Source organism: Pseudomonas sp. PS02288 (assembly GCF_029959715.1).
Lineage (GTDB): Bacteria > Pseudomonadota > Gammaproteobacteria > Pseudomonadales > Pseudomonadaceae > Pseudomonas_O > Pseudomonas_O kuykendallii.
Map to the genome: position 1 here is coordinate 1 of NZ_JASCPA010000011.1, position 51,985 is coordinate 51,985.

The 51,985-nt window shown below is 65.4% G+C and carries 69 protein-coding genes, 2 other RNA genes and 1 pseudogene (1 of these 72 cut by a window edge); 7 read left to right on the top strand and 65 right to left on the bottom strand.

Annotated features, from left to right (window positions below; translation table 11 throughout):
* From QMX85_RS06710 to QMX85_RS06760, 11 genes are all read right to left on the bottom strand, one after another.
* On the bottom strand, positions 1–313 hold a 313-nt coding region (locus QMX85_RS06710), incomplete at its 3' end, for a TolC family protein (protein ID WP_282339358.1).
* Between the two features lie 11 nt (positions 314–324).
* Positions 325–2,283: an ABC transporter permease gene (locus QMX85_RS06715; RefSeq protein WP_282339359.1), complete on the bottom strand. Its 1,959-nt coding sequence runs from the start codon at positions 2,281–2,283 to the stop codon at positions 325–327.
* A complete protein-coding gene (locus tag QMX85_RS06720; RefSeq protein ID WP_282339360.1) occupies positions 2,280–3,446 on the bottom strand; it encodes an efflux RND transporter periplasmic adaptor subunit in 1,167 nt (388 codons plus the stop codon). The genes QMX85_RS06715 and QMX85_RS06720 overlap by 4 nt, the downstream gene beginning before the upstream one ends.
* A gap of 29 nt (positions 3,447–3,475) precedes the next feature.
* The gene (locus tag QMX85_RS06725; protein WP_282339457.1) at positions 3,476–3,802 is read right to left on the bottom strand and encodes a DUF3325 domain-containing protein; all 327 of its coding nucleotides are present in this window, start codon (positions 3,800–3,802) and stop codon (positions 3,476–3,478) included.
* Positions 3,803–3,816: 14 nt separating this feature from the next.
* A complete protein-coding gene (locus tag QMX85_RS06730) occupies positions 3,817–5,460 on the bottom strand; it encodes a PepSY-associated TM helix domain-containing protein (protein WP_282339361.1) in 1,644 nt (547 codons plus the stop codon).
* Positions 5,457–5,741: a hypothetical protein gene (locus tag QMX85_RS06735; protein ID WP_282339362.1), complete on the bottom strand. Its 285-nt coding sequence runs from the start codon at positions 5,739–5,741 to the stop codon at positions 5,457–5,459. Before QMX85_RS06735 ends, QMX85_RS06730 begins: the two co-directional genes overlap by 4 nt.
* Positions 5,742–5,917: 176 nt before the next feature.
* Positions 5,918–8,425: a TonB-dependent siderophore receptor gene (locus QMX85_RS06740; RefSeq protein ID WP_282339363.1), complete on the bottom strand. Its 2,508-nt coding sequence runs from the start codon at positions 8,423–8,425 to the stop codon at positions 5,918–5,920.
* Positions 8,426–8,535: 110 nt separating this feature from the next.
* Positions 8,536–9,489 carry a FecR domain-containing protein gene (locus QMX85_RS06745; protein ID WP_282339364.1) on the bottom strand — a complete coding sequence of 318 codons (954 nt, stop codon included), beginning with the start codon at positions 9,487–9,489 and terminating at the stop codon, positions 8,536–8,538.
* A 2-nt stretch (positions 9,490–9,491) separates the two neighbouring features.
* Positions 9,492–10,013: a sigma-70 family RNA polymerase sigma factor gene (locus QMX85_RS06750; RefSeq protein WP_282339365.1), complete on the bottom strand. Its 522-nt coding sequence runs from the start codon at positions 10,011–10,013 to the stop codon at positions 9,492–9,494.
* 76 nt (positions 10,014–10,089) lie between these two features.
* Entirely contained in the window at positions 10,090–10,320 is a 231-nt protein-coding gene (locus tag QMX85_RS06755; RefSeq protein ID WP_282339366.1) for a DUF1161 domain-containing protein, read from the bottom strand.
* 40 nt (positions 10,321–10,360) lie between these two features.
* Complete coding sequence (locus QMX85_RS06760; protein ID WP_282339367.1) at positions 10,361–11,419, bottom strand: aminopeptidase; 1,059 nt, start codon at positions 11,417–11,419, stop codon at positions 10,361–10,363.
* Positions 11,420–11,492: 73 nt separating this feature from the next.
* On the opposite strand from QMX85_RS06760, the gene QMX85_RS06765 reads away from it, so the two are divergent.
* From QMX85_RS06765 to QMX85_RS06780, 4 genes are all read left to right on the top strand, one after another.
* Entirely contained in the window at positions 11,493–11,903 is a 411-nt protein-coding gene (locus QMX85_RS06765; protein ID WP_282339368.1) for a hypothetical protein, read from the top strand.
* A gap of 35 nt (positions 11,904–11,938) precedes the next feature.
* A complete protein-coding gene (locus QMX85_RS06770; protein ID WP_282339369.1) occupies positions 11,939–12,355 on the top strand; it encodes a hypothetical protein in 417 nt (138 codons plus the stop codon).
* Between the two features lie 84 nt (positions 12,356–12,439).
* A complete protein-coding gene (locus tag QMX85_RS06775) occupies positions 12,440–13,810 on the top strand; it encodes a sodium:proton antiporter (RefSeq protein WP_282339370.1) in 1,371 nt (456 codons plus the stop codon).
* A 106-nt stretch (positions 13,811–13,916) separates the two neighbouring features.
* Positions 13,917–14,924 (top strand): LLM class flavin-dependent oxidoreductase, encoded by a 1,008-nt coding sequence (locus tag QMX85_RS06780; protein ID WP_282339371.1) that lies wholly within the window; start codon positions 13,917–13,919, stop codon positions 14,922–14,924.
* 67 nt (positions 14,925–14,991) lie between these two features.
* Here QMX85_RS06780 and QMX85_RS06785 read toward each other — a convergent pair whose 3' ends face one another.
* From QMX85_RS06785 to QMX85_RS06810, 6 genes and pseudogenes are all read right to left on the bottom strand, one after another.
* Positions 14,992–15,216 carry a DUF1161 domain-containing protein gene (locus QMX85_RS06785; protein ID WP_273230935.1) on the bottom strand — a complete coding sequence of 75 codons (225 nt, stop codon included), beginning with the start codon at positions 15,214–15,216 and terminating at the stop codon, positions 14,992–14,994.
* Between the two features lie 49 nt (positions 15,217–15,265).
* Positions 15,266–15,481 (bottom strand): dodecin, encoded by a 216-nt coding sequence (locus tag QMX85_RS06790; protein WP_090224565.1) that lies wholly within the window; start codon positions 15,479–15,481, stop codon positions 15,266–15,268.
* A gap of 122 nt (positions 15,482–15,603) precedes the next feature.
* Positions 15,604–15,822 (bottom strand): KTSC domain-containing protein, encoded by a 219-nt coding sequence (locus QMX85_RS06795; RefSeq protein WP_282339372.1) that lies wholly within the window; start codon positions 15,820–15,822, stop codon positions 15,604–15,606.
* Between the two features lie 3 nt (positions 15,823–15,825).
* A complete protein-coding gene (locus QMX85_RS06800) occupies positions 15,826–17,613 on the bottom strand; it encodes an ABC transporter ATP-binding protein (RefSeq protein WP_282339373.1) in 1,788 nt (595 codons plus the stop codon).
* Between the two features lie 289 nt (positions 17,614–17,902).
* A complete protein-coding gene (locus tag QMX85_RS06805; protein ID WP_282339374.1) occupies positions 17,903–18,409 on the bottom strand; it encodes a hypothetical protein in 507 nt (168 codons plus the stop codon).
* A 29-nt stretch (positions 18,410–18,438) separates the two neighbouring features.
* Positions 18,439–19,237 (bottom strand): annotated as a pseudogene (locus QMX85_RS06810) (DNA adenine methylase).
* A gap of 82 nt (positions 19,238–19,319) precedes the next feature.
* Here QMX85_RS06810 and QMX85_RS06815 point away from each other — a divergent pair.
* The gene (locus QMX85_RS06815; RefSeq protein ID WP_282339375.1) at positions 19,320–19,619 is read left to right on the top strand and encodes a hypothetical protein; all 300 of its coding nucleotides are present in this window, start codon (positions 19,320–19,322) and stop codon (positions 19,617–19,619) included.
* Here the strand turns inward: QMX85_RS06815 and QMX85_RS06820 are convergent.
* The 24 genes from QMX85_RS06820 to QMX85_RS06935 form a co-directional block, all read right to left on the bottom strand.
* The gene (locus tag QMX85_RS06820; RefSeq protein ID WP_282339376.1) at positions 19,612–20,274 is read right to left on the bottom strand and encodes a hypothetical protein; all 663 of its coding nucleotides are present in this window, start codon (positions 20,272–20,274) and stop codon (positions 19,612–19,614) included. The two genes, QMX85_RS06815 and QMX85_RS06820, sit on opposite strands and share 8 nt — an antisense overlap.
* Positions 20,271–20,690, bottom strand: coding sequence for a hypothetical protein (locus QMX85_RS06825; protein ID WP_282339377.1), 420 nt, complete (start codon positions 20,688–20,690; stop codon positions 20,271–20,273). The genes QMX85_RS06820 and QMX85_RS06825 overlap by 4 nt, the downstream gene beginning before the upstream one ends.
* Before the next feature lie 15 nt (positions 20,691–20,705).
* On the bottom strand, positions 20,706–21,980 hold the full coding sequence (locus tag QMX85_RS06830; RefSeq protein WP_282339378.1) for a hypothetical protein: 1,275 nt from the start codon (positions 21,978–21,980) through the stop codon (positions 20,706–20,708).
* On the bottom strand, positions 21,980–22,555 hold the full coding sequence (locus tag QMX85_RS06835) for a putative phage tail protein (RefSeq protein WP_282339379.1): 576 nt from the start codon (positions 22,553–22,555) through the stop codon (positions 21,980–21,982). The genes QMX85_RS06830 and QMX85_RS06835 overlap by 1 nt, the downstream gene beginning before the upstream one ends.
* The gene (locus QMX85_RS06840; protein ID WP_282339380.1) at positions 22,552–23,622 is read right to left on the bottom strand and encodes a baseplate J/gp47 family protein; all 1,071 of its coding nucleotides are present in this window, start codon (positions 23,620–23,622) and stop codon (positions 22,552–22,554) included. The genes QMX85_RS06835 and QMX85_RS06840 overlap by 4 nt, the downstream gene beginning before the upstream one ends.
* Positions 23,622–23,972, bottom strand: a complete 351-nt coding sequence (locus QMX85_RS06845) for a phage GP46 family protein (protein WP_282339381.1) — start codon at positions 23,970–23,972, stop codon at positions 23,622–23,624. Before QMX85_RS06845 ends, QMX85_RS06840 begins: the two co-directional genes overlap by 1 nt.
* Before the next feature lie 365 nt (positions 23,973–24,337).
* On the bottom strand, positions 24,338–24,862 hold the full coding sequence (locus tag QMX85_RS06850) for a phage baseplate assembly protein (RefSeq protein WP_282339382.1): 525 nt from the start codon (positions 24,860–24,862) through the stop codon (positions 24,338–24,340).
* Positions 24,859–25,974 (bottom strand): phage baseplate assembly protein, encoded by a 1,116-nt coding sequence (locus QMX85_RS06855; protein WP_282339383.1) that lies wholly within the window; start codon positions 25,972–25,974, stop codon positions 24,859–24,861. Before QMX85_RS06855 ends, QMX85_RS06850 begins: the two co-directional genes overlap by 4 nt.
* Complete coding sequence (locus QMX85_RS06860) at positions 25,958–27,334, bottom strand: DNA circularization N-terminal domain-containing protein (protein ID WP_282339384.1); 1,377 nt, start codon at positions 27,332–27,334, stop codon at positions 25,958–25,960. The genes QMX85_RS06855 and QMX85_RS06860 overlap by 17 nt, the downstream gene beginning before the upstream one ends.
* Positions 27,331–29,751 (bottom strand): phage tail tape measure protein, encoded by a 2,421-nt coding sequence (locus QMX85_RS06865; protein WP_282339385.1) that lies wholly within the window; start codon positions 29,749–29,751, stop codon positions 27,331–27,333. Before QMX85_RS06865 ends, QMX85_RS06860 begins: the two co-directional genes overlap by 4 nt.
* A 46-nt stretch (positions 29,752–29,797) precedes the next feature.
* A complete protein-coding gene (locus QMX85_RS06870; RefSeq protein WP_282339386.1) occupies positions 29,798–30,058 on the bottom strand; it encodes a hypothetical protein in 261 nt (86 codons plus the stop codon).
* Between the two features lie 106 nt (positions 30,059–30,164).
* The gene (locus QMX85_RS06875; RefSeq protein WP_282339387.1) at positions 30,165–30,548 is read right to left on the bottom strand and encodes a phage tail assembly protein; all 384 of its coding nucleotides are present in this window, start codon (positions 30,546–30,548) and stop codon (positions 30,165–30,167) included.
* Positions 30,549–30,554: 6 nt separating this feature from the next.
* A complete protein-coding gene (locus QMX85_RS06880) occupies positions 30,555–30,926 on the bottom strand; it encodes a phage tail protein (RefSeq protein WP_282339388.1) in 372 nt (123 codons plus the stop codon).
* A gap of 12 nt (positions 30,927–30,938) precedes the next feature.
* Positions 30,939–32,036: a phage tail sheath C-terminal domain-containing protein gene (locus tag QMX85_RS06885; protein WP_282339389.1), complete on the bottom strand. Its 1,098-nt coding sequence runs from the start codon at positions 32,034–32,036 to the stop codon at positions 30,939–30,941.
* Positions 32,033–32,257, bottom strand: coding sequence for a hypothetical protein (locus tag QMX85_RS06890; RefSeq protein WP_282339390.1), 225 nt, complete (start codon positions 32,255–32,257; stop codon positions 32,033–32,035). Before QMX85_RS06890 ends, QMX85_RS06885 begins: the two co-directional genes overlap by 4 nt.
* Positions 32,258–32,286: 29 nt before the next feature.
* The gene (locus tag QMX85_RS06895) at positions 32,287–32,853 is read right to left on the bottom strand and encodes a phage protein Gp37 (RefSeq protein WP_282339391.1); all 567 of its coding nucleotides are present in this window, start codon (positions 32,851–32,853) and stop codon (positions 32,287–32,289) included.
* Positions 32,853–33,344, bottom strand: a complete 492-nt coding sequence (locus QMX85_RS06900) for a phage protein Gp36 family protein (protein WP_282339392.1) — start codon at positions 33,342–33,344, stop codon at positions 32,853–32,855. Before QMX85_RS06900 ends, QMX85_RS06895 begins: the two co-directional genes overlap by 1 nt.
* Positions 33,341–33,814: an HI1506-related protein gene (locus QMX85_RS06905; protein ID WP_282339393.1), complete on the bottom strand. Its 474-nt coding sequence runs from the start codon at positions 33,812–33,814 to the stop codon at positions 33,341–33,343. The genes QMX85_RS06900 and QMX85_RS06905 overlap by 4 nt, the downstream gene beginning before the upstream one ends.
* A 5-nt stretch (positions 33,815–33,819) precedes the next feature.
* The gene (locus tag QMX85_RS06910) at positions 33,820–34,725 is read right to left on the bottom strand and encodes a Mu-like prophage major head subunit gpT family protein (RefSeq protein WP_282339394.1); all 906 of its coding nucleotides are present in this window, start codon (positions 34,723–34,725) and stop codon (positions 33,820–33,822) included.
* A 26-nt stretch (positions 34,726–34,751) separates the two neighbouring features.
* On the bottom strand, positions 34,752–35,147 hold the full coding sequence (locus QMX85_RS06915; RefSeq protein ID WP_282339395.1) for a hypothetical protein: 396 nt from the start codon (positions 35,145–35,147) through the stop codon (positions 34,752–34,754).
* A 3-nt stretch (positions 35,148–35,150) separates the two neighbouring features.
* Positions 35,151–36,128 carry a phage protease gene (locus tag QMX85_RS06920; protein WP_282339396.1) on the bottom strand — a complete coding sequence of 326 codons (978 nt, stop codon included), beginning with the start codon at positions 36,126–36,128 and terminating at the stop codon, positions 35,151–35,153.
* Between the two features lie 53 nt (positions 36,129–36,181).
* Positions 36,182–37,243: a DUF4062 domain-containing protein gene (locus QMX85_RS06925; RefSeq protein ID WP_282339397.1), complete on the bottom strand. Its 1,062-nt coding sequence runs from the start codon at positions 37,241–37,243 to the stop codon at positions 36,182–36,184.
* A 156-nt stretch (positions 37,244–37,399) separates the two neighbouring features.
* The gene (locus tag QMX85_RS06930) at positions 37,400–37,885 is read right to left on the bottom strand and encodes a phage virion morphogenesis protein (RefSeq protein ID WP_282339398.1); all 486 of its coding nucleotides are present in this window, start codon (positions 37,883–37,885) and stop codon (positions 37,400–37,402) included.
* A gap of 131 nt (positions 37,886–38,016) precedes the next feature.
* Positions 38,017–39,303 (bottom strand): PBECR2 nuclease fold domain-containing protein, encoded by a 1,287-nt coding sequence (locus QMX85_RS06935; RefSeq protein WP_282339399.1) that lies wholly within the window; start codon positions 39,301–39,303, stop codon positions 38,017–38,019.
* A gap of 24 nt (positions 39,304–39,327) precedes the next feature.
* On the opposite strand from QMX85_RS06935, the gene QMX85_RS06940 reads away from it, so the two are divergent.
* Positions 39,328–39,609, top strand: coding sequence for a hypothetical protein (locus tag QMX85_RS06940; protein WP_282339400.1), 282 nt, complete (start codon positions 39,328–39,330; stop codon positions 39,607–39,609).
* Here QMX85_RS06940 and QMX85_RS06945 read toward each other — a convergent pair.
* The 9 genes from QMX85_RS06945 to QMX85_RS06985 are packed head-to-tail and all read right to left on the bottom strand — an operon-like array spanning position 39,604 to position 45,611.
* Positions 39,604–41,163 (bottom strand): DUF935 domain-containing protein, encoded by a 1,560-nt coding sequence (locus QMX85_RS06945; RefSeq protein WP_282339401.1) that lies wholly within the window; start codon positions 41,161–41,163, stop codon positions 39,604–39,606. The genes QMX85_RS06940 and QMX85_RS06945 overlap by 6 nt on opposite strands.
* The gene (locus tag QMX85_RS06950; RefSeq protein ID WP_282339402.1) at positions 41,163–42,731 is read right to left on the bottom strand and encodes a hypothetical protein; all 1,569 of its coding nucleotides are present in this window, start codon (positions 42,729–42,731) and stop codon (positions 41,163–41,165) included. The genes QMX85_RS06945 and QMX85_RS06950 overlap by 1 nt, the downstream gene beginning before the upstream one ends.
* Positions 42,731–43,243, bottom strand: a complete 513-nt coding sequence (locus QMX85_RS06955; protein ID WP_282339403.1) for a DUF3486 family protein — start codon at positions 43,241–43,243, stop codon at positions 42,731–42,733. Before QMX85_RS06955 ends, QMX85_RS06950 begins: the two co-directional genes overlap by 1 nt.
* Before the next feature lie 4 nt (positions 43,244–43,247).
* Complete coding sequence (locus QMX85_RS06960; protein ID WP_282339404.1) at positions 43,248–43,556, bottom strand: hypothetical protein; 309 nt, start codon at positions 43,554–43,556, stop codon at positions 43,248–43,250.
* Entirely contained in the window at positions 43,553–43,861 is a 309-nt protein-coding gene (locus tag QMX85_RS06965; RefSeq protein WP_282339405.1) for a hypothetical protein, read from the bottom strand. Before QMX85_RS06965 ends, QMX85_RS06960 begins: the two co-directional genes overlap by 4 nt.
* The gene (locus tag QMX85_RS06970; protein WP_282339406.1) at positions 43,858–44,076 is read right to left on the bottom strand and encodes a TraR/DksA C4-type zinc finger protein; all 219 of its coding nucleotides are present in this window, start codon (positions 44,074–44,076) and stop codon (positions 43,858–43,860) included. The genes QMX85_RS06965 and QMX85_RS06970 overlap by 4 nt, the downstream gene beginning before the upstream one ends.
* Entirely contained in the window at positions 44,063–44,701 is a 639-nt protein-coding gene (locus tag QMX85_RS06975) for a DNA-packaging protein (protein ID WP_282339407.1), read from the bottom strand. Before QMX85_RS06975 ends, QMX85_RS06970 begins: the two co-directional genes overlap by 14 nt.
* Positions 44,698–45,318 (bottom strand): transglycosylase SLT domain-containing protein, encoded by a 621-nt coding sequence (locus QMX85_RS06980; protein ID WP_282339408.1) that lies wholly within the window; start codon positions 45,316–45,318, stop codon positions 44,698–44,700. The genes QMX85_RS06975 and QMX85_RS06980 overlap by 4 nt, the downstream gene beginning before the upstream one ends.
* Positions 45,319–45,320: 2 nt before the next feature.
* Positions 45,321–45,611 (bottom strand): putative holin, encoded by a 291-nt coding sequence (locus tag QMX85_RS06985; protein ID WP_282339409.1) that lies wholly within the window; start codon positions 45,609–45,611, stop codon positions 45,321–45,323.
* A 143-nt stretch (positions 45,612–45,754) separates the two neighbouring features.
* Here QMX85_RS06985 and QMX85_RS06990 point away from each other — a divergent pair, with 143 nt between their 5' ends.
* Complete coding sequence (locus QMX85_RS06990; RefSeq protein WP_282339410.1) at positions 45,755–46,039, top strand: hypothetical protein; 285 nt, start codon at positions 45,755–45,757, stop codon at positions 46,037–46,039.
* A gap of 310 nt (positions 46,040–46,349) precedes the next feature.
* Here QMX85_RS06990 and QMX85_RS06995 read toward each other — a convergent pair whose 3' ends face one another.
* The 15 genes from QMX85_RS06995 to QMX85_RS07065 all read right to left on the bottom strand — a co-directional run.
* Entirely contained in the window at positions 46,350–46,796 is a 447-nt protein-coding gene (locus tag QMX85_RS06995) for a Mor transcription activator family protein (protein WP_282339411.1), read from the bottom strand.
* Positions 46,793–47,194, bottom strand: coding sequence for a regulatory protein GemA (locus QMX85_RS07000; RefSeq protein WP_282339412.1), 402 nt, complete (start codon positions 47,192–47,194; stop codon positions 46,793–46,795). Before QMX85_RS07000 ends, QMX85_RS06995 begins: the two co-directional genes overlap by 4 nt.
* The gene (locus QMX85_RS07005) at positions 47,191–47,472 is read right to left on the bottom strand and encodes a hypothetical protein (protein WP_282339413.1); all 282 of its coding nucleotides are present in this window, start codon (positions 47,470–47,472) and stop codon (positions 47,191–47,193) included. The genes QMX85_RS07000 and QMX85_RS07005 overlap by 4 nt, the downstream gene beginning before the upstream one ends.
* A complete protein-coding gene (locus QMX85_RS07010; RefSeq protein WP_282339414.1) occupies positions 47,469–47,696 on the bottom strand; it encodes a hypothetical protein in 228 nt (75 codons plus the stop codon). Before QMX85_RS07010 ends, QMX85_RS07005 begins: the two co-directional genes overlap by 4 nt.
* Before the next feature lie 5 nt (positions 47,697–47,701).
* Positions 47,702–47,772: hammerhead ribozyme type II (locus QMX85_RS07015), an RNA gene on the bottom strand.
* Complete coding sequence (locus QMX85_RS07020; protein ID WP_282339415.1) at positions 47,771–48,445, bottom strand: DUF2786 domain-containing protein; 675 nt, start codon at positions 48,443–48,445, stop codon at positions 47,771–47,773. The genes QMX85_RS07015 and QMX85_RS07020 overlap by 2 nt, the downstream gene beginning before the upstream one ends.
* A 9-nt stretch (positions 48,446–48,454) precedes the next feature.
* Positions 48,455–48,530, bottom strand: an RNA gene (locus tag QMX85_RS07025) — hammerhead ribozyme type II.
* On the bottom strand, positions 48,530–48,829 hold the full coding sequence (locus QMX85_RS07030; protein WP_282339416.1) for a hypothetical protein: 300 nt from the start codon (positions 48,827–48,829) through the stop codon (positions 48,530–48,532). Before QMX85_RS07030 ends, QMX85_RS07025 begins: the two co-directional genes overlap by 1 nt.
* 28 nt (positions 48,830–48,857) lie before the next feature.
* Positions 48,858–49,127 carry a hypothetical protein gene (locus QMX85_RS07035; RefSeq protein ID WP_282339417.1) on the bottom strand — a complete coding sequence of 90 codons (270 nt, stop codon included), beginning with the start codon at positions 49,125–49,127 and terminating at the stop codon, positions 48,858–48,860.
* A gap of 9 nt (positions 49,128–49,136) precedes the next feature.
* Positions 49,137–49,784, bottom strand: a complete 648-nt coding sequence (locus QMX85_RS07040; RefSeq protein WP_282339418.1) for a DUF3164 family protein — start codon at positions 49,782–49,784, stop codon at positions 49,137–49,139.
* A complete protein-coding gene (locus QMX85_RS07045; RefSeq protein ID WP_282339419.1) occupies positions 49,781–50,161 on the bottom strand; it encodes a hypothetical protein in 381 nt (126 codons plus the stop codon). Before QMX85_RS07045 ends, QMX85_RS07040 begins: the two co-directional genes overlap by 4 nt.
* Positions 50,154–50,639, bottom strand: coding sequence for a hypothetical protein (locus QMX85_RS07050; RefSeq protein ID WP_282339420.1), 486 nt, complete (start codon positions 50,637–50,639; stop codon positions 50,154–50,156). The genes QMX85_RS07045 and QMX85_RS07050 overlap by 8 nt, the downstream gene beginning before the upstream one ends.
* A complete protein-coding gene (locus QMX85_RS07055; RefSeq protein WP_282339421.1) occupies positions 50,639–50,953 on the bottom strand; it encodes a hypothetical protein in 315 nt (104 codons plus the stop codon). The genes QMX85_RS07050 and QMX85_RS07055 overlap by 1 nt, the downstream gene beginning before the upstream one ends.
* A complete protein-coding gene (locus tag QMX85_RS07060) occupies positions 50,937–51,308 on the bottom strand; it encodes a hypothetical protein (protein ID WP_282339422.1) in 372 nt (123 codons plus the stop codon). Before QMX85_RS07060 ends, QMX85_RS07055 begins: the two co-directional genes overlap by 17 nt.
* Positions 51,305–51,985: the 3' portion of a hypothetical protein gene (locus QMX85_RS07065; protein ID WP_282339423.1), read on the bottom strand. The gene runs 96 nt beyond the window's last position; the window shows 681 of its 777 coding nt (coding positions 97–777); its start codon lies off the right edge, out of view; its stop codon occupies positions 51,305–51,307. Before QMX85_RS07065 ends, QMX85_RS07060 begins: the two co-directional genes overlap by 4 nt.

Genomic DNA, 51,985 nt, shown 5'->3' on the forward strand with positions numbered 1-51,985 from the left:
CGCGGCGGGCGCCGAGACTGCCATCCAGCCGCGGCAGCAGCGGCGCGCCGGCCACGCGGGCGCGGGCCGCCGCCTGGCGCAGGCGCGCGGCGGCGGCGGCCAGATCGAAGTTGTCGGCCAAACCTTGCGCGACCAGGGCGTCCAGCTCGGCGCTGGCGAAGGCGCGCCACCACTGCGCATCCGGCGCCGCGGCAGCGGAAACCGCATGGTTCCACTCGGCGGGTGCGGCGGGCAGGGCCTGGGGCGCCTCGGGCGCGCTGGAGCAGCCGGCGAGGGCCAGCAGGGCGAGCAGGGGCAGCGGGTATCGGGACATGGAAAACTCGTTCATTCGCTGGCCAGGGCGGCGACCGGGTCGAGGGCGGCGGCAGTCTTCGCCGGCAGGTAGCCGAACAGCAGGCCGGTGCCCACCGCGCAGGCGAAGGCCAGCAGCATCGCCGACAGGGAGAAGATCAACGGCACGCCGGCCGCCAGCAGGGCGGCGCCGCCGATGAGGCCGACCAGTACGCCGATGCTGCCGCCGACCAGGGTGACCAGCACCGCCTCGCCGAGGAACTGCCGGAGGATGTCGCGCTGGCGCGCGCCGGTGGCCATGCGCACGCCGATCTCGCGGGTACGTTCGCGCACCGTCATCAGCATCACGTTCATCACTCCGATGCCGCCGACCAGCAGCGACACGGCGGCGATCAGGCCGAGCATGCGGGTCATGCTGTCCTGGGTCTCGGCCTCGGCCTGGACCTTGGCGGCGGCGTTATCCACCTGGAAATCCTCGCGGCCATGGCGCGCCAGCAACAGCTCGCGGGCGGCGCTCTCGGCGGCCTGCACCTGGTCGGTGGAGGCGGCGGTGAGCGCGGCGTACTCGGGCTCGGCGATGTCCTGGTAGACCCGCGCGCGCCCGGCGGCGTAGGGGATGAAGACCATCTCGTCGTAGTAGTCGGCGCCGGACTCGCGGCCCTTCTCGGCCATCACGCCGATGACCTCGAACGGCGACTTGCCGATCAGCAGCTGCTTGCCCAGCGGGTTGGGCTCGTCGCGAAAGAGGAACGCGCGTGCCTTGTGCCCGAGCACCACCACCGGCGCCAGGTCCTGGTCCTCGGCGGCGGTGAAGAAGCGCCCCTCGGCCACCGGCCAGTGCTGGATCGCCGGCAGTTGCTCGTTGCTGGCGAACACGTAGATGTCGCGCGAGGCGTTGCCGTACTGGACCATGCGCGGGTTGCCGATCACCGGGGTGAACAGGTCGATCTCCGGCAGGCGGCCGAGGGCCTCCAGGTCGCTCTCGCTGAGCACGCCCCAGGGGCCGCCTTCCGGCGGTTGCGCGGCGTACAGGTAGAGCGTGGTGGCGCCCATCGAGGCCATCTGCGCCAGAACCTTCTGCTTGGTGCCCAACCCGATGGCCAGCATGACGATCACCGAGGCCACGCCGATGACGATGCCGAGCAGGGTCAGCGCGGTGCGGAAGCGGTTCAGCAGCATCACCCGCCAGGCCGAACGCAGCACCTCGCCGAGGGCGCTCCAGCCGGCACCCTGCGCGCTCATGCCGTCGAAGCGCGGCGCCGGCAAGGCGGCCGGATTGGGCTGCGCGCCGCCAAACGGCGCAGCGCTGTCGCCGATGATCGCGCCGTCGCGAATCTCGATGACCCGCCGGGCCTGGGCCGCCACTTCGCGGTCGTGGGTGATCAGGATCACCGTGTGCCCGGCCTCCGCCAGCTCGCGCAGCAGGATCATGACCTCGCGGCCGCTGTGCGAGTCGAGGGCGCCAGTGGGTTCGTCGGCAAGGATGATGCGTCCGCCATTCATCAACGCGCGGGCGATCGACACCCGCTGCTGCTGACCGCCGGAGAGCTGGCCGGGGCGATAGTCCAGGCGCTCGCCAAGGCCCAGGCGAGTGAGCAGAGCGCTGGCGCGCTGGCGGCGCGCCTCGGCGGTCATGCCGGCGTAGAGCGCGGGCACCTCGACATTCTCGCAGGCCGACTCGGTGGCGATCAGGTGGTAGCCCTGGAACACGAAGCCGAAGGCCTCGCGGCGCAGCCAGGCCAGCTGGTCGGCGTCCAGTTCGGCGACGTCGTGGCCGGCGAAGTGGTAGCTGCCGGCGCTGGGCCGGTCGAGGCAGCCGAGCAGGTTCATCAGGGTCGACTTGCCCGAGCCGGAGCTGCCGACGATGGCGACGAATTCGCCGGCGGCGATGCGCAGGTCGATGCCGTGCAGCACCTCGACTTCCGGTGCGCCGTTCTGCCCGCCGTAGCGGCGGCGGATGCCGCGCAGTTCGATCAGCGGCGTGTCGCTCACCACTGGAACCTCGACGGCGCGGGCGCGCGCTCGCCGATGACCAGCAACTCGCCCTCGCCCAGTCCCTCGACCACCTCCACCCGCTGGCGGCTGCGCGCGCCTACGCGCACTTCACGCGCGGTGGCGCGACCGGAGGCCTCCAGCACGCGGGCACTGAACAGCCCGGCCTGGCCCTCCACCGGCTGCAGCGCGGCCAGCGGCGCGGTCAGCACGTCATGCGCGGCGGCGGTGACGAAGGTCACCTGGGCGGTCATCTGCGGCATCAACTCGCCGTCGTCGTTGGCTACGTCGAACAGCACGGTGTACTGCACCGCCTTGACCGTCTGCGGCACCGTGGCGGACTCGCCGGAAGCGCTCGGCGTCACCGGCGGCGCCGGCAGCACCTGGCGCACCTTGCCGTGCCAGCGGCGACCGTCGCCACCGAGTGTGGTGAAGTAAAGCGGCATGTCGACCCGCACGCGGCGGATGTCGGCCTCGGAAACCTTGGTCCAGGCGGTCATCGCGCCGAGGTCGGCCAGGCGCAGCACGGTCGGCGTCTGGTAAGTGGCGTTGAGGGTCTGGCCCTGCTTGACGTCGACACCGATCACCGTGCCGGCGATGGGCGCGTAGAGGCGCGTGTAGCTCAGTTGCGCCTCGTTGCCGCGCAGGCGCGCGCTGGCTTCGGCGATCTGCGCGCGTAGCTGGCGCAGGCGCGCCTCGGCGGAGCGCAGGGTGGCGACGGCGATCTGCACGTCTTCCTCGCGGGTCGCCTCGTCGGCGGCCAGGCGCTGCTGGCGCAGGTGCTGCTGGCGCGCCAGATCGAGCTGCGCCTGCTGTTCGGCCAGCTGCGCGCGCAGGCCGTCGAGGGCCGCGCGGTCGGCCTCCACCGAGGCCTGGTGCAGGCTGGCATCGATCTCGGCGAGCAGCTGGCCCTTCTCCACCCGGTCGCCGGGCTGCACGTGCAGGCGGGTGACCTGGCCGGACACCTGGGCGCCAACGTCCACCGACTCGCGCGGCTGCAACGTGGCGATGGCGGTGACGCTGGCTTCGACGTCGCCGCGGCCGATGGTCACCGTGTCATAGGCCACCGCGTCATCCCAGGACAGCCAGATCAGCGCCGGCAGGGCGAGGATCATGGCGACTGCCAGGCCACGACGCAGGAGCGGGGAGAAACGCGAGTTCATCGACTACATCTTCCTTGAACGGTGCCGGCTCAGCCGGCGCTCAACAACAGGACCGGCAGACCGACACCGGCCGCCACGGCGGCCAGCAGCGCGGCGACACGCGGGCGATAGGGCAACAGCAGAACCAGGATGAAGGCACCGACGCTGAGCATGCCGCACCAGACTACGGGGCCGACGGCGCCGCCCCAGATCTGTACGCACGGCCACACGGCCAGCGCCAGCAGGAGCCAGCCGGCCAGGCGCAACAGGCGCTGACGGGTCGGCGCCTTGGCCTTCCACACCTGGGAATGATGGCGGTCCATGCCCAGGCACAGGCCAGCCAAGCCGGCATAGCAGAGCGCGGCGGCGAGAATCACGGCGAGGGTCAGACTCATGATTGTGCCTCCGCCACGGCGGCGCGCTGGCGACCACGCGCCGGCGCCCTGCGCGGCCGGCTCAGGCGCCAGGCACCCCACAGCGACAGCACACCGATGCCCAGCGCCACCAGTTCGACGCCGGCACGCTCGCCGTCGCCGCGCTGCAGGTAGCTGAACAACTGATCACCAACGGTCAGCCAGTTGAGCAGCGGCAGCAGCAGGCAGAGGACGGCCAGCGCCAGCAGCTGCTCGACCCAGGCCCGCGCAGCAGGACGCAGGCCGGCGTGGACAAAACTCAGCAGCCAGACGGCGAAGAACACCGCGATCTCCCATTCCGGGCGGTCGGCGATGCCCAGCGGCAGCAGGCGATTGCCCCAGAAGAACGCCACGCAGGCGACGGGCAGACCGGTCAAGGTGCCGACGTTGAGCACCTCGATCACCCGGTACACGCGCGGCGTGGCACTGCCGAACTCGTCCAACGAACGCTGGCGGCGCTTGACCATGAACAGCAGCGCGCCGGTGGCCAGCATGGCCGCGCCTGCCAGGCCGCTGATGAAGTACAGCCAGCGCACCAGGTGGCCGCCGAAGGCGGCGAAGTGCAGGTTGGCCATCACCGACTGCACGTCCTGCGCGGCGCCGCCACGCAGCTCGCCCGGCATCTGCACGTCGGTCTGCTCACCCGTCACGCCGTTGAAGAACACCCGGCCACCGCCGTCGCCGAGCAGGCGGTACTCGCCCGGCTTCTCGATGAAGCGGCCGAACACCCGCACCGAGGCGCTGCTGTCATTGGGGTGCTCGATGCTGACGAAACTGGCCGGGCGCTGCAGTTGCTGCTCGGCATGCAGCAGCATGCCGTCGAACGCGGCCAACGGCGCGGCGATGCCGGTGATTTCCTGGGCCGCCGGCTGGTCCAGCAGGTCGGCGAAGTAGGCCTCCTCGCTGTCGTAGTGCGCGGCGATGCCGGCCGGCATGTACAGGGCGTAGAAGGTCGCCAGGCCGGTGTAGGCGATCATCAGCTGGAACGGCAGGCTCAGCACCGAGAGGGCGTTGTGCGCGTCCAGCCAGCTGCGCTGGCCCTTGCCCGGACGGAAGGTGAAGAAGTCCTTGAAAAGGCGCTTGTGGATGACGATGCCGCTGACCAGCGCCACCAGCATGGCCATGGTGAAGGCACCGACGAACCAGATGCCGGCCGTGCCGCCGTGGAACTCGAAGTGCATGTGCACGAAGTGGTGACCGCCTTCGCTGTCACGCTCGCGGGAGCCGTCCACCGGGTTGCCGGTGCTGGCGTCGATGCGGGAGTTGTGGAAGTTCTCCTGCGGGTCCTGCCAGAACAGGCGGATCGAGGGGTCCTCGTCCGACGGCAGGCCAATGCCCAAGAAATGCGCGTTGGGCTGGTTCTCCTCGAACCAGGTACGGGCCATGCGCACGGCCTGGGGCCGGTCGAAGCCATCGTCCATGCGGGTGTCGCCGGTGGCCTCGGTGGCCTGCGGCAGGTGCGGCTTCATCCAGCGGGTGATGGGCTCGTCGAACACGCCCAGGCTGCCGGTGAGGAAGATCACGAACAGCACCCAGCAGGCCCACAGCCCGCCCCAGGTATGCAGCCAGGCCATGGCCTGGCGGAAACCGCCCTCGGCCGCGCCGCTCTGTACCTTGCTCATGCGTCACCTCCCAACAGCAGGCCGGCGCCGGTCAGTGCCAGCGAGGCGATCAGCAGCACCCGCCAGATGCGCCTCAGGTTGGGCGTGGCGAACGCCCAGACGATCACCGCGGTGTACACCGCGAAGCTGGTCAGCGAGGCGGCTAGGATCGCCTGGCTCTTGGGCAGCGGCAGCACGGCGCCGAGGAAGATCACGCTGGCGCAGGTCAGTGCATAGCCGCCAAGCAAGGCAGCCAGAGTGCGCGAGAGCAGCGCGCGGTAGCGGGGAGAAATCGATTTCATCGGCGAGCGACCATGGAAGCCGGAACAGGAAGGCCGCCGGCAGTACCGGCGGCGAAGCGTGCGGGGCGCAGAGACAATGCAGTGGCCCACACTTGAGGACGGATGAACCCGGTAAAACCGGAAGTTCCGGCCCTCGCCAAGCTGTGACCGGATGTTTCGTCGGCGCTACGAGCCGTTCAGAACTCCATGCGCAGGCCGAGGCTGGCGTTGCGCGGCTCTCCGAAATAGCTGGAGCTGGAACTGGTGTAGTACTCCTCGTCCAACAGGTTGTTGAGGTTGAGGGTGGCGCTGAGCTGCTCGGTGATGGGGTAGCGTGCCATCACGTCGACCACCGCATAGTCATCCTGGGTGAAGCGCTGGTTGCGCGCCGGACCGACGCCATCGCTGTAGATCTCGCTCTGCCAGTTGACCCCGCCACCGATGGTCAGGCCATTGCCGATGCTGCGCAGGACGTAGGTGGTGAACAGCTTGACGGTGTTCTGCGCAATGTTGGTGTTGAGCTTGTTGCCATCGGCATCCTGCACGATGTTGCGGCTGAAGCTGGCGCTGAGCTGCCAGTCGATGGCCACTTCACCCGTGACTTCCACCTCGAAGCCACGGGTCTTGGTGCCGGATTCGGCGCGGTAGGCAGCCTCCGTTGTACCCGGAATAAGTACTTCTGGCGTGATAGCAACCGCCAGGTTGTCCTGTTCGATTTGATACAGGGCCAAGCCAAGGTTCAGGCCGCCATCGAAGAACGCCGCCTTGCTGCCCACCTCATAGCCTTCGCCTTCCAGCGGGTCGATGTAGGCACCAGTCACAGTCCGGTTGCTCTGCGGCTTGAAGATGCTGGTGTAGCTGCCGTACACCGACCAGATGTCGTTGAGATCGTAGACCAGGCCGGCGAAGGGGGTGACCACGCCGGTTTCACTACGGTCGCTGCTGTCGCCCCCGCCACCGTAGTACTCGTTCTTGATCTTGTTGTTCCAGTCTATGACCCGCGCGCCGAGGATGAACGACAGGTCGTCACTGGCGCGCAGCCGGGTGCTGGCGTATGCAGCTTTCTGCTCCTCGCTGAAGTCCATGCGGCCATAGGCCTGCAGATCGGGCTTGACCGGAGTTTTGCCATCCCAGGTGTAGATGTTGTCGATCACCGGGAAACCGTCGGTGGTGGGATCGGTCCACCAGGAGTAGGTCGGGGTGTTGTAGTCGGTGCGCTGCTGGCTGTAGCCGAAGATGACATCGTGCTCCAGGCCGAACAGGTCGAAGTTGCCCGCCAGATTCAGGTCGAAGCTGTTCTGTACCGGTTTGGCCTTCCAGCGGTTGGCATAGAACACGATCGAAGCAGGATCGGCTCCGGCCTCCCCGTTGTTCCCCCCGGCATAGCCGCTGAGTTCGTCGTATTCGCTACGGCGATTGTTCAGACTCAGCTTGGCCTTCCAGCGCTCGGTCAGGTTGTGCTCGAGGATGGCGAAGGCGGAGACGGCACTGCGCTTGGAATAGGCCCACTTGGCAGCGGCGGAGTCCGACTCGTCATGATCGGACCGGGTACCGTCGTTGTTGAACAGCGGCAGGCCACTACGGGCGTGGCCGTCGTAGTCGTCGGACTGCGAGTCCATGCCGAAGGTCAGCAGGGTGTCTGCGGTCAGGTCGGCCTCGACCACCCCGTAGAACACCTCCTTGCGCTCGCTGAGGCGGTCGACATAGGAGTTGTTCTCCTGATACGCGCCCACCAGGCGGCCGCGCACGTTGCCGCTCTCGGTCAACGAACCGCTGACGTCGGCCTCGGTGCGGCGGTAATCCCAGGAGCCGCCGGTGACCGTGACGCTGCTCTTGAAGCCGGCCGTGGGGCGCTTGCGGATCATGTTCAGGGTCGCGCCAGGGGTGCCCACGCCGTTGGTCAGGCCGGTGGCGCCACGGATCACCTCGACGCGGTCGTACAGCACCATGTCGTTGCTCTGGGCAGGGCTCCCGTAGTTGCTGTCGAGCAGCTGCAGGCCATCGATCTGGTAGTTCTCGACCCTGAAGCCACGCGAGTAGATACCGCTGCTGTCGCCACCGTTGCCGCCACTCTGGCTGAGGGTCAGGCCGGGGGTCTGGCGCACCACGTCGGTGAGCTGGGTGAGGTTCTGGTCCTTCATGCGCTGGCTGGTGATCACCGAGACCGACTGCGGCGTCTCGCGGATCGACAGCGGCAGGCCGGTGGCGGTGCTGGTCGAGCCGGTGGTGTAGGAACCGGTGTCCTCGGTGGTCTCGCCCAGGCCGGCACCGGTGATCGTGATGGCATCGAGTTGCAGCGTCGAGCCGGCTTCCGGCGCCGGCAGCAGCGAATAATTGCCGCTGGCCTGCCGCGTTACCTGCAGGCCGCTGCCGGACAGCAGGCGCTGCAGCGCTTCATCGGCGGACAACTGCCCCTGCACGCCCGGCGACTGCAGGCCGCGCACGGTCTCCGGAGAATAGGACACGCTGACGCCGGTGGTGGCGGCGAAACTGTTCAGCGCCGACTCCAGCGAACCCTCGGCAATCGCGAAGTCGTGCTGCGCTACCACGCTCTGCGCCCAGGCGGGCTGCACCTGCACCAGGCTGGCGACCGGCAGCGCCAGCACCGCGCCGAGCAACGCGCGATTGATGGCCACACCCAGCGGGCTGGGGCAGGGGGAGCTACGAAGCAACGACGTACTGCGCGGAGCGGTCTGGCGCGACATGGAAGGTTCCTGGGAGCGTTGACAGGGAGCGCACTGCGGGCGCTTTCCTAACCAAGTCGAGTGAGAAACGAAATCAACAACACCCCAGGCAAAAATATTTCCGCGTCGGCTCAGGCCGGCTCGATCCGCACCCAGTAACGGGTCAGCCGACGCACGCGCAGCGGCAGGGTGCTGCGCAGGTTGTCCAGCACCGCGTCGCTGTCGGCCAGCTGGAAGGCGCCGGAGATGCGCAGCCCGGCCAGCGCCGGGTCGCAGGACAGCAGGCCCGGGCGATAGCGCGCCAACTCGTCGATGAAGCGCGGCAGCGCCCAATCGCTGACCACCAGCATGCCGCGCAGCCAGGCATCGGCATGCGCCTCCAGCGGCTCGATGGCGCCGCAGGCCGTGGCGCCGTACCACAGCTGCTGGCCAGCCTCGACGCGCACTGGCCGGTCCGGCGCGTCCAGCGGGCGTACCTCCACCGCGTGCTGCAGCACGCGCACCTGGGTGCGCTCGCCGTCCTGGCGCACCAGGAATCGGGTGCCCAGGGCGCGGATGCTGCCCTGTTCGGTGTGCACCACGAAGGGCCGGTCCTCAGTGTCCTTGCCGGTCTGCACATGGATCTCGCCACGGCGCAGGTGCAGTTCGCGCAGGCGCTTGCCGTAGCGGATGTCGAGGGCAGTGTCGCTGTTCAGGCGCACCTGGCCGCCATCCTCCAGACGCAGGCTGCGGCGCTCGCCAACGGCGGTGTACTCATCGGCGCGCACGCTGCGCAGGGGCGCGGACTGCCAGCCAAGGCCGGCCGTCCCCCCACCGATCAGCAGCAGGCCGAGCAGCTTGAGGCTGCTACGTCGACGACCGTCGACCCCACGCAGCGCGGCCGGGGCGATACCGTTCGGCAGGCCGCCCAGCTTGCCCTGCAGGCGTTCCATGCGACTCCAGGCCTGACGGTGCGCGGGGTCGGCCTCCAGCCAGCGCAGATGCGCCTCGCCCGTGGCGGCGCAGTGCGGTGCGGCCTGCAGGTCCAGGTGCCAATTGGCGGCGGCCTGCAATACGGCCAGCGAGGGTTGCGCGATGCTGCCCATGCCTAGTCGCCCATCAGCAGCAGACACTGCGTCAGGCCGCGCACCACGTATTTGCGCACCGTGTTGGTCGATACGCCCAGGCGCCGGCCGATCTCCACCTGGCTGAGACCGTCGAGCTGGGCGAGCAGGAATATCTCGCGGCAGCGCGGGCCGAGGCCGTCGAGCAGGCGGTCGATCTCCAATAGGGTCTCAATGATCAGCGCGCGCGCTTCCGGCGAGATGTCCAACGGCTCGGGCAGCGCGGCGAGGGCATCGAGGTAGGACTGCTCGAGGGCGCGGCGGCGGAAACCGTCGATCATCAGGCTACGGGCGATGCTGCTCAGATAGGCGCGCGGCTCGCGCAGGTCGAACGCCTGTCGGCTGGAAAGCACGCGGACGAAGGTGTCCTGGGCCAGGTCGGCAGCGTTCTCCGTACAGGGCAGACGCCTGCGCAGCCAATGGCTCAGCCAGGCGTGATGCTCGCGATAGAGCACCTGCACGGCTTGCTGGGTGGCGATGTCGACGGCCTGATCGGGGGAGCGCAAGGACAGAACCTAAATGATAATTCCTATCATTTATTCTCTTATGAAAACGTCCTCTCTCGCAAGCCGCGCGGCGCCGTCAGTCGTTCTTCTGGTAGATGATCTTCTTGCTGCCACCTTCGCAGCTGCCGACCACCATGTTGGCGTCCTCGACGTCGGCGGCCGGCACGATCTCCAGCGTGTAGCTGGTGACATTGGCGGCCTGGATCTTCACCTCGATCTCCTGCTTCAGCGCCTCGCAGGATTTGGGCGCGGCGAGCGCCGTGTGACACAGCATTGTGGCCGTGGCGGCCACTGTCCAGCGCTTCATGTAGGTCTCCTCGGGGCCCGATCAGGCCGTTCTAGCTGGGTTAGAACAAGGACGCCAGCGCCTGTTCCCGCTCCGCTGCCGGCAACCGGCCGATTTGCGCGGCGCGCCGATAGAACTCGCGCCAGTCGCCATTCGCCCGCCGGAACAGCGCGGCGAAGGCCTCTACCCACTGGTCGTAAAGACCGAACGGCAGTAGGCGGGCATTGTTCAGCGGCTGCGCCATCCAGGCGTCGTAGCGCGTATCACCGCCCCACTGCCCGTCACGCAGGGTGCGATATTCCGCACGTAGTCGCTCGAACTCGGCGGCCTTTCCGGCCCCTTTCTGCGCAGCGTCGAGCGGCTCGGCGTAGAGGGCCTGCAGGCGTTCCCGGCTGGCCAGGATCAGCTCGGTGAACTGTCGACGCTGCCGCTCCTGACGCGCATCCGGCACCGGCAGGCCGCGGGCGGCGCGCCACTCGCGAAGGCCCTGCTGCTCGACGAAGCTGGCGAAGGACTCGTTGAACGCGGTGTCGTCGGCCACGTAAAGCTGCTGGTGCGCCAGTTCGTGGAAGATCGTCGCGGCGAGACGGTCGTCGTCCCAGCGCAGCATGCTGCTGAGCAGCGGGTCGTCGAACCAGCCGAGGGTCGAGTAGGCCTCGACGCCGCCGACGTAGGTATCCAGCCCCTCCTCGTTGAGCAGCGCCGCGGCGCCACGCGCCCTGCCCTGCTGGTAATAGCCGCGATAGGCCACGCAGCCGGCGATGGGGAAGCAATGTTCCACCGGCGCCAGCGAGTAGCGCGGAGTGGCGAAGACGTTCCACACCACGAACGGCCGCCCGATGTCGGCGTAGACGCGGTAGCTGCGGTTGTCCGGCAGGTGCAGCGAGACGCTGGCGAAGCGCCGCGCCTGCTGCGCCAGCGCCAGCCTCTGGCGCAGGTGCGGGTCGCGCGCGGGGTCGGCGAGCACCGCGTCGATGGGTTCGCGCTGGCGCAGCACCTGCAGTTGGCCCTGCAGCAACTGCCCGTAATAGCTGGAGCAACCGCTCAGCGCGAGGCACAGCAGCAGGGGAACCCAACGCAGGGCGCGGTTGTCGAGTAACGGGATATTTGGCGGCGACATGCCGGCGACCCTATCCCATCGCGGCAGTGCGCTCCAGCGCCGCCGCGCTTCGATCCCCCGACTGGAGACGCCGATGCGTGCCACCCTTCTCTGCCTCAGCCTGCTGACTCTTCAAGGATGCTCGCTGTGGATGCCCCGGCCCGACCCGAACCAGGCCTGGGTCGACCTCGATGCCAAGGGCGCACCGCCGCTGGCGCTGGAAGTGGACGACAAGCCGCTGGAGGACGATCGCTACTTCCAGGTCGAGCCGGGTAGCCACGCGCTGACGGTGCGTTATCGCTTCGAGGTCAGCGCCGCGAATACCGGCCACGACCAACCGCTGCAGCGCGACTGCCGGCTGACGCTCAAGTACGACGACTTCGATGCCGGCGGTCGCTATCGCCTGGAGGCGGGCGAATGGGGCTTCCGCCCGTGGGTCAAACTCTACGACCAGCAGAACCAACTGCTCGGCCGTGGCCAGGAACAACGCTGCGGTGGCGTATAGCGGTTATTCTGCGGTCCCCAGACGAGGACTCCACGATGCGTAACCTGGCCGTTTTCCTGATGCTGCCGCTGCTGCACGCCTGCGCGGCGCCGCTTCCGAAACCCGATCCGAACCTCGCCTGGGTCGACGTGCGGGCAGTGCCGATCGGCGACATCTCGGCTGACCGGCTGGACGGCAAGCGCCTCGACGATGCGCGCTACTTCCAGGTCGGTCCCGGCGCCCACGAGCTGGACGTGCGCTATCAGTACGAGGTCAACCGCGGCGGCGGCGTCGATTCCAGCGGCCCGTCCCAGGTCACCTGCTACCTGCGCGTGCGCTACGACGGCTTCGTTCCCGGCCAGCGCTACCGCCTGGAAGCACGGCCGCTGGTGCTCAAGGCCCAGGGCTGGCTGTATGGCGAGGGACGCGAGCCGCTGGCGAGCGCCAAGCTGCTGCGCTGCGGCCCCTACTGAAACCCGGCGGAACCTGAACCGCCGCCCGGGCATCGAAAAACCGTGGGCCTACTCCGGGCTCGATGAGCGGGCTACTCGTTTCCCATGAATTTCACCCAATGGATGGCCGTGCTCGGCCTCCTGTTGCTGGCGCTGGCCCTGGCCTCGGCATTCCTGCGCTGGCTGCCGGTCACCACCTCGATCCTCTACCTGGCCTTCGGCGTTGTCATCGGCCAGTTCGGCATCGGCCTCTGGCATGCCGATTTCGACCAGATCTCGGTCTGGCTGGAGCACCTCGCCGAAGTCGCCGTGCTGGTCTCGCTGTTCGCCAGCGGGATCAAGCTGCGCCTGCCGTTCCGCGACCCGGCCTGGCTCAGCGCCTATCTGCTGGTCGGCCCGGTGATGCTGCTGTGCATCGGCGGCGTGGCGCTGGTCGGGCATTACGGCTTCGGCCTGAGCTGGGGCGTCGCGGTGCTGATCGGCGCGATCCTCGCCCCCACCGATCCGGTGCTCGCCAGCCTGGTGCAGGTCAACCACGCCAGCGACTGCGACCGCGTGCGCTACGGCCTCACCGGCGAGGCCGGCTTCAACGATGGCGTGGCCTTCCCCTTCGTGGTCTTCGGCCTGCTGCTGATCGAATACGGCGGCGGCTCCTGGGCGTGGGTCGACGACTGGTTCTGGCAGCGCCTGCTGTGGGCGGTGCCGGCCGGGCTGGCGAGCGGTTTCGTGCTCGGCAAACTGGTCGGCCGGCTGGCGATCTACCTGCGCGCGCGGCACGCCGAAACCGGCATCTCGCCCAACGATTTCCTCGCCCTGGCGCTGATCGCGCTGTCCTACGTGATCGCCGAATCCATCGGCGCCTGGGGCTTCCTGGCCACCTTCGCCGCCGGTGTCGGCCTGCGTCACGCGGAGATATCCTCCAGCGGCCATGACGCCGAGCCGGCCGAGCACATCACGCGCAAGGTGCTGCCGCGCCTGGCGGGGGAAATCCCGCAGCGGCTCGACGTCGACGGCATGCGCATCGACGAGCCGAAGATCGCCGCTGGCGTGCTGATGAGCGACATCCTCAGCTTCGGCAACCTGCTCGAACGCAGCCTGGAAGTGCTGCTGGTGACCATCCTCGGCGTGGTGCTGACGGCGCACTGGGACTGGCGCGCGGTGCCGCTGGGCCTGGCGCTGTTCGCGGTGATCCGGCCGCTATCGGTGTGGCTGGTGTTCCCGCGCAGCCTGGTCACCCGGCCGCAGCGGCGCCTGCTCGGCTGGTTCGGCATTCGCGGCATCGGCAGCCTGTACTACCTGTGCTACGCGCTAAACCATCACCTGCAGGAGTCGGCGCGGGTGGACGTCACCGACCTGACGCTGTCGGTGGTCGCGCTGAGCATCTTCATCCACGGCCTGACCACCCAGCCTCTGCTGAGCCGCTACGAGAAACGCTACGCCGGGCAGATTTCCTGCGCGCAGCCCGACAAGGGCTGACGTGCGAGCGCGAGCGCCAGCGCCGCGTCCGTCGGGATTGCGGCGTGCGGGCTTGTCTTCGGCATGCCGAGCCCGCATCTAACCCTCATACAACGAGGTGAACGACATGTCCCGACTCGCCAATACCCGTATTTCCACCCTCGACCTGGTGCCGATCCGCGACGATGGCAACGCCGCTCAGGCGCTGCGCAATTCGCTGTCGCTGGCGCGCCACGTCGAGAAGCTCGGCTTCACCCGCTTCTGGGTCGCCGAGCACCACAACATGGACGGCATCGCCAGCTCCGCCACCGCCGTGCTGCTCGGCTACCTGGCCGGCGGCACGTCGAGCATCCGCGTCGGTGCCGGCGGGATCATGCTGCCGAACCACGCGCCGCTGGTGATAGCCGAACAGTTCGGCACCCTGGAGGCGCTGTACCCGGGACGCATCGACCTCGGCCTGGGCCGCGCGCCCGGCGCCGACCAGTTCACCGCCCACGCGCTGCGTCGCGACCGCATGGGCAGCGCCGACGATTTCCCGCGCGACGTGGAGGAACTGGAACGGCTGCTCGGCCCGCGCCAGCCGAACCAGCGCGTGGTGGCGATGCCCGGCGCCGACAGCAACCTGCCGATCTGGCTGCTCGGATCGAGCCTGTTCAGCGCGCAACTGGCAGCCGCAAAGGGCCTGCCCTACGCCTTCGCCTCGCACTTCGCGCCGCGTTACGTGCACGAGGCGATCCGCCTGTACCGGGAGAATTTCCGGCCCTCGGCGGTACTCGACAAACCCTACGTGATGCTCGGCGTTCCGCTGATCGCCGCGGACGACGACGAGCAGGCCGAATTCCTCGCCACCACGGCGTTCCAGCGCATCCTCGCGCTGCTGCGCGGCGAAAGCCTGGTGCTGCGCCCGCCAGTGGAAAGCATGCACGGTCGCTGGCTGCCGCACGAGCAGGACGCGGTGGGGAATTTCTTCGGCATGGCGGTGATTGGCGGGCCGGAAAAGGTGCGCGCGCGGCTGGAAATCCTCCTCGAGCAGACCCAAGCCGACGAGCTGATCTTCACCTGCGACCTCTACGAACACGCCTCGCGGTTGCGCTCCTACGAAATCCTCGGCCAGTTGCATGCGGGGACGATCTGAGCCACGCCCTCCGCGCATAAAAAAACGGCCCGATTCGGGCCGTTTTTTTTGTGCTCCAGCGCAGGCATCAGCCTTTGCGATAGACGATTTCCTTGCTGCCGGCTTCACAGCTGCCGACCACCTTTCCATCCGCCGCCGCGCCCTTGTCGACCACTTCGAGGGTGAAGCCCGACGCGCCCTTGGCCTCGATCTTCGCGGCGATTTCCGCCTTCAGTTCCTCACAGGGCTTGGCGGCGGCGAATGCCGAGGAAGCCAGCACGCTCAAGCCCACTGCCATCAGTACTCTTTTCATCTTCGTTCCCTCGTTTGTTTACGACCCTGGTTTCCCTGTCTTCAGCGCCTTAGCTGTGCTCGACACGGAACCCGACTTTGATGGTGACCTGGTAATGCGCGACCGCACCGTTCTCGATGTGGCCACGGGTTTCCACGACTTCGAACCACTCCATCAGCTTGACGCTCTTCGACGCCTCGGCGAGTGCGTTGCTAATGGCATCTTCGATGGTAGTCGTGGATGAGCCAACCAGCTCGACCAGCTTGTAGGTGTGATGATCCGACATGCCTTTCTCCCCTTGGGATGAGTGATTGAAGCGTCGCGGGTTGGGCCGCCTACTTAATCAGGCTGGAGATGCACGGAAAAAGTTCGATGGCATGAACGAGGCGGCGTTTCCGGCGCGGCGCGCTAGTCGGCGAGTCGCTCGTAGGCGAAGCCGAAGGACTTGAACTCGCGGTTGAACCAGGTGCCCTTGGACGGCGCGGCGAGCAGCGCCCGATGGACTTCCGGCGGCACCCCGGCGTAGCGATAGCAGGCGCCACTGGCGAACTCGACCTCCAGCTCGGCGCTGTCCTCGCAGTAACCGACGCGGCGCAGGCTGCTCGAGTCCACCGCTTCGCGCCGCATGGCTCAGCCTCGGTCTGACTGCTCGTGCTTGAAGCCGGCCGCCTGGATCGTCCACAGCGACTGGAAGAGTCCGCCCTGGCGGCGCAGCTCGTCGGGCGGGCCGTCCTCGACGATGGCGCCTTTCTGCAGCACGACGATGCGGTCGAAGCTGGCCAGCGTGGACAGCCGATGGGCCACGGCCACCACGGTGCGACCCTGCATCAGGTCGGCCAGGGCGGCCTGGATTTCCGCTTCGGAATGGGTGTCCAGGGCCGAGGTCGCCTCGTCGAGGATCAGGATCGGCGAATCCTTGAGGAACGCGCGGGCGATGCCCAGGCGCTGGCGCTGTCCACCGGAGAGCATCACCCCTCGCTCGCCCACCAGGGTGTCGTAGCCCTGCGGCAGCTCGCGGATGAAGGCGTCGCAGAAGGCATTCTTCGCGGCCATCACGACGTCCTCGTCGGTGGCGTCCGGACGGCCGTAGCGGATGTTCTCGCGGATCGTCCGGTTGAACAGCGCGGCTTCCTGCGGCACCACCGCCAGACGCTCGCGGAGGCTGTCCTGGCTGACTTCGCTGATGTCCTGGCCATCGATCATCACCCGCCCGGCCTGGGGGTCGTCGAGGCGCTGGATCAGGCTGATCAGGGTCGACTTGCCGGCGCCCGAGGAGCCGACGATGCCGACCTTCTGCCCGGCCGGGATGGTCAGCTCGAAATGCTCGAACACGCGACGGCCGTCGGGGTAGCGGAAGGTCACGTCGCGGAACTCGATCTGCCCCTGCGACAGCGCCAGGTTGGCTTCCGGGTCGTCCAGCGCATGCGGCTGCACGATGATCTTCAGGGTGTCGGCGATGGCGCCGAGCTGCTGCGTGGTGTCGACCAACGCCAGCGCCAGCTCGCGCGAGCCGTGCAGGATGCGGAAGGTCAGCGTGCTGACCATCACCACGTCGCCGGCGCTGATGCTGCCGGTACGCCACAGGCTGATGGCCCAGATCAGCATGCCGCCGGCCATCACCGACAGGCAGATGTCGTGGATCACCCGGGCTTTTTCCAGGTACATCCAGCTGCGCCGGTGGGCCAGCGCCTCGACGCCGATCTCCTCGGCCAGGCGGCGACTTTCGCGTTCGCGGGCGGAGAACGCCTTGATCGTCCAAACGTTGCTGACCACGTCCACCAGCTCGCCGCCGACCCGCGCGGCCTGGGCGGCGAAGCGCTGGTGCTTGGAGCGGCCGAGGATACCGAACCCGGTGATCAGCGCCGCCACCAGCAGCACGAAGCCGATCAGCGTCACCGCCATGCGCACGTCGACGGTCAGCAGCACCAGCACCGCGCCGGCGAAATCCACGCAGGGCGGCATGATGCGCCAGGCTAGACCGCCGAAGATGGAGCCCGCCGCGGTGCCGGTGGCGGTGATGCGGTTGCCCAGCGCGCCGGCGAAGTGTTCGCTGAAGTAGCGCATCGGGTGGCCGGTGAGGTAGCGGAACAGGTCGACGCGCACGTCGACGCAACTCGACACCACGGTGCGGCAGCCGAGCCAGCCGCCGGCGCGCCAGAACGCGTTCTCCAGCACGATCAGGCCGATGAACACCGCGAGGGGCGGCCATACCGCGGCGTTGACGCGGTCGTCGGTGGCCATCGCGTCCACCAGCAGCTTCATCCCGTACTGCACCGCCACGCCGCAGCCAGAAGCGCCGACGATGAGCAGGAACATGCCGCCGAAGTGCCAGGGCCGCTGACGCACGTAATGCATCAGGAAGGCCACCGGACGACTCGGCAGTACCGGCGTCGCCAGACGCGGGCTGGGGACGGTCATGGGCGCTGCACTCCAAAAAAGGCTACTGGCGTTCGACGGGCCAGGCCTGCTCCGGTTCAACGCGAATTCGCCGCCCAGAGCGCGATGCCGGTTGACCGGATCCTGATTTGCCGCTGCGGGAAGAGTTTCGGGTACGCAGGTCGCTCCAGCAGCTCATCCTTCCTCCACCGGGTGGCATCGTGTAAGCGCGCGCCGGATTTGGCACTGTCCTGCACTGGATTTGGCATAACAGAAAGGAGGCGAGTTAGCGGGATGTTTGGCACAGCACCCGCCGATCTAGGAAGGGACACTACAGCCAAGACTTTTTACTGGCACTCAGCGCCGCGAGCTCCTTTCCAACCGCAATGGCTTTGTTGAGTAACCTGGCAGTTTCCTCAAAATCCGCTGGCTCAGAGCTACCTTCGTAAAGAACTCCTCCGGGAGCTACATCTGTTCTAACAGCCTCGATCAACTGATAAAATCGAACGGCCAACGATGCCTCCTGGGGAGTAAGAGCGCCCAGCCGGCTGATGAAGGCCTGATACACGCTTTTGTAGCTGTCGGTAATGGCTACTTGCGCTTGGATGACATGCTGATCCGGCTCAGAGGTTAGAAGCTCGCCTTGGGACTCCTGAAGCCCATACAGGTAACCACGATCTTCAATAACTTCTAGTAACGCCGAAACCTCGGCCAGGATTGCCGCCCTAACTGTCTGAGCCTCCCGTCTCGCTTGCTGTGCACTAAGAAACAGCGGCCCTATAACTCCAGTGGCGCCGGCTGAAAAGGCTACCAATATTGCTGTCCAGTTAACGTCCATGTGCTCATCCCTGGGTTTGTTTTGAGACCTCAGAATAACCCGCCCATCACCTCTGGCTGCCAGTTCATTATCACCAGTTCCTGACTGGCCGGCTGGCCGCCCTGGCGCTGGTTGCCGGTGCTGTATTTGATGCTCAGCTGCTCCATGTGGAAGCCATCGAACGCTCGGCGGATGTCCGGGTGGTCGTTGATGCTGACCATCACCTTGCCCTTGCAGCGCCTCATGAACTCGGCCATTTGCTCGTACTGCTCGAACGGGAAGTCGACGCCGTAGCCTTCGGTCTGCCAATACGGCGGGTCCATGTAGAAGAACGTGTGCGGCCGGTCGTAGCGCTCGACGCAGGCCAGCCAGCTCAGGTTCTCGACGTAAGTGCCCGCCAGCCGTAGATAGGCGGCCGACAGGTTCTCCTCGATGCGGCACAGGTTGATCGCTGGGCCGGTGGTGGCGGTGCCGAAGGTTTGGCCGTCCACTCTGCCACCGAAGGCATGCTGTTGCAGGTAGAAGAAACGGGCGGCCCGCTGTATGTCTGTCAGGGTCTCCGGGCGCTTGTCCTGTTCCCACTTGAATATTTGGCGGCTCGACAGCGCCCACTTGAACTGGCGGACGAACTCTTCGTTGTGGTTCTGCACAACCCGGTAGAGATTCACTAGCTCGCCGTTGATGTCGTTTAGCACCTCGGTCCTGGCTGGGACCGGACGCATGAAAAACAGCGCGGCGCCCCCCGGCGAAGACCTCCACATAGCATTCATGCGGCGGAAAGAGAGGGAGAAGCTTGTCAGCGAGGCGGCGTTTGCCGCCCATCCATGGAATGATCGGAGAGGATTGCATCGGGGGTTTGGGTGACCTATATACTGTATAGGCAAACAGTATCCGTCACCTCATATCAAGCGGCCTTTCTGGAGCATGCAATATGGAAAACGCCCCTAAGAGCCCGTCATATATCAAGGTGAGCGCACTTGTAGTCGCTAGCATGAAGCAGGTTTTCGTGCACCGCCCAGAAAGCACCGCCGAGCTGGCGCGACTTGCACTTGACCTGCTGGTGAAGGAACGCGGCACTGAGGGCGCTCGCCTGTTCTTGCGAGAAGAGTTCTCCACTTATCGTCGCGACTATCGGGGCTTCCATCTCGACAGGCGAGAACCGAAAACCGGATCAGAACCGATGACAGGCCCTAGTCAGAGCGCATACAAAGTCAGCCCGCCGATCAACTGATGTCCTTCCACGGGTTGATTTCCAGCGTCAGCCCCTTCCACTGCTTGCTGTCGTCGTTGCTGTAGTCCTCGTCCCAATCCGAGGGCTCGCCCTTGAATCCGATCTGTACAACCAGCGCCCGCGCATCGCTCCAGCACTTGACGTAATACAGGCCGAAGTAGCGCCGTCCACTCTCGCGGTGGGTGGCGATCAGGAAGCGGAAGCCGCCCTGTCCGGGCTTGTCCTTCACTACTTCATCACCCCAGAACTCGAAGGTGCACTCGGTAACAGGGCACCCCATGAATCGTGTGAATCGAGCGTTGTTTGCTGGGTTCCGGTACGCCAGCCAGATCAGCATCGAGAGCGGGTGAAACGCGCCAAGCCCGAAAGGTGCATTCAGATGCCACCAGCCGCGTCGGTCGCCCGCTGCGCCATCCCGATCATTGCTCCATAGCCAAGCCCAGCCGGGCAAGATGACGCGAAGCCAGTCGCCTGCCGCCTCGGTGAAGGGCTGGCGGGAAGTCTCATTCACGCTGCGCCACGGGAGCGCCAGGGGGACGACCACAAATCCTGCTAGCACCAGCGTGATGCGCAGCACCAGGAGGCCGACTGTCTGTGCCAAGCCGAGCGCCAGAAGGCGCCAACTGATTGGCGTAATAGAGGTCACGGTGGTCATACCGGCGCGTCCTCCGTCGACGCCGGGCTGACCGGTCGAACACCAAATGGGAACGCAGCATTACCCGCTTTCCATGCTCTGACTGCAACGCGATAGGCCCGCCATTGCGTTGCTGAACCTGGCGCTGCCGCCGGATCGGCGTCTTCGATCATCAGCAATTGCTCTGCAATAAGCAGCAGCTCCGATTCCCGCCATGCGTCCTCGTCGCTCGACGCCCCGTGCAAGCTCGCGCCATAAGCCTCAGTGCTGAAGTCCCAAGTCTGGTCAGCCCACTGCGGGCCAAACGGCACCTCGATCCCATCAGTTGGGGGCTCGGGAGCATCCACCCACGACCCGATAAATGCCCCGTCAGCGTTCACATAGAACCGCTGGACGCTCAGCCGCTCGCCCTGGGCCACTGCTTGATCTGATTCCATGCCTTTACCCCTTGATTACGCAAAAACCTTCACTTTCAGTTGTACTTGCGCGCTTGTTACGCCGCTAACAGCACCATTTGCCGCGAACATCGTCAGGCCGTTAAAGCCGATCACGACCGTAACGGTCGAGGTGGTTTTCTTGCGCGCTTCGACGCCCCAGGAATTCAGGTTATTGCTGCAGTCTTGAGCCCCCAATTCAGCGCTCTCGCCCACTGCCACCCCGTTTACTGCAGCAATAGCAACAAGTTCAAACATGACGAGCTTCGGAACAACGCCGAGGCCGTGCGTGATAGTCAACGTGCCACCGTTGGTGTAGCTGACTGTCGTTTCGTAGTAATTGGCGATTGGCAGCGCGGCAATGAGTGCGGCGACAGCGTTCTGCACGGCGATTTGCACGAAATTTGTGTTCGCGAGCTGCCCGTCGCTCAGGCCTACAGCCGCAGTAGGGGCCGTAGGCTTGCCTGTGAGTGCCGGCGATGCCAGGGGTGCCTTCTGCCCGATCAGGGTAGTGATGGTGGTGGCGAAATTGGGATCGTTGCCCAACGCCGTGGCGATCTCGGCGAGGGTGTCGAGCGTCGCCGGCGATGCATTCACCAGCGCCGCAATGGCGGCTTGCACGAACGCCGTGGTTGCGAGCTGCGTGGTACTGGTGCCCGTCGCGGCGGTGGGGGCCGTAGGCGTACCGCTGAAGGCGGGGCTTGCCATAGGCGCACGCCCGTTGATCAACGTGGTCAGGAGCGTTTGTACAGCGGCAACAAACGCCGTGGTCGCAAGTTGGGTGGTGCTCGTGCCCGCCGCCGCGGTTGGCGCCGTGGGCGTTCCGGTGAGAGCCGGCGACGCCAGCGGGGCTTTCTGGCCGAGTAGGGTCGTGATGGTGGTAGCGAAATTGGGATCGTTGCCCAGCGCCGCAGCAATCTCGGCCAAGGTGTCTAGGGTGGCCGGAGACTGGTTCACCAGGGCGGCTACTGCTGCTTGTACGAATGCCGTTGTTGCCAGCTGGGTAGAGCTGTTGCCCGTCGCGGCGGTAGGCGCAGTAGGCGTGCCAGTGAATGCTGGGCTGGCTAACTTGGCCAGTCCGGCGAGCATTGCAAGAACGGCGCCGCGCACTTGATTCCCGTTGGCCGAGTCCAGCTCCAGCCCCGCCCCTTCGATGAGAGCCACAAGTTCGCGCTGGATCGAGTTCAACCACTCGGCCCGGATAAGCGTTGACGCAACGCCACCCGCCGCGCTGCCTTCGGTAAATTCATCATCCGCATTCGCGGTATCGGTGTAGTACCCGATCTTCTGCATCAGTTTGCTCCGTACCCGAAAATCAAGGTGGTATGGGCCGGCGCCATGGCGCTCAGCCTGCATTCGAGGGATTTGTTGCCCCACACGCTGAGGGCTTCGCCTGCGGCGGCGCTGCCTGCTGCTGCCCGGAAGACGGTCACGGCGGGGGCGTTGACGCGCCAGGCGCTGGTCCAGCCGTCGCCGGCGATGGGATCACCGGCGCGGCAGTGGCCGGCGCGTGGCGGGTGGAATTCGGTGATGGTGACGCTATAGCCGAGGCTCGCCGCCAGCTCGATGAAGAACGCACGGCTTTGCCCGCCGACGCCGCGCAACTTGGCGGACACAGCGGCGAGGCGCTGGCGAACGGTGAGCGATTCGAAGGCTAGGCACGGGTCGGGCAAGCCGAGGACGCGCTCCCAGTCGTCCAGTCCGGCGCCGTTGTCGGACCAGATTTTGTCCTCCAGCCGATCCGCCGCCAGCAGCGCGGTATCAAGCCCGGATGCCTCGGCGCGGATCAGCGCGGCGAGCATCGGCGCTGCGCCGTCGTAGGCCTCGGGCGGTAAAAGGGCTCGGAGCTGGTCGGCGACAGCGGTCACGGCATCAGCTCCAGGGTGATGGCGCCCGGCCGAATCCAACCGACCGCGCCGGCCACGCTGGTGGCCGCGACGTTGCCCGTTGGGCTGATGACCGTGCGATCAACTACGCCTGCCAAGTTGGCGATGATTGTCTCGATGCGCGAGCGCTTGAGCACATCGCCCGGCAGCAGCGCGCCGACCGATTGCGCCCAGGCGGCCTCGGCGGCGGACTGCACGTCCGGAAGCAGATAACCGTCTGCCAGTTCGACCTGGGCGACCACGTCGACGACGGTCAGCAGCGGTGCGTAGACGAACACCTCGGCAGTGACCGGGCATACTTCGTCGATGTGGGCGGCGCACGCAGCGATAACCTCGGCCGAGGGCGCGCCGTCGCTTGCGGTGATGACCACGTCGACCGTGTTCGGTCCGCGCCGCTTCGGCAGGATGGTAGCGGTCGCCACGCCGTCCACTTCAAGCGCCCAGCGTCGGTAGTCGTATTTGGCACCGCCTGCGGGCGGGTTGCGAATGATGTCGAGCAGACGGCCGAGCAGCGAGGCCATGGTCTCCGCGTCGGTGCCGCCCGTTAGCGCTGCTGACAGCGTCGCCGAGGCATCAATGCCCAGCGGCGGGCTGGTCAGTAGCACGGCGCCGTCCAGGGCGTTCAGTGCCAGGCCCTTGCTTTGCGAGACGAGCGCCACGGCGGCCGAACCGTTGACGCCGAGGGTCGCGTCGGCGGTGGACGTCAGCAGCTCGCCGCTCGCTACGTGCCGGAACTGCGCCCCGCTGAGCAGCGTGCTGCCCGCCGTGCCGGTGATTGAGGCGATGCCCGTGGCGGCGGTGGCTGCCTTCTGCGTCAGCCCTCGAATCGCGGCGTGGTGCAGCAGCTCTTCATCATCAGAAAGGTCCGGGAAAATCTGCCGATAGAGCCATGCGAGCTTCTGATAGATGCCTTCAACGACGGCAGCAACGGCGGCCGAGCGCGCGAAGTTGTCGCTGTCGCTGGTGATGTCGGCGTCCGGCAGTTGGCTGACGATTTCGCGCAGGATCGCGTCGCGGAGGGTTTCATAGGTCGGAGCAGTGAACGCCATCAGACCACCTGCACATGATGGGTGAAGGTGCTAGTTCGCCCACCTGCGTCGACCACCTCGATCAACAGCAGCAGGCGGCCGTCGTGCGGCTGCTCGGCAGTGATGTCGATGGAGCGAGCGCGGCCGTCATCGAGCAGCCCTTGGAGCGCTTCGCGGGCGTACTGGATGGCAAGGATGGAGACGCGCGCCAGGTCTTTTTCGCGGCGCAGGAGGTAGAGCCGGGAGCCCAGTACGGGGTCGGCCCAGTAGGTGCCAAGCGGCGTGACCAGCCGCAGATAAACGGCGTTGGCCAGCGAGCTGATGCGCTCGCCGCTGAGGTCTTTGGTGGTGGGATTGATGCCTGCGTCCATAGGCAGGCAGAGTGCCCCGCGTGCGTGCGGGGCGGCGTTTCAGGAGGGTTTAAGGCTCCAGCTGAACCTAATCAGTTTTGGCTGCTTCCCCTAAGGCAGCCGCTGCTGCCTCTCTGAGCCCCCCTCCGTATCCTCCGCTTACGAGAACATGAATCAAACAGTCTCTCGCCTCGGCGCCACCTGCATGCCCTAGTCCTCGAATGGCGCCCATGACAACTGCGGCTCCATGGCCACCCTCCCTGACGATTCCGATCAGCAGATCAATAGCTTCTTGCCGGCTTGCCATATGATTTCCCCGTTTAGTAAACCTCCTTCCGATACTAGCTAAAGAGCCGGCAAACGTAACCGTGCGGATTGAAGCAGCGCTACTGCTGAGGCCTCGGCGGATTCCCTGTCGGGTGGGCGTGCGCGTTGTACAGCTCACGGTCGGCTTGCATGGTGCGCGTGGCGTCCTGGATGTCACCAGTCGCCTCGACCAGGGGCGTCTCGAAGCGCACCTTTTGCCCGGCTTTCACCACCAGCGTTTCGGTAACGATCTCGATCAGCCGCCCGCGCTTCATGTGAATGTAGTCGCCTTCGTCGGTGTACAGCGCCACCTCGCCATCAGCCACCCTGAGCCGGTAGCGGCCGTCCTCGGAGGCGATGACCACGGCATGCTTCGAGTTGCCGCCGATGGGCAACACGATGTACTCGGCCCCGGCCAAGGGCGCCGAGGTGAAGCCGTAGTGCTGCATCAGCTCGCCGCTGACGGTCTCGCCGGCAAGCCCCTGCATCTGGACGCCGATCTGCGCGCCGGTATGGCTGTTGCGGGTGGCCACCGCGCGGAACGCCTGGCGGAAGTTCGCCCGCTCGCGGACGGCCTGGCTGCGCATCGTCTTGAGCAGGCTCATAGGCTGTTGTAGTACTCCATCAGCGCGGCGTCGGCGGCGCCCTTGCGCTTCTTCTTGGCGGGCGGATTGGCATCGAGCACCCACGTCTTGTCCTCGCGCAGCCGCAGCTCGGTGATTGCGCCCTGGCGCGTCAGGCGCAGGGTGCGGGACATCAGGAAGAAGGTGCCGTCGACCTTGTGCGGCTCGCTCTGCACGATGATGCGTTGACCTGGCGCCCAGACCTGACCCTTGCCGTTGCGATGGCCATGTACTACTGCGCGCATCTCGAAGCCTTCCAGGCGGCTATCGGCCAACAGCTTGCGGGCATGGGTGGTGGCCATGTCCTGGTTCTCGCTCGCGCTATCGACGATCACGCGCGGCCGGAAGATCCCGCGCTTGGCCAGCGTCTCGTCCTTCACCACCGAACGCAGGTGCGCCCGGCTGGTGTCGTAGCCGTCATCCTCGTACTGCCCATGCTGACCCAGCAGCGTGATCTGACTGTAGCGGCCGGGCATCGAGCGGCGAACGGATAGGCGTTGGACGTTATTGCCCACGCCGTCGCGACGCATGATCAGGGTGGCGACTGGCGCCGCCTCATAGTCTGGGCCACCGACGACAAGCCGGCCGTCTGGCTCCATCCATGGCCACAGCCCGTTCGCCTCGGCGACTTGCAGCAGCGCCTCCCAGGCGGTCTGCCCCGGCTCGATCTGCACGCGGCGGCGAGTGCCGGCCTTTGCCGCTCGCACCTCGACCTTGTCGATGCCAAGCGGTTTGACGACCTGGTCAATGATGTCCGTGAGCGAGGCCTCGCGTAGAGCAACGAAGGGCGTCGAGCAGTCCACCAGCACGGCGGCGCGGTCGCGGCCGGTGATGCGGATCGCATGGCCCTGGCGAGAGATGTCCTCCTCGATCTCGTCGATCACACCGGTCAGCACGCGTTCGCCGTCCAGGGTCAAGCTGCACGGCGCGCCTTCCTGCAGCGCTTCGGGCAGGCTCTCGCCGCCCGGCGTGAACACTTCCAGCTCGAACGCATCGGCAGGCGTCAGCAGGTCGCTCTCGACGGACCATCCGTCCCAGTTGTCATGGGCGTGGCTGCCGATGGTCAGGCGGATCGAATCAACTTGCGTAGGCACGGAGCACCTCGCCTTGGGCAATGACGTATGGCGTGCGCAGCGTCGGGTTCAGACGCAGCAGCTCGGCGGCGCGGGAATGGTCGCCGTACCAACGGTGCGCGAGCAGGCGCAGGCAGGCGGCGCTTTCGACGGTGCGCTCGATCAGCGGCGGGCGCTGCAGCACGACCTGGCGCGCGGTGGCGAGTACCAGGGCGGCGACGGCACGCAGCGGCTCGATGACCTGCAGCGCTTGCTCGACGCCGTATAGGCGGCGGTGCAGCACGATGGCGGCCTGTGCCAAACCGCGCGCACTACCGACCAGGCTTTCCAGCTCGTCCGGGTTGAGGGTCGGCGTGGTCTTCTCGGCATCGAGCACGGTGGCCACCGCCGACGCTTGCGCCAGTGCCAGCTCGGTGATGACCAGCGCGACAAGCGCCCAGGCGGTCGCCTGCACCGGGTCCGGCTCGGCCTGCTCAAGCAACCCTGCCGGCACAGCAGCGATGGTCGCGGGTGTCAGCACCTGGCCCTGGCGTGCCGCGACGATGAAGGCGGTCGCAGTGCGTGCGGCGTCGGCATCCAGTGATGCAGCACCCGGCATAGAGGTCGGCAGGTTGTCCTGCGCCAGTATCGACCGGGTGATCGTCAGCGGAGCGGCCGTCGAATCCGGGTCGGTATAGGCACCGATGGCAGACCGAATCTCGACCGGAGTGCGCGGAATATCGAACAGTGGGTCGAAGCTGGCCGCGCTCTTACTCGATCCAGAAAGGCCCAGGACGCCAGCCAGAACGCCGCCGATCTGGCTGCGCAGCTGGCCCAATCGCAGGCCGATACCAGGTAGGCCGAGGACGTTTTCAAGCAGGCCAACCCAGCCCCCACCGATCCACTGTTGCACGGTGGCCATCAGTGCATCGATCTGGCCGAACAGATCGAGCAGGCCGTCTTGCCAGGTCGGGCCGGTGTCGCTGTCCAGCACGCCCACGTCGACGAACTCGAACTGCCGGGCGAAGAACGGCTCGGCAGGCGTGCGCTCAAGGAACTGCAGCGAGACCTCGGCGTAGTCCGGGTGATCGGCGTGGTGCTGGACGTTCCAGTCCTGAGCGACCACCGACACGCTGCCGTAGAACGGATGAATCAGCTCGCCGGGGCCGGACGTGTCCAACGCGGCCAGCAGATTCTGCAACTCGATCTCGTAGTTGGTGCCAAACAGCACGACGTTCAGGGCGAAGCGGCGGGCGCCACGGCCGAGGTCTTCTACGTCGTCGCCGTCGCGGTACGGCACGCCGTGCTCGCTGAGCGAGCGTTGCGCTTGCAGGTTCTCGTTCATCACCAGCAGCTTCACGCCGCGATAGCTGGCATCCAGCAGGGTTTCGCTCCAGCTCATTTGCCGCGCCTCGCTTCGATTCCTGCCCGGCGCTCGACCGTGGCATAGATGTGGTCATCGTTCGAGCGCACCTCGACAACGAGGGGCTGCCCGACCAGGGTTTGCATCTGCCCGACCAGGGCTTTCAGCGTCTGCGCCATGTCCTGGCCGGACGTGTCCTGGGTGCCCGGCCCGCCCAGCCGGCCAGCGGCAATGGATGCCCACTGGCCGCTGCCGTTGACCAGGTCATTCACGTCGTCGCGGAACTGCTGCGAGTTGCCTTGCTGCAGCAGCGCCATGCCGGTCACCGGCTTGTCCATCATGGTGGCGTTCAGTCGGGCGTTCAGGTCGCCTGCCCAGGTGCGGGCGTCGGCAACCGAATCTCCGGAAGCGGTTAGGCCGGACTGCTGCTGGGCAATACGGCGCGCATTGTCGGTTAGCCATTGCTCGCGCTGGGCATAAGGCAGATCGCCCGGAGCTTGGTCGGCAAGCGCAAGGCGAGCCTGGTAGTAGGAGGACTGGTAGGCCCTTTCTCCATCACTGATCAGCTTGTTGCGTGGGACCATGGCGAGGCGGTCCTCGTCGCTGTTCTCAGGCGAGGAACCAGCAGTTACTAGGGCAGCTAAAGCGGGCGAGAATCGACCGGCCAATGCCAACCAGCCGGCTGAGCCAGCGCCCTTACCGCTGCCAGAGCCGCCTTTGCCCGAAGTGCCGCCAGAGGAAGGCAGCTCCGGTGTACCCGAGGCGCCCGGCCAGTTCGTCACGAAGACCGACTGCACACCTGTCGCCTCTTCAAGCACCCGGCCAACTGCGATGTTGCGCATCGTCTCTGCGCCGCCGAACAGCTTCGAGCCGACCATTCCACCGAGCTTCTTCGCACCGCGTCCGCCGTAATAACCGCCCGCGAGCACGCCTGCGCCACCCGCTAGAAGCTGGCCACCGGACAGGTTCAGGTCGTCGAGCAGGTAGGTGCCGGTCTCGGCCAGGGCCTTGTTGATTGGCTGCGCCATGCGGTCCATGGCTTCGCGCAAGGTTGCGCGCATGCGGCCAGCAGTGCCCGAGGCGCTTTCGGTGTTCTCTTTCCGGTCGCGCTGGATGACTGCGTCGGCCGCCTCAATCTGTCGGCCCTGGCTGGCGAACGTCTTCAGGCGATTGCCTGTCAGCATGATCCGCGCACCCCGGACCGTGTCTTGGTCCATACCCTTGAACACGGTGCCTTGAAACTGGGCACGCTGCTCGGGAGTGGTCAGCTTGTCGTACTTGCGCTTGAGGTCACCGAACACCGCCTCGGGATTCCGGGAGTTGCCGGCCTGGTCGAAGAACCGAACACCGGTCGACTTGGTGACCTGATCCCGGTACTGCTTGTTGCTGAAGATGCGCAGGGTCGACTCGGCCAGCGTGCCAAGACGGTCGGGCTGCATTTCCACCGTCGATAGGGTTTCGGTAAACGCCAGCGCCTGCTGGATGCTCATGCCGGCGCTGGACGCCGCGCCACCGATTTTCGGGAACAGGTCCGCCAGATTCTCCAGCTCCGCGTTACCCAGCCGGCCCGCCACGGTCATCTTCTGCAGCAGATCGAGGGCCGCGCCAGGCTTCTCAAGATCGATATTGAAAGCGCTCGCCCCGGCCACTACCGCCTTGCCCAGTACGGACGAATCCGCCCCGGTTACAGCTGTCGTCTGGCCGATGGCATCTGCGGTCAGCTTCGATGCGTTGTAGCTCACCCCGGAGGCGATCAACGTGTTGAACCCGGCATCCACCGAGTCGCGGTCGATGCCGTTCTCGCGTGCGATACGGAAGCCCTCATTGCGCCACTCTTCGCGCTGCGCAGCGGTCATTCCCGCCGTTTGGCCAGTGCGGATCAAGGTTCGGTCAAGGGCCGCGCTGCTACCGAACTGCTGCCCCACAGCGATGCCCACACCGAGGCCGGCCAGCCGGCCATTCACCGAGCCAGCGACGCCCTTGATGCGGTCGAACTCGGAGCGCACTCCGGCTGCCACGGTCTTGAGGGTGCGGAGCTGGCGGCCTCCCGTCTGCGCGAGACGGCGGAATGAACCGCCTGTTTTGTCGACGCTTTCACGCAGCGGGCGAACGCCTTCGCGCTCCGTCCGTAGCAACTCGGCTTTGCTGTCGCGCGCGGCCTTTCGCGCAGCCTGCGACATGGCCTTGAGTTCCTCGGCGGTCTTGTTGACCTCCAGCCGCACGTTGGTGCCGCCCTGGGCAGCATCGCGCATGCCCTGGCGCATCACCTTGTAGCTGGCCGCCCCGACGCGACCGATGTTGCCGACCGCCGCTCCGGCCTTCCAGCTTTCGTTCGCCAGCGAGCGAGCACCCTCTTTGCCGGCCTGGCGCAGATCGCGTTCGACCTGGGCGATCTCGCGACGGCTGTTGCCGCTGGTGGCCTGGATGCGTAGCGCAACGCGCAGATCGGAACTCATAGGGTGCCTTTATAAGTAGGAGAAAGGCCCGTTGCCGGGCCTTGTGTCAGTGAAGCGTCGGCGCCCCGTCCGGGACTGCCGGAAGTACTTGCGCAGGACTCACGAGCTGCAGCTCCAGTCGCAGCGGCTGCGATTCAATTTGCCAGCAATCTCCTATGGCCCACTCGACAGGCTCTGCCTCGCGTAACAGGTCAATCACCGCCAAGCCCTTACTCACGGGCAACGCAAATTTCTGATAACCCACGTCGACGATGCACATCCGGGCGGCCTTGGTGGCGGGCTTGCGAGCCGGTTTCGCTACTGTCATTTCTTTTTCCCCTTTCGCTTGCTGACGTACCGCGTGCCTTTCTGCTTCCCGATCAGGAGGTCGATGCGCGCATCGATCTCCGGCCGGGACATCTGGCGAATCTCGTCTACTCGGTAGCCGAATCGGACGAGGGCGTGCTCGATGCGGCGCCAGTCGGCGAGGCCGCGCTCGGCGGCGCGAGCTTTTTTTCAAGTTCGGCATCCGCCTCGGCCAGCAGCGCCAGGTCAGCTTCTGCCAGCTCGGCGCGTAGCAGCTCGGTGGTCAGCGATTCGGACGGGATGTCGCCGAGGCTGAGCAACTGCTGGCGGTAGACTTCGAGCGTCACCAGTTGCAGCGGCCCGTTCGGGTGGCGTTCCTGGGCGGCGATCAGGTCGCCAGCCATGGGCACGCGCAGGGTGAAGCTCTTGTGTCGGGTGCCGGCGAAGTACACGCCAACGGAGAGGCTGTCGCTGATCGTCAGCCCGTCCCAGCGCTTTTCATGGGTGCTCATGCGGGCTTATTCCGTGTAGTAGTTGAGGGCGATACAGGACAGGTCTCGGGTGGCTTCCCCTTCCACCTGGTACTTGCTGCCGACCTCGACCAGGCTGACGCCCGTATAGGTCTCGCGCAGGCCACCGCCCTCTACCGGATAGACCGTCAGTTTGGCGTCGACCAGGGCGCGCCATTCGGGCTCACCGGTTTTCGGGATCGGCACGCTGATGCGCAGCTCGTGCTCCTCAATACCCTTTGCGGTGCCAGCGGGCCGACCCGTTTTGTTCATGGTCTTGACTACGGTGCGACCCGTCTTGGTGGTCGGCTCGAAGCTGGACACTTCGTATTCCGTGCCGTTGAGTTCCAGCACGATGTTGCCCACGTATTTGTCGGACATAAGGTTCTCCTGTTACAGCAGCAGATCGATGCGGCCGGCAAACACGTGCAGGCCATTGACGACATCGGCGGGGATGGATGCGTTGAGGCGGTTTACGTCCTGGCCCGAGCGTTCGACGACCAGGCCATCGGCGTTGGCGTCTACCTCTTCGAGGATTTCCAGGTCTTCGCACTTCTTCAGCACGTCGAGCAGCTCGCCGCGAACGGCAGCCGGTGTACGGCTGGACAGCTTGGCGCGCGGGAAGCGCAGGCGGATGCGGTCGCGGCAGGCCTGGCGCACGTAGTACAGGGTGCGGATGGTGGTCAGATCGAGCAGCGAGACGTCGTCCGCACCGGCCGCCGAGGTGGTGTAGGTGCTCACCGCACGGACGATCTGCACGATGTCCCCGGCGCCGACTTCCAGCGGCGTGATGCCGTTGGCCAGGCAGGTTTCCTGCTCGGTACGGCCCAGGCGCGAGGCAATGGGCGGCACGCGGATGCCGGTCAGCGCCAGGGTGTTCAGCGGGCGTGCGGGGTCTTCTTCGCTGGCGATCATCGCGGCATAGGCCGCCGCAACCTGGCGAGCGGTCGAGCCGGTGCCGGGCAGCAACGCCAAGGTGATGGCGCCCGCATTGAGCGAGGTGGCGAGCGCGGTCGCCGCAGCCAGGGTGGTGGTCACCGCGCCGACGCCGATGATGCTCTGCTGCTCGATGCTGTCGGTGTAGGTGGCGATGTGGGTGCGCAGCGCGGTCAGCGCAGTCTGGCCGAACCAGGCCGGCACCAGGATGGTGTAGCCGCCGAGCGCGGTCGCATCCAGGGCGGCTGCGAGGTCCGGCTCGGCATCGCCCTCGCTGATCACGCCGACGCAGGAGATGGCCACATAGCGATAGGCAGCGATGGCAGCGGCGACCATTTCGCCCGCCACGTCGCCGAACAGCGCTTTCGCCTCGGCGGCGGTGAAGACCTGGGCCGGCACGTGCGGCGCGGCAGTGGCGCCGTCACCGAGCGGCACGATCAGGCAGATGCTCTGCGCGTTGGTGGGCAGGTTGCGTACTGCAAGCGAGGTGTTGAACTCGACGTAAGCGCCGGGCTTGCGGATCGAGGCCGGGATGGTGTCGAACGAAATCGTCATTTGGCGGACTCCTGTGTTGCGGTTTGTTTGGCACTGCGGCGGGCCGGTTTGGCCGCAGCAGCGGTTTGGTCCTGGGCGGCTTCTGCGGCGGCCGGCTCTTCGTCCGGCACACGCAGCAGTTCGCCTGTGGCCACGCGGCGGCGGTAGTAGGAGATGTCCTCCACCGTCACGGCGTCGGCCGCGGTTGGCTCGATGAACTGGCCCGGCGTCAGCATCGGCACCCGGCATCCGGGGGCGGCTATTACGCGCATTACATGTCCCTCAGTTCGATTGAATCGTTGGCCACCGTGTCGGGGTTCCCGGCCGGGGCGTGGTAGTGCAGGTCGATGCCTTCCAGATCGGGCAGCGGCTCTTCCGGCACGGTCCAATCCAGCTCGATGCGGAAGCTCTGCCCGAGCACGGACAGGTGCTGCGACTGAAACTTGCCGTTGACCAGGTTGGCGAACTCGGTCGGCGAGACGCGGGCGCCGTCCGCCTGGTGTTGCCAGCCGGTCAGCAGTCGCAGGCACGCTTCCCATATCCAGTAGCTGCCTGGATCGCCAGCGACGGTGCCGCGCCGGCTTGCCAGTTCGTTGCGTACCGCCTTGCTGGAAATCACAAGGCGGAACACGACAGCCGCCGCGTAACGTCGGCCGCTGCGCTGGCGGAACACCACCTTGGGCGTGGTGATCCGCACCGATGGCGTGCTTTTCAGCAGTTCCGCTAGCAGGTCCGGGTCGCTCAGCTCGCCGCCGTAGCTACCGATGGTCAGGCGCGGGAGCTGTTGCTTCAGCTCCGCGAGCCTGGCCTGGATGCCGTCCTCCAGTTCGCCCAGCATCACAGGCGCCCGAGGCTATTGCGGTTGAACATCCGAGGCTGGTGGCTCACCTGCAGGCCGGACTTGCCGGCCTCGCTGGCGCCGCGTGCTTCGTCCTCGGCTGCCAGCTTCTCCAGGCGTTTGAGGATGTCGCGGTAGCGCAGCCGCACGGCGGATTCGGCGTTGGCCGATTCGCCATAGAGGTGAAACCGGGTCAGCTCCGGCAGGTCATCCGTGACCCAATCCGGCGCGTCCTCGCCGGGCTGGCGGTAGCGCAGGTAGAACTGAACCTCGCTGCGAGCGCGGGTGGCGGCATCGGCAATCCGAGCCAGCGCCGCAACGGCGGCCGCCACGTCCACGGCGTCCCAGCCGTCCAGCGAATCGCCCCGAGCAGCCGCTTCAAGCAACGTCGGCTCGATGGGCGCGGCGGTTTCCGGCACAGCAAGCTGGGCCATCTCCGCCGCACCGAAACGGGTGATCAGCAGAACTGCGCTCGGCAGCGAGAGGTTCATTCGGCCGAACCTCCGTCGCCTTCGCCAGCGCCCTGGCCAGCGCCTTCGTCACCATCAGCCGGCTCTTCCTTGGCCGGTTCGGTCGGTTTCGCGGCGGCTTTGGCACCCGCCGCAGGCTTGTTGGCCTTGGGCTTACCGGCTGCCTTCGCAGGCTTCACAGGTTTTGCCGTAGCAGATGCCACAGCAGATGCTGCCGCACCCACCGCCTGGCCTTGCGGTGCCGAAGCCGCGCCGGAAGAGTTGCCGGCCGAGTTGCTGTTTTCATCGCCGCTGTCCTTCTTCGGTTCCAACTCGTCGGCCAGCTCCTCCGGGGCCTGGACGCCTTCGATGACGAGCAGTTGCGACTCGCTGCGCAGTTGCTCTAGTTGCTGCTCGGTGAAGCGGCCGTCCGGCCAGTAGGTGGCATCGGCGGAGTGCGCGACGCCCGCCCGGCGAAAGCCACCACGTTTGGCAGTGATCAGAAGTCCCATGATCGTTACGCCTCGCCCGTCGAGCCGTAGGCCAGTTGCCAGAAGCCGTAGCCACCAGCAGCCCGCGCTTCGGCGCCGAACTTGAATTTCTTGCGGTTGAACACGTCATCCGCTTCCGGGTCGGTCTGCTGCACGAAGTTGGGGGCTTCGCGCTCCTGATAGATGAACGGCTTCACCGGCAAGCTGGTGTCGAGCAGGAACCAGGCGGTGTCCGACTCAATGCGAGCGTCCACCAGCAACTCGGCGGTGCCCTTGTAGGGGTTGGCCTTGCCGTCTTCCAGGCGGTCGTTGGTCAACAGCGCTTTCGCGGTGTCTTCCAGCCCAGGGCCGACCAGCAGCACGGTCGGTTTGGTGCCCAGCGGGCGGCCATCCTCGTCCTTGAACTTGCGCATGGCCGTGCGGCCGGCACCGTAGCTCGCCTTGGCAGCGGCCTGGGTGGCAATCGACAGAGCGGCGGTGCCCTTGTTGCTGACGCTGGTCTTGCCGACCGGGTGATCGGTGTCGAAGAAGTACTGGCCGTCGTAGCAGAGGTTGGAGAACGAACCGTTCACCAGTTCATAGACGATCTCGTCCGGCAGTTGCTTGGCCGAGAATCCCGCCATCTGCGCCTGCGGCGCATAGATGCCCAACTGGTCATCCTTGATGTGGTTGCGATCCACCTCGACGGTGGCCTCCCAGTCTTCGTTCTCTACGGTGTAGGTGAACGCCTTCAGGTTCTTGACGTGCTTCTCGCCGACCCAGCGACGCATGCGCGGGAATGCCGACAGCCAGGCGTAGAGGTTGCTGCCCGTCGAGGACGGCACCTTCATCGCGATCTTGTCCCAGGTCGTGGGCGCCGCCGCGAAAGCGTTGTTGAACAGGGTTTTCATGGCGACGAATGCCGCCCGGATGGAGTCTTTGTTGATCAGCATGCGCAGTGCGCTCCTATATAGAAGGGTTACTCAACCCAGACGCCGTCGGAATCGATCCCGACGATGCGGCCGGCAGCCGAGCGGGTACCGCCCGCATCAGCGGCGGCAACGGTTTGGTCGTCGACGATGTAGGCCGTCTTGAACAAGTTGGCCTGGACGACGGTGCCGTCGTTTGCCCACTTGAACGCCTTGCCACGGCGGATCTCGACGGTGGCAGCGCCTGCCGCCCCATCACGGTTGTCGACGAACTCCTCGGCACGGCCGAGGTAGGTCAAACCCACTGCGGTCGAACCAGGTGCGGCGAAGCCGGCAGCGTTGGCCACCACCAGCGCGCCCGCGTAGACGCGAACACCAGCAGCGACGCCGACGACGATGACTTCGGTGGACTTGAGAGGGGTGTTGCGGTCTTGGGTCAGCGGCATGGCTTAAGCCTCGCTCAGGGTCTTGGCGTAATCCGCCGGGTCGACGCCGAGCTGCAGGCACATGGCTTGCTCTTCGGCGTTCAACGCGGTGGCTTTTTTGATGGCCTTGCGATCGCCCAGGTCGGACGGGTCGCCCACGACCGGAGCGGCGGCAACGAACGCGTCGAAGCGCTCCAGGCCGGCCTGGTCGCAGCAGCTCGCGCGGTGGTACTCGATGGTGGCCGGGGTGATCTTTCCGGCCTGGCTGGCGGCGGTCAGCGCGGCGTCGACCGCCTTGTCGTGCTCGGCCTTCTTGTGGGTGGCCAGTGCCTGTTCGGCGTTGGTGGCGCGGGTCAGCAGCGTGTCGTAGTCCGCACGCGGCACGAAGCGCTCCAGCGAGGGTTGCTCGGCATTGGCAGCCTGGGCGGTGGCCTTGAGTTGGGTGGCGGCCGCAAGGGCCTGATCTTCCGTGGCGGTCTCGGGCAGGCCGAGCAGTGCCAGCAGCGCAGCGGATAGCTTCACGTGCGGGTTCTCCGGGGTTTCTTGGTTGAGGGCGGTCAGCAGGAAATTCGGCTTGTTGGTGAGCCCAGCGCTGACTAGGCGCGCGATGCGCCCGGTCTCGGGATCGAAGTCGAATACGGGGGAAAGGAAGCGGTACTCGCGGTTGAGCACCTGGACGGATGCACGCGGCGTCCAGTCGACTTCGCCCCACAGGGCGCCATCGCGGATTTCGAGGCGTTTGATCCAGCCACCGGCCGGCGCCTCGCCACCTTGCGGCGCGCGGTGCTGGGTGGCGTGCTCCCAGTCGATGGGCAGGTCAATGTTGCGAGCGGCAAAGCTGGACTGCACCAGTTGCTGGGCAGCCTCGTCGAACAGCCACTGCCGACCGTCGCGGCCGATCACGGCCGGGCCGGCCGGAATCAGCTCGACCCACTCCGGCGCCAGGCCGTTATCGGTCAGCGCTGCGGAGAGGTCGGTGTTGAGTGCGAGTTGAGTTTTCATGCCGCCATGTTGGCGGCACTGGATCAGAAGAGAGTTTCAGGAGGGTTTAAGGCTTAGGGTTTAGGGTTTACGGCTTCACTATCTTTCTTTTTGATGGCGTGTAACTGGGTCATATAGGTATCTCCATAAGGAGTCAGCGACCAATACGTTGCAGTATCCTTAACCCCCTTGCGCTTGATACTTTGCCGGATTAACCCCAGCGCCCTGAGTTGTACTTTGATTGTATTGAAGTCGTCTTGACTTAACTTGAACGCTACCAATCTCATATTCTGCAGATCAACATCATCCTTAAAGTCAATTTTCGCATGGTCGCGAACCAAACGCACAAGCGCTTCGGCTATAGTCAGATCAGATGCCTCATCAATCATGAAAGGAGATATAGTGAAAAAAATCTCGTCCCACTCAATATATGCGGTCGCCGAATAAGTCTGTCCTTCATGCTCCCAGCCAGAGGTAGAAGCAACGAAGGAATAACCCAATTCAAAGTAATCGTTTCCCTTGGCTAGAGCTGCTGCCCCATCTGGCTCGCTAGTACGAGTAGCTGCAATTTCCGATTCGAGCTCATCTATACGCCGTCTAAGCTTGAGTATCTCTTGAGAAGCGCTTTCATCTGGAACAAGGTCGGCACGAACCCAGCCAATAGCCGGCTCCGCTTTAATGAGTTTTATTAAACTTCTGCTGACCTGACTGCCCAGATCTTTTGCATCCTCCCAGAAACGGCATGGTTTCGAGGTTACCAGGCTTCGGAACGACTCCAGTTTGGCTCTGCCTTCTTCTGTAACCTCTGACTTTTCTAGCGAAAGCCTGCCGGGCGAGCGATGCACGAACCCTATTATTGGTTTCCCTATCTGCATCGCGTAGCGATATTCCATTTCGGTATAGCTAAGTCCCTCCGGTCCAAGCGAGCCATACCTGCCTCCGACTACTACAACATAGTAATCGGCGTCATCAATGACCTTCTTAATTAGGCTCCACTGATCCTCATTCGCAGCAGGGAATAGCTCCATACCTGACGGAATGCACTCCAATTCAAGAAGCGCTTGCATCACCTCCTGCCTTTCTTTTTCAAGGTCCGTGAAAGTTGAGCTGACAAATACCTGATAGCGCTTGTCCATGTGCCCTCTTGATGGCCAACCAGTGTAAGACTGGATGATACCGGCCCTTTTCATATCCATCCAAGCCGATCTAACGCGGGTCTAACGCGCCTCGCCACCTATACCTGCCATCGCTGTACCGGTTATCTCTCAAACAGGCCGCTACGGCGCTCGTTTTCAATCCGCCTCAAAGGGCTCTGAAAGGTAGTCGCCGACGATGGCGAGGATCTCGCTTTCGTCGTCTGAGGACAGGCCAAGGTAGGGCCGCGCCGGGATGTCGCCCCAAGGGATCGGCGAGCCGCGCTTGTTGGTGCCGGACGCTCCACGCTTTTGCCCGAACTGCTGCACCGCGCCGTAGACCCGATCCGTACCGAAGGCCAGCTCGTTGTCGCTGACCTGGTGCCGAATGGTGTCCTGCAGCAAGCCGGACTCGCGAAGGATGCGCGGGCCTTTCTTCCTGGCGAGTGTCACCGGCGACAGCGGCGCCCAGGGCAAGCCGTCCGGGGCGATCTGTTTGACGAAGCGGTCATCGGTCGACTGGTGCAGGTATTCGGCAATGTCGAGCAGCGGCGTGGTGATATCGCCCAGGCGTTCGGCCAGTTCGGCAAGTACTGCACCGGCCTGGCTGGTATCCATCGTGACATCGAGCATTGCGCCAGCCATTCACCTCTCCTACTATCTATATGCACCCATTGGCTGAGCAGTCCCCGCCCGGACCTCCAACACTACAGCCAGGGCGGACCACGTGTGGCGGCGCGTGGTTTTTCTTCGCCCGTCAGAACCCTTCGTAGTCGTCACGCATCGGGCGCCCCCCTTCTATATAGGCGCACGCCCAGGCGGAGCTGGTCGAGGTAGTCCGGGTTGTTCGCATCCGGCGCGAAGGTGGTGATACCGGCCCAGCCGTCGCTGCCCACCTCGAACACCGCCAGTGCCGGCACCGCTTCGCCCTCGACCTGGAAGCGGCTTATGTAGCGCCGACGCACCACGGCCTTGCCCAGGGCGTACTGCCATTCCAGCCGCACCCACACTTCATCCGGGGCTTTCAGGGCGTCGGCCAACAGCAGCAGCTCGCGAGCGTGGCCACGCTTGGCAACCTTCAACGCTCCGGTCTTGGCATTGGTGAACAGCTCGCGGCCGATCACAACGGCGTCGCCGGTCACGTCGCGGAAGACGGCCGGGGTTGCCTGAGCGGCTCCGAACTCGCCCAGGAAGCGCGCCATGTATTCCTCGTCCGGGAGGCCAGCTGGTAGCAGGCGGTCGGCCCTGGCGGGCCGAGGTGCGGGCAGCGCGCCAGGCGGGCGGCGGTTTGGCAGGCCGGCGGCCGTGGTGCTGGATTTGGCACCGGGCGCCGGCTCGGGCAACGGGTCATAGGCACGCATCGGCGGCACCGCATCGGTTAGCCGGGAACGACCTGGTGCGTACTCAAATCCCGGATCGATGCCGACCGGCACCCGCACGGTTCGCGCTCCGTTCGGACTGTTCACGCCGATGGTGCGGTCTTCGTACTCCACGGCTGGAGCTGGGCCAACGCTCAGGCCCTGGCGGTCCACGTCGCGCTGGCTAAGCATGAACTTCTTGCACTTGCAGCCCCAGCCGTTCTGCGGGCTGTGTGTCGACCACCACGGGTCATCGAGCGGCAACACGGTGCCGTCCCATGCCAGGTGCTGCGGTCGAGGGTGGGCGCTGTCGCCGTGGCGGTACAGCCCGAAGGGGCGCCGCTTGCGCAGCTCCGGGTCGGCCATCTGCGCTTCTCGCCCGGCGTTGTAGGACTGACGCAGGTTGGTCTCGTAGATCACCCGCGTCCGCCAGCCGCGCCCGCCGTTGTACTGCCAGCCATGCTTCGCCACGACCTGGTCGAAGTCGGCGCGGAATTGCTCCAGAGTCGTGCCGCCCGCAATAGCCTTCTCGACAGCGCCGCGCAGGTCGGCAAGCAGATCCCGCTTGCTTGCCCCGGCCACCACGAAGGCGCTGTCGTGCTCGACAGTATAAATGTCGGTCCAGGCGCGGGTTGGTAGGTCGACCTTGGATCGGAAGAAGTTGATTTGCTCGGTAAAGGGCAAAGAACCGTGAGATATTGACATCTTCACATCCGCAGGAAGGAACTTATGATTACTAAGGAAGAGGTCCGCATCGCGAAGGAGTTTTGGGAGCAGGCCCGGCTCGCTGCGGCATATGAAAGTGCTGCTTGGGGCGTGCTTGAAAGAAGCCGCAGCGATCTAACATTAAGCATGAGCAAACTTGGATTTAACTCTGCTGAAGCCGACGCGGCTTTCGCTACGTATCGTGAAGACCACCGGAAACGATCTGCAGCTGCCCTCAAGATCATGATGGATCGCGAAGCCGATTACGTGGAAAAAAAACGCCTGTTTGAAGCTCAAAAACTATAACCCCCGCAACACGTCATACCGCCCCGCCATACTCGCCGCCGTCATCCCATCTGCCATGGCGTCCGCGAGCTGGCTGGCGTTCATGTCCGGGTAGGTCTCGATCAGCCGATCCCGGAACTCTTCCAAGCTCGACACCGAATCCAGCAGCTCGCGGATGGCATCGACCATGTCATCGAACGGCGCCGCCGTGGCTGCTTCCAGCGTCTTGACTTGGTTGTCCACGATGTCCGGCACAGCGACCGGCGCCATAGGCTGCTCGCGGTTGGTGGCCTGGGCCAGCGCGGCGGCAGGCGCTGCCGCTGCACCAGGTGCGCGTAGCAGCACCGCGCCCTTGGCAGGGTCCGGCAGGTTGAGCTTGTCGCGGATTACCGACTGCTCGACCTCCAGCCCCATCGGCACCAGCTTCTCCAGCGCATCGACCAGGGCCTTGGTGTCCTCGGGCTGCGGCACCACGATCACCAGCTTCGGGTACGGGCGACCTGGTGCGAAGTTCAGGTCGCACCAGGGGCGCACGAACATGCGGTTCAGCGTGTTCGATTCAGCCTTGGCGTCGGCCTCAAGCAGGTCGAGACGGATGCCATCATGCACGCGGGCCTGCGCCATCGAGCTGCCGTCGTCGGCGGTCATGGTCTGGCCGAGCACGCCCTTGCTGACCTGCTTGTCCCACCACTCGGCCAGGCCCTGGAAGAACTGGCCGGCGCCGGCCACGTTGGCGGCGTTCTGGAATTCGATGCGCATGCTGTCGGGGATCACCGCCGCCGCATCGCTGCCCAGGTTGGCCACGGCCGACAGGAGAATCGAGATGTCGTCGGCCGAGGCGTTCGGACCGTAGCGGCCGACACGCATCGGGATGCCGAAGATGTCGGCGAAGCCCATCCAGTCTTTCCAGGTCCACGCCTTGCACATGTAGCCCACCGCCGCGAGGCGAGCGAGGCCGCCACGGATCGGCAGGCCGGCGCGCAAGCGCGGGTAGTGAACGATGAACTTGCACGGCGGCAGGCGAACGCCATAGACCGGGTCCGCTTCATCGAGCAGGCGCAGCTCGCGGCCGGTCTCCTGATCGAACTGGAAGAAGCGCTGATCGCGCGCCTCAAAGCGATCCGGCATCCATGTCTTGCCGCTGCGATCCCAAATGATCTCGCTGACGGCGTAGCCCTTGCCCAGGGCGTCGGTCAGGTCCGACTGCAGCTCGCCGAACTCGGGCGCGTCGACCACTTCACGCAGGGCGTCCGCGCGGCGGATGTCCTCGGCGTCGTCGCTCGCTGCCTCGATGCGAATCGACAGACCGCCCAGGCCGAGCTTGCGGGTGCCGAGGACGGAGGCGTAGTGCAGGTCGCGCTCTTCCATCTCTTCGGCCAGGGTCAGGTAGTCGTGGGCGCTGCCCTCGGCGGCGGCTTGCAAAATCGAGGCGAGCCGGCCCGGCGTCAGGCCGGAGGCAACGGACGTGTGCCAAATCTGGCGCACACCGGTCAGCCGCGGTGCCGCGAGTTCCTCGGTGAGCTTGTCGTATTGGATGGGCTGACCGTACTGGTCAACGATGGTGGACTTGGCCATTACCAGATGCCTTTCGTGTTGCGCCAGCCCGCGCCGGACTGAACCTGGCGGTTCGACTGGGCGCCGGACTGGACGCGGTGGTATTCAAAAATCTCGACTTCCTGGCGCGAGGCGAAGTCGGCCAGAGCGGCGGCGATACCGGCATCGCCGTGGCGCTTGGCAGCGCCCTTGGCGCCGCTGTCGCCCTTCTCGGTTGTGCGCTTCTCGGGAATCCGCGCCACGCCCTTGACCATGCGGAAGGCGCGCACATCGCCAGTCACTTCCTTGTCGGCCGGGATGTCGTAGAAGGTGTCGTCTTCGAGTGCGGCCTTGAACGGCGGCATGTTGTCTCGATACCAGCCCTCGGTGAGCATCACCCGTTCGATGCGATTGAAACCAAACTCGATGGCGGTTTCTTCGGAGAGCTGCGAGCCGTTACCCCTGGCATCGTCCGCACCTTTCAGGAAGTTCGGCAGGCGCCGAATGATGTAGAACTTGATCTGCCGTTGCTGGGCGAATGGGACGTTGCGCAGCTCGACCACGAAGGGCGTGCGCTTCCGCAGGTTCTGCTCTTTGACCAGCGGCCAGATCACCGACAGGTCACCGCTTCGCGCGAAGTCCATGCCATAGAAGCTCTGCACGTCCTTCGGGATCGCGGAGAGCAATGGCAGCAGCTCGCGCTCGCACCACTCCAGCGATTCGGCCAGTCGCAGGTGCTCGTCGATGACCTCATAGCCTTGCGGATACTTCAGGCGGAGAACAGGAACGTCACGGTTCGCGCGGCCCTCGATCAGGGCCAGGCTGAGATAGGCGCCACCGCCCTGGCTGGGCACGCAGTCGAGTTCCTCCTCGGACGCGTCACCGTAGAAGTCGTAAACGTCCTGGACCCACGCTTCCTCATCTTCGGGTTTGTACTCGATGCCCTTGCGCAGGCACACGCGGTTGTAGAGGCCATCGGCAACCGCCTCGCGGAACGTACAGCGGAACAGCACGCCCTTACGCTTGCCGGCCCGAATCTCTTCGATTAGTTCGCTGAAAGCGTTTTCGGTGCCGTCGTGGGTACTAATCACATGCACCTCGCCCCCCCAGATCAGCAGTGCAAGGGCGGCTTTCAGCAGCTCGGCCAAGTCCTGATGGAAAGCAGCTTCATCGATGACGACGATGCCCTGGCGGCCCCGGAGGTTGGACGGGCGACTGGTCAAGGCAACGATGCGGTGCCCGGACGGATAGACGATGGTGTAGGTCTTGATGTGCTTTTCGGGATCGCTGTCCGGCCAGATGCCTTCCTCGATTTCCCCTGCCGCATAGTCAAACGCCCGCGACCACATCGCGCAGGCCTGGATGTACTCGACCGTCATGTCCTGGTTGTAGCCGAGGTAATAGACGGTCTGGCCACCGGCCGCTTTGCTGGCGGCGGCGCACAGCACGTTGTCGGCGGCCTCTGCCCACGTCAGACCGATCCGGCGGCTTTTCTCGCCGACCTTCAACGGGGCGCGGACATTGATCCAGTCCTTCTGGTAGTCGAGCAGGACGGCCGGAACATTCAGCGAAGCGGTATTGGATGCGATGTCGTAGAGAGGGTCGACCATCACGACGCCACCCCCAGAATCTCCCGGCGAATCTCGGCCACGGTCTCGGCGTTGAGCCCGCCTTTCTTGGCGATCTTCTCGACTTGGCTGGCGGCCTGTTCGGCACGCGCACGCACTTCGGCCTTCCACTTGGCCTGCACCACGCTCGCGCGGCCCAGCTCGGCGACGGCCTTAGCCACCTTCGGCAGATCGAGCTTGCCGCCCTCGGCCATCAGCAGCTTGAACAGGTGTTCCTGCACCAAGCGCATCAGCGCTTCGTTCACCGCGCCTTCATCATCCGGGGCGGCCTGGACGACGGCGCGGGCCTGCTCGCTGGACATCTTCAGCGCGGACAGCTTCTCCTCGAATGCGCTGCCATAGGTGTGCAACGCGGACTTGCCGATGCTGTAGCCGCGTTCGGCCAGAGCGGCGGACAGGGCCTCATAGCCGGAGAAATTCGACTCGACGAGGAACTGATCGAGCCAGGCTTTCACCTCGGCGGGCAGTTGGGCGACCTTCGAGCGCGGTGGCATGCGGTCACCAGTACTGCACAGGGCGGGCGATGCCCGGTCGGCATTCGAGGGTGTATTCGGCGATGTCGACGCCGTAGTGGGTCAGTCCGCAAATCCATACGCCGTTGGGCTGTTTGTTCAGGGTGACCAGCGAGCGGTCGGCCAGGTAATCCAGCTCGCGGCGCACTTCGAGCTGGGTGGCGTCCGGGTAGATGCCCTGGATGGTGGACAGCACCACGGCTTCATGCGGGTCTACCGGGCGCGACGTGTTGAGCGTCAGCAGCAGATACCAGCGCAGCGACTCGCGACGCGCCTTGGCGGGATCGATGTTCATTCACGCGCTCCTTTGAGCTGCACGTTTTCAAGCTTCACAGCCAGGGCATCGAGCTTGGCCTCGATCACGGTCTGGTTGCGGACGTAGTCTTCGCGGCGGACGTAGTGCAACGGCATGTCGGCTTGCAGACGGAGGAAGTCCATCTCCAGCTGGCGGACACGCTCGGCCTCTTTGTCCATCGCGGCGAAGCGGCCATCGAGCCGCTTTTCCAGTTGGCCGAGCAGCAGCTTCATCAGCCCGGCAAAGCCGCTGAGAATGCCCACGGCGATGCTGAGCAGTTGCCATACCGGCAGCTCGACAGTCATTTCCACCCCCGGCAGCGCTCAAGTCGCGACTTGCAGTCAACGCAGAGCACCACACCTGGAATGGCAAGGCGGCGGGCTTCGGGAATCTCCTCGCCGCAGTTCTCGCAGTACTCGGCGGATGCACCGGCCGGCTGCTGCTGTTGTGCCAAAGCGGCCGCAATGGCAGCAGCTCGATGCGCGTCCTCGCGCTCGCTGGCGTAGTCAGTTACGTCCATGGGTTTCCCAATCGATCAGGAGGTTGAGCTGCTTGCGGATGACCGAGCACTGCTCGGCGTTGCGCACATGGTTGGTCAGGAGTTCGGTGCGGCCGATGCCGGGGGCGACGAGGTCGTCAGGGGCTCCGGCTCCGAGGGTCGTAGCAGCAACTCCGCTGGCGCCAGAGTTGGTTGGCACTGAGGCGCTGGCGGCGATTCCGCTGGCTTCGTTCCACACGCGGACAAAGCCAGTGGTAAACACGCAAGCAGGCAGAGGCTCGGCAGGCGCATCGAGCGCTGCGCGGTATAGGTCGTTGACACGGGCGATCTCTCCGATAAGTCGGTCGGTTGTTTTGCGGCGTTTGTCTTTCTCGGCGGCCAGGTCGGCGGCGAGCTGGTTGCCGCGAGCCTGTTCGTCGCGGAGCTTTGCAGCGGCGGCTTCGGCGGCCTTCTGCCCGGCCTCGGCCTGGGCTTGCTTCTCGGCGGCGTACTCGGCACGCAGCTCGGCCAGCGCGCGGTTGCCATCCGCCTGGGCGGCTTCGTGCCCGTCGCTGTATCCGTTTGAGCGGATCGCGGCGACCAGCAGCACGCCGAGTGCGATGGGCACCAGCACGCCGAGCACTTGCCATAGGCGGTCCAGGTTCATTGGCACACTCCATTGCCCCAATCGGCGGCGATGTAGAGCGGTTCCCAGCGCCGCAAGATTCGGCGCGGGTAGTCGCGGTTTTCCTTGAATGCGGCGGCCGAGCGGCCTGCGTTGTAGCGCTCGACCGAGCCGAACCAGACGAGCTGATCGGCGCCTTTTGCCGATGCTCGCTTGCGGTCGCGGTTCAGCCAGCCGAGGCCGCCGTTGTAGGAGGAAAGGACCATGGCGCCCTGCTCGCAGGGCGTACGGGCCTGGATGCGATCAGCCAGCCAGCGGTCGTAGCTGACCAGGGCCTGCATGGACCAGGTGGGGTTGTACGGCTGCACGTTGCCTAGCGCGTCGGGGAACACCTCACCCAGCCATGTGGCGGTCGTGGGCATCACCTGGCCCAGGCCTTGCGCACCGGCGCTGGATTTGGCATCGAAGCGCCAGGCGCTTTCCTGGTGGATTTGCGCCGCGAAGGTGGCCACGGGGGCGTCCAGGCCCCACTCGGCCTGGGCGATCCGCGTCAGCTCGCGGCGGTAGCTGTCCGCCTGGGCGGGAATCACCCCAGCCACCGCCAACCCCGCAAGCAGGGCATGGGCAACCAGGCCGGCACCGATGATCAGCACGCGCATGCTCAGAGCCCCAGCGTCAAACCGAGGACGCAGGCCAACACGATGACGGCGCGGCGCATCCACGATGCGGCAACGCGCATCGAGCTGCCTTGCTCGTTCGGGCGGCCACCGGGAAACAGCGCGCGGTCGAGCCAGTAACCGAGCGTCACCGCGAGCGTGACCATGCCGACCTTGTAGAGCACGACCGGCATTTTGGTCGGTGCGATGGCGGCGAGCGCCACCAGCAGGCAGAGGGTGACGAAGGTCCAGAAGGTCATACGGGGCGTGCGGTGACGCCGTTGGGTACGGTTCATGCGGGTACTCGCTGAGTGATGGAAGCGCGGGCGGCTGCCAGCGCCTGAGCGGCGACCTGGGGATTGCCGCGAGATGCGGACGGGGCGACGTAGCGGCCAAGAGCCGGTGCTGCCGGCTTGGCCGCAGGACGCAGGCGGTCGCGTTGCTTGATGAAGTGCGCGCGGCGTTCTTCTTCGGCTGCTACATGGCGCAACGCTTGTTCGCGCCAGTCAGCCGGGCACAGGGCAATGGCCTGCGCACGCTGCTCGGGAAGAGCGGCGGCGAGAATCAGCGCAGCGAATGCACGGGGGGAGCTGGGTTTCGAGGACATGGCGCGAACCTGCCGGTGAAGAAGTACCGGGCTAGATTCGCGCTGGAGGGGGTGTTGCTGAGTTTCTTAAAGGCACAAGAAAAAGCCCCGCATTGGCGGGGCTTTAATCGCTACTGAGGCAAATGTATGAGTGGGGCCAACGTGAGCACAACCCATACGACTAGGGGCGCTTGGTTGCCTCCTGTACGCCGGGACCGGTTATAGAGGTAGCCAGGAGTCAAAAGGCTCCACCAGATCGAGGGGGAGTTAAGGCCGGCTTTCCTGAGCTGCTGAATGTCCAGGGCGCATAGGCCGATCACGATCAGCGCAAACACGAGAGTCAAGCCAGACAGCGCGTCCATACCGAACCAGGCCAACGGTGAAAAGGCTATCGGCCATAACCATGCATCCACGCCTGCGCTTCTCTTCAGCGTCTGTACTTCGGACATCAATGAACACTCCCTGTGGGGTCATCGAACCCGAACAAATCGGGCTCGTTGCGGCGATGCAAGGCACGTTGACGGGCGATGATGTCATAAATCGTTGGCGACGCCAGCCGGTACTTGCGCACCAGCTCGGGGGGCTGGACGTTGTGCTCGCGCCATTCCCGGAAGATCGCCGCGTCGCGCATGGCTTTCTTCAGCGCGTCACCGCGAGGCAGATAGATCACCGAGCCGCCCATGGTGTCGCAAATAGCGAACACGACGGAGCGCGCCAGCTCCGGCACCAAGTCGAGTTGATTGGGCAGCCGAATACGCAGTTCTGCCTCGGCAATCTCGCACATCTCTTTCAGCGTGCCTTCCCAGCGGTGCATCACGGCTGGGTCTTCCATGTGGGCCAAGACCTTGGCCGGATCGAGCCGGTCGCTGTCATCCTCGAACAGTTGCTCGTTCATTGCTTCCTCCCATTTCGGCGTGCGTCGTAGCTAAGCGCAGCAACAAGGCGACGCAGCTGATCAGCGTCAAGCCATTCCACCCGTTCGACCTGGAACATCTTCTGCGCCATCCCATCCGCATATGCCCACGGCCGGTTGGCTTCAGCGAGAAACGCTTCCACCTTACCCATCAGTGCCTTTCGGTCTGGCGCCGGACGTGGCGCGGCACGCCCTTTGGCACTTGCCTTCGGCTTCCAGCCTTGGCGCTCGAACTCAGCCAGCACCGTGCCGACCTGGCGCGGCGTCAGCTTGGTCGACGAACTGACGCCCGCGACGCGCTGTAGCAGCGCGCGGTAGGTGTCGTCGTCCAGGCCAAGCTGGCGCCGGGCGATTTGTATCTTCTTCAACCCTATGCTCATCGTTGTAGGTTCCTCGGATCGAGCGCGCTGACAAACCCGGCCGGATCGAGCCGGGCCATGCGCCCCAGATAGTGAATGCCGAGGGTCAGCACCTCGGCTTCGGAGCACTCGGCGGCGGTGCGCATCAGGTCGATGTCCGCACGTGTTCCACCGTAGATTTCCATTTTGAGTGTCTCGGCCTGCATGGCTTCGCGATGCCGAGCGGTACGTGCACGCCGCGCCGCTTGGCGCTCGCGAGCGAGGCGACGACTTCGCTCGGCCTTGGTTTCCTCGGTCATGCCACTCGCCCCAGCAACGTTGCTGCCATCGAGCACACGTCGGCGGCATAGAGATAGCGTGGCGACTCGGCCTCATAGCCCGGTTCGAACGAGTCCATGACCGCATACCCAAAGCAGGGGTAGTGGCTTGGTTCGGCTGGGACGTTGTAGTGAAAACGAACGGAGACGCCGGCAAGGCCAGCGACCCAACGCTCCCAATCGGCGCGGTTGTGGAACAACTGCATGTATCCCTCGGCTGCTCATCAGTACCGGGCAACCACGCCCGGCAGACCGCCCCAGTTACCCAGGGCGGTTTCGCTCAGGTCAGGGCCAGCGGCGCTTCGCCGTCCACGCCATGATTCAGCCGCACGCCGTCCGCTGCACAAATGCCCATCGCTGCATCGTTCAGGCTGCGGGCGCTCAACGCCTTGCCTTTACCGGCGTTCCGGTCAATGGCAGCGCCGGTTGTCAGTTCCGGGTGGTGCCGCTCGATATACGCGGTGACGGCGGCAGATGGCGCCGCGCTGGCAAAATCCTGGACCTTCCTGCGAACGGACCAGACCCAGGCGTTACAGAAAACGTCCGCACGCTTGGTCTTGGTAGCCGGCTTGCAGCGTTTGAGATGGTTGCCGATGAAGTCACGGCGCGCATGACGGACCTGCCGCAGCAGCACCGTCATTGCGTAGGCAGCAACTTCAGCAGCCTCGCCAATGAAGCTCCAGTCACCACGCCCGGCGAGGAAGATGATCCTGCAGGCGTAGGAGCTGGCGACCGTGTTGGCAAGCCCTGCCTCCCAGATCGGAGGGTTGATCTTGGAGCCGCTACGCGCGCCATGTTCATGCACGTCTGCCATCGCGACATCTGCCTGACCGATGCCAAATTTCTCCATCAATGCGCGAGCCTGGCGCAGGGCGGCCGCCGCTTCGTTCGGGCTGTCACTTGCGGCGAGGCGCAAGCATTTCTTGATCTTGTCCAGGGCTTTGCTTTGATCCATTTCGTCCTCGGGCGGCTGCTCATCAGTACCGGGCAACCACGCCCGGCAGACCGCCGCCGGCCTTTCGGCCGGGGCGGTTTCGCATCAGTGGATCGTCGGTTTCGTCTCGGCCAGCTCGCGCACTGCCTGGCAGGTATCGCAGCCACAACCGATGTGGCAGACAGCAGAGTGGAAAAGGCCATCAGGTGCGGGAATGCGGGAGACCAGGCGCGCCTGGTTCATCATGGCCATTGCGAGGCGGCCCGCCTTGGTGTCGACGCCAGCACCATTCAGGCTGATGGTCACAACGCCGTGTTCGTTATCGTCTTCAAGGGTGATCTGTAGCTTTGCCATGGAGTACTTCCTGCTCTCAATGTGGTGGTGGTGTTGGTTGGCGAGCGTCATGTCGCGCTCTTAATCAGGTTGTTGCGTGTCAGGCACCCAGCGCCCTGAAGCCGGGCTGGTCGATTTGATCGAGCTGCTGGATGAACTGCGCCAGGGCAGTCAACGCGCCGCGCTCGCTGGTGCTTTCACGCATGCCGGGGACAATTAGCGTGTTGCTGTCCACCTCGACGATGGCCGTTCCGGCAAGCACCTTGGCCAGCACGGCCTTGTTGCCTCGGGCGATCCCGAATGCACCATCGGGAATTGCTGCGCCGAACTTGATGGAGGCGTCTTTGTTGCAGTAGGCAATGACGTTCATGACGTACCTCTAGTGAAGGGTGATCGCAGTGGGTTCGGGCTCCGCACGCACGCTGGCGATGTCCAGCGGGATCGGCTCGTACTGGTCGGTATCGCCGACGCGCTCGTACATGCGGATGTAGCTCTTCGAGCCGACGACCTGGATGGCTTCGCCGATGGCGGTCATTGCCTTCTGCCAGCGCGGGTCGGTGATCTCGATGCGGCGCAGAGCAAGCACGCGACCAACGCTGATTTCGCCCGCCTTGTCGGCGCGGAATGCTTCGTTGACGATGACCCGAAGTTCCGAGCGGGCCTCGGTCAGCCAATCATCGACGCACTCAAAGATCAGCGCGCGGGCGGCCTGGAGGCGCTCGTCAAAGCGGATGCTGTCCTGCACCGCGTGGACGATCTTGTAGCGACCGTCGAAGCTGAACAGCGTGACGTTGCCCTTCTTTCCGCCCAGGTTTGCGCCGTACTGCTCGGCGGACAGGTCCACGAAAGCGCGGATGTCACCGAATGCCGAATGCTTGAATGCGGCCAGCACCTTCGACACGGCCTGGGCTTTACGCACTAGGTCGAGCACCAGCTCGTCACGCGCCAGGTCGATGGGTTTGATTCGGTCCAGCGGAACGAGGCTGCCTTTTGCGTCCTCGCGATAGCCTTCTCTGATGTTGCTCATTTCGGGTGTTGCTCCGTAGTGGGTTGGACTCGTTTCAGGCCTGCGAGGATCTCGGCGATCTTTTGCCGGCCGTTGTGGCGTTGTTCTTCCGTTTGTGCCGGTCTAGACAGTGCGGGCGGCCGCTTGCGGCCGGGGAGTTCGCGCATCAGCCGAGCCGGAGCCGGCCAGCGCTCGCAAGTGGCGAACAGCGTGCTGAAGGCCGACCGGATACGCGGAGCGTCCTGCTCTGCGTCCCATTCCCGACCCTTGCTCATCGCGACCAGCCAGATGTCGAGCGTGTGCGTGATGGCGTCAGCAGCCGGGGCGCCGTCGAGGCGCAGGGCGACAAGGCCCTGCAGCCCGGCGATAACCTCGCGTTCCAGCCACTTCTCAGCCATTCATGCGCTCCTGCAGGGCCGCCATTGCTGCCGTGGTCTGGCTCTGCGGGCGGGCGGCCAGGCGCGGCGCTGCGTCCTGCACGACCAGCCCAGAAGCCGGAGCCGGCTGGTACTGGCTCATCACCTGGTACAGCCAGCCGTGGCCCTTCAGCGGGGTGACCAGCCGACCGCTTTCGCGGGCGGCCAGTGCCTGCTCGATGGTCCACACCCAGCAGGCCGGGGGTGCGTCGAAGACCTGGCCGCCGCGCTCGATCCGCTGCGCCTGCACATCAGGCAGCAGCTCGCCGAGCAGTTTGGCGACGCGGTCAAGCGTCAGCTCGCGGGTTTCCGGACGGAACAGACCGAGGTAACGCACCAGGGTATTGCCAAGCGGACCGCTCAACTTGAACGCCACGCCCAGCGCCTCGCGGGCGCCGTCGTGGGCGATCAGGGCATCGAGGCTCAACGTAGTGCCGCAGTTCGGGCAGCGCGTGCGCATCAATGCACCCTCCAGTCGGCAGGCCGCGCGGCGCTGATCGGCTCGCGCCACTCAAACGTGACGCCCTGGTAGACGATCCGATATCGCGTACTGCCTGCGCTGCACCCTCTGGAAAACCCCTCCATAGGGATGAACGCGGAAACAATCCAAGCGTCGTTCGGGTCGATCACGATGCGGTTTCCGATTACGTCGGTTTCCAGCACCTGGACCTTCAGGCGGCGCAAAAGACGGGCTGCGCCGTTGATGGCGGCGAGCTGGTTTGCCAACGCGACGTTGAGCACCTTCAGCGGGGTGCGGTCAGTGGACAGTTGCATTGCCGGCTCCGGAACAGGTGGGGTTGATCGGGCAGTTCTGGCAGGCCAGCCACTGCCGCATGGCGCGCGGGTTGTGCGTGGGCGCCGGGCGTTCGCGGTAGCTTTGGCACTGCTCGACCGTAACGATCTCGCCGACTGCCACGCACTCGATGCGGCCAAGAACATCCATCACCCGGCGCTCCACGCCTGCGGTGCTGGGGGATGAGTACTTGTTCGCCAGCACCAGGCTGACTGCCGTGCGGCTCATGCCGATGCGCTCGGCAGCTTTGGTGCGGTCGCTGGCGGCCACCTCGGCGGCCAGCAGTTGGACGAACAGCGGCGGCTGAGTGCCCCAGCAAGAAAGATCGACGTTCATTGCAGAGCCCCCGAAGTAGCAGGTGCCAGTTCAAGCTGAGTGCGCTCGATGAGATCACGGGGTGCAATGGCGTCGTCCCGCCAGTCGTCAATGCGCAGCCACTCGGCGAGCAGGTTGCGCAAACGTTGGCTCTCGGCCTTTGCCCATACGTCCTCGAACGGCTCGCTGAGCCGATTCGCCGCCTTGGCGTACACCACCCGCCCAAGATTTGGATCGAACACCTGCAGCGACTCCATTTCGTTCACAACAGGCGGGCACGGGCCGGTGTAGCGGCTGGGCTTGAGCTGGTAGGTATCCGGCTTGCGGCTGGTTGCGCCTTTGATGCGGACGAGATAGCCGGCTTCGGTGAGAGCCTTCAGGTAAGCGGCGACTTTGACCTTACTGATCGATACCTTGCCCACATTGGCGGCAGCCATTACATCGGCAACGGTCATCTCGCCGCCCATGATCCGAAGCGTCCGCCATACATTCTCGATGGCCAGGTGCTCGGTGGTGCGCTCGCCTTTGGCGTTCAGGCGCGGGTGGTCGACGCCCTCGTCTCGAACCAGGCGATAGACCATGCACTTCCTGCCGTCCGCTTCGATAACCTCGACAACGCTGGCCAGCGTCAACGCCTTGAGGTACGCCTTAATGTCGCTCGGCATTTGGCCGGACCGGCGAACGATGTCGTGAACCGA

Excerpts from the sequence above, each read along its gene's own strand:
- QMX85_RS06720 (WP_282339360.1), bottom strand. The coding sequence starts at position 3,446 with ATGAACTCGCGTTTCTCCCCGCTCCTGCGTCGTGGCCTGGCAGTCGCC.
- QMX85_RS06730 (WP_282339361.1), bottom strand. The coding sequence starts at position 5,460 with ATGAGCAAGGTACAGAGCGGCGCGGCCGAGGGCGGTTTCCGCCAGGCC.
- QMX85_RS06735 (WP_282339362.1), bottom strand. The coding sequence starts at position 5,741 with ATGAAATCGATTTCTCCCCGCTACCGCGCGCTGCTCTCGCGCACTCTG.
- QMX85_RS06740 (WP_282339363.1), bottom strand. The coding sequence starts at position 8,425 with ATGTCGCGCCAGACCGCTCCGCGCAGTACGTCGTTGCTTCGTAGCTCC.
- QMX85_RS06745 (WP_282339364.1), bottom strand. The coding sequence starts at position 9,489 with ATGGGCAGCATCGCGCAACCCTCGCTGGCCGTATTGCAGGCCGCCGCC.
- QMX85_RS06755 (WP_282339366.1), bottom strand. The coding sequence starts at position 10,320 with ATGAAGCGCTGGACAGTGGCCGCCACGGCCACAATGCTGTGTCACACG.
- QMX85_RS06760 (WP_282339367.1), bottom strand. The coding sequence starts at position 11,419 with ATGTCGCCGCCAAATATCCCGTTACTCGACAACCGCGCCCTGCGTTGG.
- QMX85_RS06765 (WP_282339368.1), top strand. The coding sequence starts at position 11,493 with ATGCGTGCCACCCTTCTCTGCCTCAGCCTGCTGACTCTTCAAGGATGC.
- QMX85_RS06770 (WP_282339369.1), top strand. The coding sequence starts at position 11,939 with ATGCGTAACCTGGCCGTTTTCCTGATGCTGCCGCTGCTGCACGCCTGC.
- QMX85_RS06775 (WP_282339370.1), top strand. The coding sequence starts at position 12,440 with ATGAATTTCACCCAATGGATGGCCGTGCTCGGCCTCCTGTTGCTGGCG.
- QMX85_RS06780 (WP_282339371.1), top strand. The coding sequence starts at position 13,917 with ATGTCCCGACTCGCCAATACCCGTATTTCCACCCTCGACCTGGTGCCG.
- QMX85_RS06785 (WP_273230935.1), bottom strand. The coding sequence starts at position 15,216 with ATGAAAAGAGTACTGATGGCAGTGGGCTTGAGCGTGCTGGCTTCCTCG.
- QMX85_RS06790 (WP_090224565.1), bottom strand. The coding sequence starts at position 15,481 with ATGTCGGATCATCACACCTACAAGCTGGTCGAGCTGGTTGGCTCATCC.
- QMX85_RS06795 (WP_282339372.1), bottom strand. The coding sequence starts at position 15,822 with ATGCGGCGCGAAGCGGTGGACTCGAGCAGCCTGCGCCGCGTCGGTTAC.
- QMX85_RS06800 (WP_282339373.1), bottom strand. The coding sequence starts at position 17,613 with ATGACCGTCCCCAGCCCGCGTCTGGCGACGCCGGTACTGCCGAGTCGT.
- QMX85_RS06805 (WP_282339374.1), bottom strand. The coding sequence starts at position 18,409 with ATGGACGTTAACTGGACAGCAATATTGGTAGCCTTTTCAGCCGGCGCC.
- QMX85_RS06815 (WP_282339375.1), top strand. The coding sequence starts at position 19,320 with ATGGAAAACGCCCCTAAGAGCCCGTCATATATCAAGGTGAGCGCACTT.
- QMX85_RS06820 (WP_282339376.1), bottom strand. The coding sequence starts at position 20,274 with ATGACCACCGTGACCTCTATTACGCCAATCAGTTGGCGCCTTCTGGCG.
- QMX85_RS06825 (WP_282339377.1), bottom strand. The coding sequence starts at position 20,690 with ATGGAATCAGATCAAGCAGTGGCCCAGGGCGAGCGGCTGAGCGTCCAG.
- QMX85_RS06830 (WP_282339378.1), bottom strand. The coding sequence starts at position 21,980 with ATGCAGAAGATCGGGTACTACACCGATACCGCGAATGCGGATGATGAA.
- QMX85_RS06840 (WP_282339380.1), bottom strand. The coding sequence starts at position 23,622 with ATGGCGTTCACTGCTCCGACCTATGAAACCCTCCGCGACGCGATCCTG.
- QMX85_RS06845 (WP_282339381.1), bottom strand. The coding sequence starts at position 23,972 with ATGGACGCAGGCATCAATCCCACCACCAAAGACCTCAGCGGCGAGCGC.
- QMX85_RS06850 (WP_282339382.1), bottom strand. The coding sequence starts at position 24,862 with ATGAGCCTGCTCAAGACGATGCGCAGCCAGGCCGTCCGCGAGCGGGCG.
- QMX85_RS06860 (WP_282339384.1), bottom strand. The coding sequence starts at position 27,334 with ATGAGCTGGAGCGAAACCCTGCTGGATGCCAGCTATCGCGGCGTGAAG.
- QMX85_RS06865 (WP_282339385.1), bottom strand. The coding sequence starts at position 29,751 with ATGAGTTCCGATCTGCGCGTTGCGCTACGCATCCAGGCCACCAGCGGC.
- QMX85_RS06870 (WP_282339386.1), bottom strand. The coding sequence starts at position 30,058 with ATGACAGTAGCGAAACCGGCTCGCAAGCCCGCCACCAAGGCCGCCCGG.
- QMX85_RS06875 (WP_282339387.1), bottom strand. The coding sequence starts at position 30,548 with ATGAGCACCCATGAAAAGCGCTGGGACGGGCTGACGATCAGCGACAGC.
- QMX85_RS06880 (WP_282339388.1), bottom strand. The coding sequence starts at position 30,926 with ATGTCCGACAAATACGTGGGCAACATCGTGCTGGAACTCAACGGCACG.
- QMX85_RS06885 (WP_282339389.1), bottom strand. The coding sequence starts at position 32,036 with ATGACGATTTCGTTCGACACCATCCCGGCCTCGATCCGCAAGCCCGGC.
- QMX85_RS06895 (WP_282339391.1), bottom strand. The coding sequence starts at position 32,853 with ATGCTGGGCGAACTGGAGGACGGCATCCAGGCCAGGCTCGCGGAGCTG.
- QMX85_RS06900 (WP_282339392.1), bottom strand. The coding sequence starts at position 33,344 with ATGAACCTCTCGCTGCCGAGCGCAGTTCTGCTGATCACCCGTTTCGGT.
- QMX85_RS06905 (WP_282339393.1), bottom strand. The coding sequence starts at position 33,814 with ATGGGACTTCTGATCACTGCCAAACGTGGTGGCTTTCGCCGGGCGGGC.
- QMX85_RS06910 (WP_282339394.1), bottom strand. The coding sequence starts at position 34,725 with ATGCTGATCAACAAAGACTCCATCCGGGCGGCATTCGTCGCCATGAAA.
- QMX85_RS06915 (WP_282339395.1), bottom strand. The coding sequence starts at position 35,147 with ATGCCGCTGACCCAAGACCGCAACACCCCTCTCAAGTCCACCGAAGTC.
- QMX85_RS06920 (WP_282339396.1), bottom strand. The coding sequence starts at position 36,128 with ATGAAAACTCAACTCGCACTCAACACCGACCTCTCCGCAGCGCTGACC.
- QMX85_RS06925 (WP_282339397.1), bottom strand. The coding sequence starts at position 37,243 with ATGGACAAGCGCTATCAGGTATTTGTCAGCTCAACTTTCACGGACCTT.
- QMX85_RS06930 (WP_282339398.1), bottom strand. The coding sequence starts at position 37,885 with ATGGCTGGCGCAATGCTCGATGTCACGATGGATACCAGCCAGGCCGGT.
- QMX85_RS06935 (WP_282339399.1), bottom strand. The coding sequence starts at position 39,303 with ATGTCAATATCTCACGGTTCTTTGCCCTTTACCGAGCAAATCAACTTC.
- QMX85_RS06940 (WP_282339400.1), top strand. The coding sequence starts at position 39,328 with ATGATTACTAAGGAAGAGGTCCGCATCGCGAAGGAGTTTTGGGAGCAG.
- QMX85_RS06945 (WP_282339401.1), bottom strand. The coding sequence starts at position 41,163 with ATGGCCAAGTCCACCATCGTTGACCAGTACGGTCAGCCCATCCAATAC.
- QMX85_RS06950 (WP_282339402.1), bottom strand. The coding sequence starts at position 42,731 with ATGGTCGACCCTCTCTACGACATCGCATCCAATACCGCTTCGCTGAAT.
- QMX85_RS06955 (WP_282339403.1), bottom strand. The coding sequence starts at position 43,243 with ATGCCACCGCGCTCGAAGGTCGCCCAACTGCCCGCCGAGGTGAAAGCC.
- QMX85_RS06960 (WP_282339404.1), bottom strand. The coding sequence starts at position 43,556 with ATGAACATCGATCCCGCCAAGGCGCGTCGCGAGTCGCTGCGCTGGTAT.
- QMX85_RS06965 (WP_282339405.1), bottom strand. The coding sequence starts at position 43,861 with ATGACTGTCGAGCTGCCGGTATGGCAACTGCTCAGCATCGCCGTGGGC.
- QMX85_RS06970 (WP_282339406.1), bottom strand. The coding sequence starts at position 44,076 with ATGGACGTAACTGACTACGCCAGCGAGCGCGAGGACGCGCATCGAGCT.
- QMX85_RS06975 (WP_282339407.1), bottom strand. The coding sequence starts at position 44,701 with ATGAACCTGGACCGCCTATGGCAAGTGCTCGGCGTGCTGGTGCCCATC.
- QMX85_RS06980 (WP_282339408.1), bottom strand. The coding sequence starts at position 45,318 with ATGCGCGTGCTGATCATCGGTGCCGGCCTGGTTGCCCATGCCCTGCTT.
- QMX85_RS06985 (WP_282339409.1), bottom strand. The coding sequence starts at position 45,611 with ATGAACCGTACCCAACGGCGTCACCGCACGCCCCGTATGACCTTCTGG.
- QMX85_RS06995 (WP_282339411.1), bottom strand. The coding sequence starts at position 46,796 with ATGAACGAGCAACTGTTCGAGGATGACAGCGACCGGCTCGATCCGGCC.
- QMX85_RS07000 (WP_282339412.1), bottom strand. The coding sequence starts at position 47,194 with ATGAGCATAGGGTTGAAGAAGATACAAATCGCCCGGCGCCAGCTTGGC.
- QMX85_RS07005 (WP_282339413.1), bottom strand. The coding sequence starts at position 47,472 with ATGACCGAGGAAACCAAGGCCGAGCGAAGTCGTCGCCTCGCTCGCGAG.
- QMX85_RS07010 (WP_282339414.1), bottom strand. The coding sequence starts at position 47,696 with ATGCAGTTGTTCCACAACCGCGCCGATTGGGAGCGTTGGGTCGCTGGC.
- QMX85_RS07020 (WP_282339415.1), bottom strand. The coding sequence starts at position 48,445 with ATGGATCAAAGCAAAGCCCTGGACAAGATCAAGAAATGCTTGCGCCTC.
- QMX85_RS07030 (WP_282339416.1), bottom strand. The coding sequence starts at position 48,829 with ATGACGCTCGCCAACCAACACCACCACCACATTGAGAGCAGGAAGTAC.
- QMX85_RS07035 (WP_282339417.1), bottom strand. The coding sequence starts at position 49,127 with ATGAACGTCATTGCCTACTGCAACAAAGACGCCTCCATCAAGTTCGGC.
- QMX85_RS07040 (WP_282339418.1), bottom strand. The coding sequence starts at position 49,784 with ATGAGCAACATCAGAGAAGGCTATCGCGAGGACGCAAAAGGCAGCCTC.
- QMX85_RS07045 (WP_282339419.1), bottom strand. The coding sequence starts at position 50,161 with ATGGCTGAGAAGTGGCTGGAACGCGAGGTTATCGCCGGGCTGCAGGGC.
- QMX85_RS07050 (WP_282339420.1), bottom strand. The coding sequence starts at position 50,639 with ATGCGCACGCGCTGCCCGAACTGCGGCACTACGTTGAGCCTCGATGCC.
- QMX85_RS07055 (WP_282339421.1), bottom strand. The coding sequence starts at position 50,953 with ATGCAACTGTCCACTGACCGCACCCCGCTGAAGGTGCTCAACGTCGCG.
- QMX85_RS07060 (WP_282339422.1), bottom strand. The coding sequence starts at position 51,308 with ATGAACGTCGATCTTTCTTGCTGGGGCACTCAGCCGCCGCTGTTCGTC.